Here is a 56,101-nt window from a genome sequence, read left to right as displayed (position 1 = left end):
GTCAAGCCCTGACGGCCTGACCCACCGGAACCGCAGAGCCCGGCCGCCACCCCCCGGCGGCCGGGCTCGCCGTCTGCGCCGGTCCTCGGGCGCCCACGGGCGGCACACCCGGGCGGCACACCGGGCGGGCCCGTCGCCGGGCCGCCGGATTCCGGCCAGGGCGGGCGCGGAATATGCCGGAAGACTGTCCGGAAAAACATGGTGACAGTGGTTCAGCAGTGAACATACTCGACTGTGCGGGCTTCACTTCCAGCGAGGCCCCGATCACGCACCGCACACGAGCCGCAGCGAAAGCGAGGCCGGCCCGCAGGCGAACGACGCGACGGGGGAGTGCGCATGCACGACGAGTTCCTGTGCCATGTCACCGCGTACGGCACCTGCGGCGGACAGCGCATCGGAGTACCGCTCGGCACCTACCGGGCCCCCACGCTCGCGCTCGCCCTGTGGTGGCTGCGCGACCGGGCGAACTGGATCGCCGACCGGCTCGACCCCCATCCCGAGGCCGCGCACTTCCCGCCCGGCGCGCTGGTCCCCGTCGCGGACACCGTCCCCGACGTGCCGGCCGTCCTGCGCGCCTGGTGCGGCGATGTGGACCGGCAGGAGCTGGTCGCCGACGAGCTGGCCGCGGGCAGGCTGGTGCGGATCGCGACCGGCGACGACACCACCGAGTACGAGCTGCTCGCGGAGTCCGTCGACGCGGTGCGCATGCAGCGGACCATACCGGCGCTCGTCGTCCCCGTCGCCTGACCGCCGCGCCGGGTACCGTGTCCGCGCCGCCGGGTACCCTGTCCGCGCAGCCGGATACCGCGTCGCGCGAGGCCCCGCCGTCACCGGTGTCCCGTGCGCGGTCGGCGAACGCATCGGAGGGACTGCCGGACCGGGCTCGGGGTACGAGGACTGGAGCGACGGCGACCGGCCGCACCGGGCCTTTCCGAGAGAGAACAGCATGACCGAGCACCTGGGCGGGGAAGTGATACCGACTGGCTTCGACGTACCCGTGGAGCCGCTGCGGCGCGCGGCGCACTACACCGGCGCGCCCGGCAGCATCGCCGAGGCACGCGCCTTCGCCGACCGGTTCCTGGAGCAGCTGCGGACCGAGTGGTGCGCCGGCGTCGACGACCGCGTCGCCGGCGAGCTGCTGCTGGTGGTGAGCGAACTGGTCACCAACGCCGACCGGCACAGCAAAGGCCCCTACATCCTGGAGCTGGAGGGCACGGCCGGCTCGGTCGTGGTGTCCGTGTACGACAGCAGCACGGCCCTGCCCCGCCGTTTCCCGAAGAATCCCGAGCGCGTCGGGCGGCACGGGCTGGAGATCGTGCACGCGCTGGCCGGCGAGGTCACCGTGGAACGCGTTCCGGTCGGCAAGCGGGTACGGGCCGTCTTCCCCTTGAGCCGCTGATTCCGGTTGAGTCGCTGACTTGAGCCGCTGATTCCGGTTGAGTCGCTGACTCCGGCAAGCTTGTGAAGGCGCCGTGGCCGAGCCCCCCGCGTCATCCTGCCCGCGGAGGGACCCGGCCGGACCTGCCGCGGTCCCCGGATGTCAGGCGCAGCCCAGTTCGCCGAGCATCCCCTGGCGCAGCCGGGTGATGATCCGCTTGATCAGCCGGGAGACGTGCATCTGGGAGCAGCCCAGCCGCTCCCCGATCTCGGCCTGGGTGGCCTCTTCCACGAACCGCAGGTGGATGATCTGCCGGTCGCGTTCGCTCAGCTCCGCCATCAGCGGGGCCAGCGCGTGGAAGTCCTCGACGAGCCGCAGCCCCTCCTCCTCCACACCGATGAAGTCGGCGAGGACCGCCTCGCCGTCCTCGGGACCGTCACCGGTGAGCGCGGCGTCCAGGGAGGCGGAGTTGTAGCCGTTCGAGGCCAGCTGGGCCTCGACCACCTCCTTCTCGGGGAGGTTCATCAGCGTGGCCAGCTCCGCCACCGTCGGGTCCCGGTCCAGCCGGCTGGACAGCTCCTCGCGCGCCTTGGCCAGCTCCACCCGCAGCTCCTGGAGCCGGCGCGGCACGTGGACGGCCCAGGTGGTGTCCCGGAAGAACCGCTTGATCTCGCCGACGATGTACGGCAGCGCGAACGACGTGAACTCGACCTCGCGCGAGAGCTCGAACCGGTCGATGGCCTTGATCAGGCCGATCATGCCGGTCTGGACGATGTCCTCCATGTCGTCGCCGCGGCCCCGGAACCGGCCGGCCGCGAACCGCACGAGCGACATGTTCATCTCGATGAGTGTGTTGCGCGCGTATTGGTACTCGTGCGTTCCCTCTTCCAGTTCGGCCAGGCGGCGGAAGAACTGGCGGGACAGCGCGCGAGCGTCGCGCGGGGCGACGGACGCCGGGTCCGTGATGCCAGGCAGTGACCCCTCGCCCGTCGTGTCCTGCTCGGTCTGCTCGACGACCACGGCTTCCGGCCGGATCCCGGCGGCGGTGTCCATTACCTCTCCCACGAAAGTCACGGTTCGACGTCTCCCTGTGCGGCCTCCGGGCCGGTACCCGGTGGGGCCGGCTCCAGTGTCCAGGCAGCGTCTCCGGCGAGTACCCGCTATGCGGCGGGTCATGCCTGCTCGCGGAGCCGCTCACGGCCCGGGTACCCATGGTGACGCATCGCATGCCCCCGCCACTGCGCACTGGCGTGAAACGGCCGGTCGGGCGTGGTCCGGACCGGGATTTCCCTCAGGGCGCAACACCCGGTCCTTGCCCCGGACGGCACCGCTCCTAGGCTGACGGGATGAGCAACCCGGTGAGCGAAGAAGCCCGAGTGATCCCCCTGCGACCGGCGCCGGCCCGCCCCGAGGCGCCGGAGACCGAGCCCGCCCCCAGGGAGCCACTGTGGCGTGATCTTGTCGGCGAGGTGCTGCGCCGCGAGCGGCGGGAGCAGGAGCGCACCCTGAAGGACGTGGCCGACGCGGCGCGGATCTCGCTGCCGTACCTGTCGGAGGTCGAACGGGGCCGCAAGGAGGCGTCGTCCGAGGTCCTCGCGGCCGCCGCGCACGCCCTCGGCCTGAGCCTCGGCGACCTGCTGGCGCGGGCGCACGGCGAGCTGTCCCGCCGTACGGCCGGCCACCACCGGGCGGCGGCCCCGCGGCACCGCTCGTACCGCGGTCTCTGCCTCGCCGCCTGAGCCCGGCACCGGGCGCACCGGGGTCCGGCCACCCGGCCGGGCCCCGGCGCGCGGGAATCTTTCACCTGTTCGAAGGAACCGGTGGCCCGGCCGATGAGTTCCGGGGCGTGGCACGGTCTGCCTCCATGACCGTGTTCCCCGACCCGTTCCACGCCCCGGGAGGCGCTCATGACCACCGACGCGTTCACCACCTGTCTCTGGTTCGACGGCAAGGCGGAGGAGGCCGCGCATTTCTACGTGTCCGTCTTCAAGGACTCCGCCATCGAGCGCGTCGTGCGGTGGCCCGAGGGCGGGCCCGGCCCGGCCGGTGCCGTGCTGTCCGTGGAGTTCACGGCCAACGGTCAGCGGTTCGTCGCGCTCGACGCGGGCCCCGAGTTCACGTTCAACGAGGCCGTCTCCTTCCAGATCCACTGCGCCGGCCAGCAGGAGATCGACCACTACTGGACGAAACTGACCGAGGGCGGCGAGGGCGGCCCCTGCGGCTGGCTCAAGGACCGGTACGGCCTGTCCTGGCAGGTCGTCTACGCCCCGCTGCCCGACATGATCGCCGACCCGGACCCGGAGCGGGCCGGACGCGCCCTGCGCGCCATGATGGGCATGGGCAAGCTGGACGCGGCCGCGCTGGAGCGGGCGTACGCGGGCGAGTAGCGGCGGCCCGGCGCCGTCCCGGGATCCGGCTCGGCGCGCGGGCCGGACCCCGGATGGCTAGCGTGAACAAACGGGGACACACCACTCCAGGAGGGCCGTCGGCATGGCCGTACAACCCGAGGGAACGCCCTGTTGGGCCGACGCGATGTTCAGCGATGTCGAGGGGGCCAAGCGGTTCTACGGCGAAGTCCTCGGCTGGACCTTCGGCGAGTCCTCGTCGGAGTACGGCAACTACACCCAGGCCTACGCCGACGGCAGGGCCGTCGCGGCCGTCGTCCCGCCCATGCCCGGCCAGGAGGGCCGGTCGCAGTGGTGTCTGTACCTCGCCTCGCCGGACGCCGCGGCCACCGCCCGCAAGATCCGGGACAGCGGCGGCGAGGTGCTGCTGGAGCCGATGCGGGTCGGTGACTTCGGCACGATGTGCCTGGCCCGGGAGCCCAGCGGCGCCGTGTTCGGCGTGTGGCAGGCCGGCACCCACGAGGGCTTCGAGGCGACGGCCACGCCCGGCGCGTACTGCTGGGCCGAGGTCTTCACCAGGGAGCCGGAGCAGGCGGACGCCTTCCTCGCCTCCGTCTTCCCCTACCGGATGAAGGAGATCGAGGACGACGCGGTGGACTTCCGGATGTTCGACATCGGCGAGGACACCGTCCTCGGCCGGATGCGGATGACCGACGACTTCCCGCCCGAGGTGCCCTCGTACATCAACGTCTACTTCACCGTCGACGACTGCGACGCGGCCGTCGCACGCGCCGTCGAACTCGGCGGCATCCTCCGCTTCGGGCCGATGAGCAGCCCCTTCGGCCGGTTCGCGGCGCTCAGCGACCCGCAGGGCGCCGACTTCTCGGTGATCGACATCACCACCACCGAGGGAGAGATGCCCGGGATCAGGGACGTCTGACCGGCCCCGGCACGGCCCCGCCCGCGGCCATGGCATCATCGAGCGCATGCGTGAACGTGTGGTGGCCGCGTGCGACGGGGCTTCGAAGGGAAACCCCGGACCGGCCGGATGGGCGTGGGTGGTCTCGGACGGCGACGAGCGGACCCCCGCCCGCTGGGCGGCGGGCCCGCTCGGCCGGGCCACCAACAACGTCGCGGAACTGACGGCCCTGGAGCGGCTGCTCGCGGCCGTCGACCCGGAGGTGCCGCTGGAGATCCGGATGGACTCCCAGTACGCGATGAAGGCCGTCACCACCTGGCTGCCCGGCTGGAAGCGCAACGGCTGGAAGACCGCCGCCGGCAAGCCCGTCGCCAACCAGGACCTGGTGGTCCGCATCGACGAACTCCTCGGCGGCCGGTCCGTCGAGTTCCGCTACGTACCCGCCCACCAGGTCGACGGCGACCCGCTGAACGACTTCGCCGACCGCGCGGCCAGCCAGGCGGCCTCCGTCCAGGAGTCCGCCGGCAGCGAACTGGGCTCCCCGGAGCCCCCGCCGTCGCCCGACACCCCGGCGGCGGCCGGGGCGCCGCGCCGGAAGGCACCCCGGCGCACCGGCGCCGGCGCGGCCTCGTCGTCGGCCTCGTCGTCGTCCTCGTCCTCCCGGACCATCAAGGCCAAGTTCCCCGGCCGCTGCCTGTGCGGGCGGTCCTACGCGGCCGGCGAGAAGATCGCCAAGAACGCGCAGGGCTGGGGCCACCCGGAGTGCCGTACCGCCGAGGCCTGATCAGGCGTCGAACGTGTAGTACGCGGTGTGGTCCAGCAGATCCGCCGGGCGCACGGTGTTCCAGGGCTTCATGGTCTCGTTCAGGTCCACCACGTCCGGCGTGCCGCCCGTCGGCACATACGCGGAGTCCGGGTGCCGCCGCTGCCACTCGGCCCACAGCTTGTCGACGTAGGCGTGGTGCAGCCAGAACACGGGGTCGTTGGGGGAGACCCCGGTGGCCATCTGCCCGCCGACCCACACATGGACCCTGTTGTGCAGGTTGACCCCGCGCCAGCCCTCCAGGTGGTTGCGGAAGCCCTCCGAGGCGCTGTTGTACGGCGGCAGGTCGTACGCCGATATCGCCAGCACCGACTCCACCTCGGCGCGCGTCGGCAGCTCGGCCACGCTGCCGCCGAGCGAGCGGCGCAGGAACGTCCGGCCGTCGACGCGCACGTTGACCGGCCAGTTGCCCGTGGAGGCGGCGAACGGCCCGTCCATCACCCGGCCGTCGGTGCTGCGCCCGGTGCCGCCGAGGAAGTCCGGGGCCCACAGGGAGGCCCGCACGGTGCGGTCGGCGGTCCAGTCCCAGTACGGCAGCGTGACGGAGGAGTCCACGGACTGCAGCGCCTGTTCGAAGTCGAGCAGGAATCTGCGGTGCCAGGGCAGGAACGAGGGGGAGCGGTGGCCGGTCCGCTCCCCGCTGTCGGTGTCCGACATGATGAACTCGTTGTGCGTGCGGACGAACTCGTCGTAGCGTCCGTTGCGCTTGAGTTCGAGAACGGCGGCGACGAACCGGCGCTTCTCGTCGGCGGTCAGGGTGGCCTGGTTCTTGCGTACGGTCATGGTGCGCGGTGCTCCGAAGTCCTTGCTGGGGTGGTCAGTTGGCGGGGAACGGCAGCAGGGGGGCGCCCTGCAGCTCGTCCACCGCGGCACGGGCGGCGGCGCGCGGGGTGGGCACCGGGTCGTAGTGGCTGACCACGCTGATCCAGCTGCCGTCGGCGTTGCGCATCACGTGCAGCCGCACGCCGTCGATGAACACCTCGTATCCGCCGCCGTGTTCGTGGTGGTGCGCGCCGCCGTCCGCCGGACGGCCTTGTATCCGGCGGCCCTTGTAGACCTCGTCGAAGGAGTCGGGCGCGGCGGGCTCGTGATGGCCGGCGGCCGACGCGGCGGGGGCGGCGAGGGTGACGGCCACCGAGGCCGTCGCGGCGACGGCGGCTGCCGCGGTGAGCGCGCGGCGCCGGGTGATCTCGGGCATGCGGGTCCTCCGGAAGAGTGAAGATTTGGTGACGACGCATGCCTATCGACAGCACCCGGAGCGGAAGAAATCCGCCGGAACCGGTTGGCTGCGATCCGGACAATTAGCCACATGTCATACAGGGTTCAACAAAGATGATCTTGCTGGGGTGGTGCTCCGATCCGTACCGGAACGGGGAATTCCTTGCCGGGGCGCCCCGGTTTTCCTTGATCCTTTCCGGGGGCGGTCCGGCCGAGTGGCGCGGCTCACCCCTCCAGACTGACGCGATCACGCGGCGCCGCCCTGCTACCCTCCGGTTCCGTCCGGGCACATGTGGTGACTGTCAGGGGTGTGCGTGTGAAGGTCGTCTGCGTCGGCGGCGGGCCCGCCGGCCTCTGTCTCGCCCTCCTGCTCAAGCGGCAGGACCCGGGCCACGACATCACCGTCCACGAACGCGACCCCGAGGGCTCCACCTACGGCTGGGGCGTGACGTACTGGCGCGGCCTGCTCGACCGGCTCCAGGCCTACGACCCCGAGACCGCCCGCGCCGTCGAGGCGCACTCCGTGCGGTGGACGGACGGCGTCGCCCACGTCGGCGGCCTGACCACCCGGCACCACGGCGACGAGGGCTTCGGCATCGGCCGGCACCGGCTGCTCGCCCTGCTCGCCGCCCGGGCCCGCGCCCTCGGCGTCCGTCTGGAGTACGAGAGCGCGCCGGCCCGGCCGCCCGCCGGCGCCGACCTCGTCGTCGCGGCCGACGGCGTCCACAGCGCCCTGCGCACCCGCCGCGCCGAGCACTTCGGCACCCGCCTCACCCCGGGCCGCAACCCCTACCTCTGGCTCGGCACCACCAAGGTCTTCGACGCCTTCACCTTCGCCTTCACCGAGACCGCGCACGGCTGGATCTGGGCCTACGGCTACGGCTACAGCGGCGACCACAGCACCTGTGTCGTCGAGTGCTCCCCGCAGACCCTCACCGGTCTCGGGCTGGACCGGACCGGCACCGCCGAGAGCCTCGCCCTGCTGGAGAAGCTCTTCGCCCGCGTCCTGGACGGCCACCCCCTCGTCGCCCGCCCCGGCGCCTCCTGGGGAACCTTCCGCACCCTCACCAACCGCACCTGGCACGGCGGCAACGTGGTCCTGCTCGGCGACGCCGCCCACACCACCCACTACTCCATCGGCGCCGGCACCACCCTCGCCCTGGAGGACGCCATGTGCCTGGCCGACGCCCTGCGCGCGCACCCCCTGCCCGAGGCGCTCACCGTCTACGAGCGCCGGCGCCGGACCGCACTGCTGTCCGCGCAGAGCGCCGCCCGCTACAGCGCCCGCTGGTACGAGAACCTGCCCCGCTACATCCACCTGCCCCCGCACCGGATGTTCGCCCTGCTCGGCCAGCGCCACTCACCCCTGCTGCCGTACGTCCCGCCGCAGCTGTACTACGGCCTGGACAAGGCGGCCGGACGGCTGGAGCCCCTGCGCAGGTTCAAGCGCTGGCTCGGCCCCCGCGCCGCCCGCGCCCTGCACGCCCGCACCGAGCGCCCCCGCTGACCGGTCACCGGCGCGGCCGCACAACCCGCTCTGGGCCGCCCGGCGCGGCGATTGCTCGCGGTCCGGTGACACTACCGGCATGGATCTGCTGTCCCTGCGCTACTTCCAGGCCGTCGCCCGGCACCAGCACATCAGCCGGGCCGCCGAGGAACTACGGGTCGCCCAGCCGTCGGTGAGCCGGACCATCCTCCGGCTCGAAACCGAACTCGGCGTCCCGCTGTTCGACCGTCAGGGCCGCCGCATACGGCTCAACGACCACGGCGCCGCCTTCCTGGCCCGGGTCGACCGGGCGCTGGCGGAACTCGACGACGCACGGCGGGAGTTGGCCGACGCCGCCGGGCCCGGCCCCGGCCGTGTCGCCGTGGCCGCCGAGACCCTGCTCCAGCTGTCCGGCGTGCTGTCCGCCTTCCGCGCGCTGCGGCCCGGGGTGCGGGTACGCCTGTTCCAGGCCCCGGTGGACGCCATGCACCGGCATCTGCGCGCGGCCGAGGTGGACTTCGCCATCGCCTCCCAGCCGCTTGCCGGACCCGGGCTGTCCACGCTGGAACTGGCCCGCGAAGAGGTGCTGTTGGCCGTGCCGACCGGGCATCCGCTGGCCGGCCGGGGGAGCGTCGCGGTGGCCGAGCTGGCCGGCGAGGACTTCGTCAGCACCCGCGCCGGCCACTGGCAACGGGCCCTGCTGGAGCGGTTGTTCGCCCGCGAGGGGCTCACCCCCCGGGTGGTCTGCGAGGGGGACGAGGCGGCCGCCACGCCGGAGCTGGTCGGTGCCGGACTCGGCCTGTGCCTGCTGCCGGCCGTCGCCCGGCGGGCCATCGGCGAGGACGGACCGGTGGCCTGGCTGCGGCTGGACGCCCCGGACTGTCACCGCACGCTGACTCTGGTGTGGCGGCAGAACGCCTATCTCTCGCCCGCAGCCCGGGACTTCCGCCGGCTGGCCCGGGAACGGCTCATGTCCCCCGCGCCATGAACACATGGCCGAACCGGTCGTGGAAGGCAGGCAGACCTCCCCGTTAGCGTCACACCGTGCCCACCGCTTGAAGACGAGGGAGAACAGCCATGAGCGAGCGACACGCCCCCGCGGGGGCCGGATTCCGCAGCTACGTGGAGGCCGTCCTCGACGTGCTGTCCGACCGGCCGTCACGGGCGGCGGTCACCACCGCCGAGGGACGGGTGGTCGGCGCCGGCGAGTTCCGGGACCAGGTGCACCGGCTCGCCTGGGAACTGGCCGGCCGCGGGGTCGGCCGCGGAACCACGGTCACCCTGCTCACCGGCAACACCGCGGAGGCCCTGGTGGCCCGCTACGCCGCCAACCTGGCCGGCGCCCGGGTGGTCGTCCTCTACGAGGGCATGAGCCCGCCGGTCATGGCGCAGGTGATGGCGAGCGTGGACTGCACCCTGCTGCTGGTGGACGACCGGCAGCCGGAGGCGGCACTGCAGCTGTCCCGGCTCCCCGGCACCCCCGAAGCCCTGTGGCTGGGGCCGGACGGTGACACGGAGGACGTGCTCGCCGCGGCGGCCCGGCACCCGGCCCGGCCGATGGGCGGCCGGGTGGGCCCCGACGACGACTGGTGCGTCCGGCACACCGGCGGCACCACCGGCGTTCCCAAGGGCATCCGCATGACCCACGGCGCCTACCGGCTGGGCATGGACCAGGGATTCGCGGTCGCCGGCGACCCGCCCCGCTTCCTGGCCTGCACCGCCCTCGCCCATCTCGCCGGGATCTTCGCCGACCTGGCGCTGTACCAGGGCGGCTCGGTGGTGCTGCGGCACGGCTTCGAGCCCGGGGACGTGCTGGCCACGATCCAGCGCGAACGCGTCACCCACACCTGGCTGCTGCCGCCCCTGCTCTACCGGCTCCTGGACCACCCCGACCTGCCCCGCACCGACCTGTCCGCGCTGCGCCGGATCAGCTACGGCGGCACGCCCGCCTCACCGGCCCGGATGCGGCAGGCCGCCCGGGTCCTCGGGCCGGTGCTGCACGGCATGTACGGGCAGGCCGAGACCCAGCTCATCACCGAGACGGGCCCCGACGAGCAGGAGGTGACCGGCCGCGGCGGCCAGCTGACGGTCGGCCGGGCCCTGCCGGGCGTGGAGATCGCGATCCGGGACGCCGACGGCACCACCCTGCCGCCCGGGCAGTGGGGCGAGGTGCGGGTGCGCTCGCCCTACGTGATGGGCGGCTACTGGAAGCAGCCGGAGCTGACCGCCGAGGTGCTGCGGGACGGCTGGGTGCACACCGGCGACGTCGGCTATCTCGACGAGGATGGCTACCTCTACCTGGTGGACCGGATCAAGGAGATGATCGTGGTCGTCGGGGGCCACGTCTACCCGGCGGAGCTGGAGGAACTGCTGCTCGGCCACCCCGCCGTCGGCCGGTGCGCGGTGTTCGGCAGCCGGGACGACGACGCGGTGGAACACGTCCACGCCGCCGTGGTGCCCGCCGCCGGACAGCGGCCCACGCTGGAGGAGATCCGGGACTTCGTCACCGCCCGCAAGGGGCGCCTCTACGCCCCCGACACCCTGCACCTGGTGCCGGACATCCCGCTGACGGCGGCGGGCAAACCGGACAAGCGGCAGCTGCGCACCCTGCTGACCGGCTGACCGGCCCGTCAAGTGCACGTGATGCCGTACCGGATGACACACTGAGGCCATGGACGAACGTGTGATCGGCAGGTCGGGTCAGTGGGCATCGGTGGTCGGGCTCGGCACATGGCAGCTGGGCGCCGACTGGGGCGATGTGGACGACAAGGTGGCCCTGTCCGTCCTCGAGGCGGCGGCCGAGGCCGGGGTGACCTTCTTCGACACGGCCGACGTGTACGGCGACGGGCGCAGCGAGCAGACCATCGCCTCCTTCCTGCGCGGGCGGCCCGACCTGCACGTCCTCGTGGCCACCAAGATGGGCCGCCGCGTGGAGCAGATCCCGCAGAACTACGTCCTGGACAACTTCCGCGCGTGGAACGACCGTTCGCGCCGCAACCTCGGCGTCGACCGCATCGACCTGGTGCAGCTGCACTGCCCGCCCACCCCGGTCTACTCCTCCGACGAGGTGTTCGACGCCCTGGACACTCTGGTGGCGGAGGAGCGCGTCGCCGCCTACGGGGTGAGCGTGGAGACCTGTGAGCAGGCGCTCACCGCGATCGCCCGGCCGGGTGTGGCCAGCGTGCAGATCATCCTCAACCCGTTCCGCATGAAGCCGCTGCACGAGGTGGTGCCCGCCGCCCGCGAGGCCGGCGTCGGCATCATCGCGCGGGTCCCGCTCGCCTCCGGGCTACTGTCCGGGAAGTACACCAAGGACACGGTGTTCGCGGCCGACGACCACCGCACCTACAACCGGCACGGCGAGGCGTTCGACCAGGGCGAGACCTTCTCCGGGGTCGACTACGCCACCGGGGTGGAGGCCGCCGCCGAGTTCGCCGCGCTGACACCCGAGGGCTACACCCCGGCCCAGCTCGCGCTGCGCTGGATCATCGAGCAGGAGGGTGTCACCACCGTGATTCCCGGCGCCCGCGACCCGGAGCAGGCCCGCGCCAACGCCGCCGCGGCCAAACTGCCGCCGCTGCCGCCGCAGACGGTCACCGCGATCCGCGAGCTCTACGACCGCCGGATCAAGGACCAGGTCGAACACCGCTGGTAGCACCCCGTACGGACCCGCGCCGCCCGCCGCCCGTTTAACGAACAGACGGACGGTTACACGGCACCGCATGACGCGAGATGGGCGGCGCACAGGGCGCGACGAAACCGAGGAGGAGCGGGCCGACCGGATGTGGACCGAACTCATCCAGGAGGTCCGGGTCGCACAGACGGGCGTACAGATCCTGTTCGGCTTCCTGCTGACCGTGGTCTTCCAGCCGAAGTACGCCCGCCTGGCCGACACCGACCAGGTGATCTACATCGTGACCGTCGTCATGGGAGCCTGCGCCACCGGCGCCCTCATCGGACCGGTGTCCCTGCACCGCCTGGTCTCCGGCCACCGCGTCAAACCGCGGGCGGTACGGCTGGCCTCCCGCATGACCCTGGTCGGCCTCGCCCTCCTGCTCGCCACGATGACCTCGTCCCTGCTCCTCATCCTCCGCGTGGCCACCCACGACGGCTATGTGCCCTACCTGGTGACGGCCGTCGTAGCCTGGTACGTCCTGTGCTGGTACGCCCTGCCCTTGTGGGCCCGGCGGCGGAACTCGGGTGGGTCGGGGGACTAGAGGTCCGGCCTCGTCGGTCAGGCAGCCGTCGTGCTCGAGGAAGCTCCGGGTCAGGTGGCGGCCGCGGGGCGGATCAGTGTCTGCAGCATGCGATGGGTGGCGGCGTCGGTGGCGTGGACGCGGGTGGCGTGGGTGCCGCGGGTGAGCAGGACGCGGTAGGTGTTGAGGGCATAGCGCAAGTACTGCTGAGGGGTGAGATCGCGCAGCTGGCGGTCGTCGCTCTGATCGGGGCGGCCCTGCCAGTGGCCGTTGTCCCAGACGAGGTCGGGGCCGATGATGACGCCGGAGTGGTGGTATTCGAGGCCCTGGGCGGTGTAGATGCAGCCGATCTGCTGGTGCCCGCCGGAGTGACTGGCCCAGAGCTGGCTGCGAGGGGCGAGGACGCGGCCGTCGTGGGGGTCCGTGAGGACGGTGTCGGCGTTCCAGGCGGCGCGCCAGGTCCGGGCGGGTGTGGAGGGGCCGGCGGGGATCTGTATCTCGATGTCGTGGGGGAGGGCGGTGGCGCCGCGGGGGCGGTTGCGGGTCCAGGGCCAGCAGAACCCGGCGGTCGTGCGGGCGGTGTACCCCGCGGCGGTGGCGTGCTCGACCCACTCCTGGAGTTGGAAGGGGTCGTCGCACAGCCCGAGGTCGTAGCCGGCGTGCCCGGTCCAGGGGACGGGCCTGCCGTACAGCAGGGCGTCGACCCAGGCGGTGTACGCGGCTGAGCCGCCGCACCGGAAGGAGCCGGTCAGCTCCAGGTGATGGTGGGTCCGGCCCACGGCACGGACGGCGGCCCCGATCTCTTCGATGGTGGTGCCTTCGTCGGGGCGGATGATCTGCCGTTCGTCCAGGAAGATCACGGCCAGCGGTACGTGATCCACCACCGCGGCCAAGTCCTGCGGCAGTCCACGCGCGCCACCTCGCTTGACGCGCTGTGCCTCGTCGATGACGAGCGTGCCGGTCTGCCGCGCCACGCTGCGCATCGCACTGGACGCGGGGAACAGTTCGCGGGCGGCGTTGTGATCGCGGGTGGCGTCCAGAAGGTGGGCGCGCAGCGTGCCGGAGGGGGTGATGAAGCGGGGACGGGAGGAGGGGTGGGCGCGCATGAGGTGGCCCAGCAGCCGCACGGCGAGGGCCGTCTTGCCGCTGCCCGGGCCGCCGCTGACCGTGACAACGGCGCCGCCGGTCCTCCCGCCCCGGCTGTCCGGTGCCCGACGCCCGTCGGTGGAAAGCGTGCGCAGGTAGCGGTTGGCAGCGGCACGGAGCCGTACGAAAGCTTCCTGCTGATCTCCCACCAGCGCGAACGCGACGCTGCCCTCGAGGACGGAGCCGACGTGGTCCAGCAGCCGGGTGGAGGGTGTCCACCGGATGCCCTCGAAAGCGGCTACGTCATCGCTGGACGGAGCGCGGAGATCCCCGCACCCCAGCAGTCCTGCCAGTGTCCCGGCGGGCGCGGACAGGTCCTCGCCGCTGAGCACCGGGATGTCGGCGACCGCGGGTGCGTCCGGCCGCAGCGGCCGGGCCTCGGCGGCGGTGGCGTTGTGCAGCAACACCACGGCGCGCACATCCAGCCGCGGGGCCTTCCGCGGCCGCCAGTGCCGGAAGAAGCTCCGGTAGGACGCGACCTGGAACACGGGGTGGACTGTTACCTGCCCGTCGTCGCGCATCACCCGCTCCTGGTCGAGGACGCGGTACTGATGCCACTGCTTGAGCTCGACCACCACCAGGACTATGTCCCCGTCGGGTCCGGTGCCGACCAGCAACGCGTCCAGGCGTCGGCCTCCGCCCGGGGTTCCGTACTCCAGGTACACCTGCACATCCGACAGTTCCGCCCGCACCAGTGCTTCCAGCAGCGGCGGCCATGACCGGCGCCAGGCACGCACTTCCGCCTCGCCGGGATCACCGAACCCCGCTGCCCGGTACCGCGCGACGCACCGGTCGATGAACGAGCGGTTCTTCAACTCGTCGGCAAGCTCTCGTGCCCGCCCCGCGGCAGCGCATGCCACACCCGACCGCGCTGCCATGGACACCGCCCGGTCGGCCACCGGCGGTTCCGCGTCTGCCGCATCGCGGGACGGTGCGACAGCCGGCTTCAGTTCGTCCATGTTCCATCCCCTTCGTTCGCACACTTCCCTGGACGGGCCCTGCCCGTCTCTTCCGGGCTCCTGTGTCCTCACCTCGTCAGCGGACTTGCCTCGTCCGGCCGTTGGCGTCCGAAGCTCCGGACAGGGGAGACCGCCGTCAAGCACCCCGCTATAGAGCACTGTATAAGTGGGATTTTATGATGAACTGCATGACGAAGGCTTCGCAGTTCGTGATGGTTCACGTGGGTCAAAGCACCGAGGCGCAGCGGAACTTGGTGCATGGAATCGAGACGCGCTCGTGGGGGTTCCCCGAGTCCAAGGCCGAGTACGAGGGGGCGCAGCCGCGGTTCGCCGTGCTGGCGACGGGTGCGTCGCCGCGGGTTCAACTCGAGCAGTGGCTTACGGGTACGGCGACCCTCTACCTCTTCGAGGTCCGGAAGGGCTTCTACACCGGTCATGCGCCGCACTGGCCGGATGAAGAGGCGGAGATGCGCGTGAAGTATCCGCTCCGCTTCGGTATCGAGCCCTTGGCGGTGCTTCATGACGTACCACTGGGTCCCGAAGGGCCGTTGACCGAGGCCGGAAGCGATGCGATCCGCCGCTCCGGAACCGATCGCGGCATGGGCAAGCTCGTCGACATGCCGGTCCTGCCACTGCTGGACCTCGCGGGCATCCCGGTCGCCGCCGACGAGCCGGAGAATGTCCCGCTGGACAAGTCCCCCGGCTTCACCGGCGACCAGGTGGAGGGGAAGAAGAAGCCCCAGCGCCGACGCCGTGGCGCCGGCTACATATCCGATCCCAAGAAGCGCAAGGCGATCGAACTGCACGCCGAAGACATGGCTGTCGCCCACTACGAGGCCGAGGGCTGGACGGTGGATCGCCTCGGCAAGCCGTACGACCTGCGCTGCACGCGCGGCACCGAAGAGCGCCACGTGGAGGTCAAGGGCACCACCGGCGCGCCCACCAGCGTCGAACTGACCATCAACGAGGTGCTCCACGCCCGCGACAAGGAGACCACGGTGGATCTGTACGTCGTCAGCGACATCACGCTCGACACGCACACGTACGCCACCAGCGGCGGGGAGGTCAGCCACTACCTGGACTGGGAACCGGCCGAGCAGGACCTCAGGCCCCGGCGGTACGAGTACCGCCTGCCGTTGACCAGCGACTGACCGAGGGGGCCCGGCCGCGGGTCCGGAGTGTCACCGCGATGCCTCTTCCTCCGGCCCGCGGGCGGCCCGCGACCGGGCCGCCTAGGTGCGGGCCTCCCTACGAGCGGGTGCGGGGCTCGGCAGGGATTCGAGGTGGTGGTCGTGGAGGCGGCTGAGCAGGGGCAGGGAGAGCAGGGCGCCGGTCAGGGCGCAGAGCATGTCCCACTGGGTGTCCCAGACATCGCCCTGGGTCGCGAGGAAGGCGTCCGCGCCGTGGCCGGCGATCTCGGCCGCCAGCCACTCCAGCAGTTCGAAGCAGGCGCTGAAGGCCATGCAGGCGCACACGGTGAGCGGTGCGAGCCAGCGGCTGCCGCGCAACGGTGAGGTGCGCCACAGCAGTTCGCGGATCAGCACGGCGGGGACGAAGCCCTGCATGAGGTGCCCGAAACGGTCGTACGGGTTGCGGTCCAGGTTGAAGGTGTCGCGCACCCAGTCGCCCAGCGGCACCTGCGCGTACGTGTAGTGCCCGCCGACCGCGAGGACCAGCGCGTGCGCGGTGAGCAGCCCGCACAGCAGTCCGGTGAGCGGGAAGCGCCGCCAGGCCAGTACCACCAGCGGCAGCCCCACCAGCGCCCACACCGTCTCCAGGAACCAGGTGGTGCGGTCGTGCGCGCCGACCGCCGACACGGCCAGCGCCGTGGCCACCACCCCGGCGAAGACGGAGGGCGGCACACGGCGCGGCGCCCGGAGCGGGGCGGGGTGCACTGCGGTCACGGTGGGGCTCCTTGCCTGAGGCGTCGTAGAGCCCCCATGGTGGCGCCGGGCCGGGCGGCCGGACATGAGTACGGCTACTCAGCCCCGGAGAGGATCTCCGCCAGCAGCTCGTCCACGTCCATTTGCTCCCGGCCCGGCGGCACGACCTGGTGCGTCTCGCGCAGGAAGGCCGCCACCGCGGGCGCCCACGCCAGCACCACCGCGCGGTGCCGGCTGCCGTCCGGCCTGCTGTCCCCGAGGAACTCCAGCCGCAGCTCGTGGCACGGCCCGCTGCCCTGCGGCCGCAGCCGTACGTCGCCCTCGCCGACCGGTCCGGCCAGGCCCGCGGAGAGCATCTCCCGGTCCAGCCGCCAGCAGGCCAGCACCCGGCCGTCGTGGGCGAAGACGGCGGTGACGGCGAACGGGTCGTCGGCGGCGTAGCCGAGGTGGGCCAGCACCGGGCACCGCCCGGTGCCGGGCGCGAGAAGCTGCACCACCAGGGTCTTGTGCACGAACGGGTTCACGCGGGGCCTCCGGCAGACGATCGGCGTAGAGACCTCTAGTACCCCGACATCGCCCAGGATGCTCACCCAAGTGGCTGATTCCCGCGCCACACCACTGGACGGCCCGTCAGCCGAACGCCTTCCGCAGCGCGGGCAGCAGGGTCTTCCCCGACCAGTCCAGGAACTCCCGCTGCGCGTCACCGCCGATCTGCACCAGCGCGACCTCCCCGAACCCGGCCTCCGCGTACGGCCGTACGGCCTCCACGAAGGCCTCCGGGTCGTCACCGCACGGGATGGAGGAGGCCACGTCGTCCTCGGTGACGAACTGCGTCGCCGCCTCGAACGAGTCGGGGTGCGGCAGTTCGGCGTTCACCTTCCAGCCCAGGCCGAACCAGCGGAACTGGGAGTGGGCGCGCTTGACCGCCGTGTCACGGTCGGGGTCGTAGCACACCGGCAGCTGCCCCACCCGGGGCTTGCCGCTGCCGCCGTGCCGGTCGAAGGCCTCCAGCAGGCCCGCCTTCGGCTCGGTCGCGATCACCAGATCGGCCAGCTGCCCCGCGAGTTCGCAGGACTGGTTGCCGGAGACGGCGATCCCGATCGGCGGCGCCTGCTCCGGCAGGTCCCACAGCCGGGCCGACTCCACGTCGTAGTGCTGCCCGTGGTGGGTGACATGGCCGCCCTCGAACAGCGCGCGGATGATCCGCACCGCCTCCTCCAGCATCTCGTGGCGTACGTCCACGGGGGGCCAGCCGCCGCCCACGACATGCTCGTTCAGGTTCTCGCCGGCGCCGAGGCCGAGCCGGAACCTGCCCTCCGACAGCAACTGCACGGTCGCCGCCTTCTGCGCCACGATCGCCGGGTGGTAGCGCAGGATGGGACAGGTGACGTAGGTCATCAGGGGGATCCGCGAGGTGGCCTGGGCGGCGGCGCCCAGCACGCTCCACGCGTAGGAGGAGTGCCCCTGCGCGCGCAGCCACGGGAAGTAGTGGTCCGAGATCACCGAGAAGTCGAACCCCACCTCCTCGGCGCCCACCACGTGCTCCACCAGGTCCCGGGGACCTGCCTGCTCGGTCATCATCGTGTATCCGATTTGCACCATATCCAGCGAGTCCCCGGCTCGGCGCCGGGAAAACGGCCCATGGCGCGGGTCACTCCCGCGGTACCCGGAACGTCCGCAGGAATGTCGTCAGCGCCACCTGGTTCGCCGCGTCGCCCCAGGTCGCGGCCGGGGCGGTGAAACGCAGTGAGAAGCCGCGCCGGCCGCCCAGCAGCAGGCCGCGCCCGAAGGTACGCGAACGCGCGCTCCTGGTCCCGGCCAGCCACTGGAGGTCGGCGGCCCGGTGGCCCTGATAGGTGGTGGCCCGTACCGCGCCGATCCGGCGATAGCCCGGCAGCCTGGCCAGCCCGGGCTCGACGTCCCGCCGCCAGACGGCGACCGGGTCGGGGCCGACGCGCTCGCTGTAGGTGACGGCGAGCGTGGGCCCGCCGCCGCCCCGGCCGAAGGTGACGCGGTAGGCCGGACCGGCCACCCGCGAGGTGGCCAGCCGCCGCCACCCGCCGGGCAGCGCCAAGGAGAACCCCTCGGGGGCGTGGTACGGGCGGTAGCCGGTCGGGAGTGTGGGGGAGGCGGGGGCGGTCGGCAGTGAGGGGGAGGGGGAGGGGGAGGCGGGCGGCGTGGGACCGGGCGGGGTGCCGCCGGTGCGCCCGTCGGTGGGGCTGGCCGGGACGACGGGCCGGGGCGGAGCGGCGACTGGGCGCGTACCGGGCAGCGCGCCGGTCCCGGCCAGCACCACACCGGTCACGACGACCACGGCCAGCGCGGCACCGGCGACCAGAACCCTGCGCCCGCGCGGCAGACGGGTGAGATTGCGCGGCAGACGGAGAAGGCCGCGCAGCAGACCGCGGAGGCCCAGCGGCAGACGGCGGAGGCTGCGGGGCAGACCGGGAAGGGCGCGTGGCGGCCGGCGGGGGCCAAGCGGCAAACGGCGGAGGCTGCGCGGCAGGGCCCGGCCGTCGCGTGGCGGAACCTGGCCGGTCCGGCGCGGGGCGTGCCCGTCGCTCGGCAGAGCGTGGCCGGTGCGGCGCAGGGACCGCTCGCCGCGCGGCGTGACCGGGCTGCCCCGCTGCGGCCCGGCGTGCCGCAGCCTGGCGAACACACCGCGCGCCCGGGCCACCGGGGCCCACCGTCGGCCGGTGCCGCCGTGGGCATCGCGCGGCTGGGTTGCGCTGATGTCGGCGTGGGCCTCGCGTATCCGGATCGCGGGGTCCGGCCACCGGCCGGTGTCGCCGTCCGGGGCGGGGAGTCGGGGTGTGGTGGCCGGTTGTGGACCGGTGTCGTTCCGATGGGTGTGTGTTGCGGCCGTGGGGTCCGGCCACCGGCGGGTGTCAGCTTCCGGGTCGGGAAGTCGGGGTGTGGTGGTAGGCCGTCGGCCGGTGTCGTCCCGGAGGCCGTGTGGCCCGGCGGCGGGGTCCGGGCGTCGGCCCGTGGCGCTGTCCGGGGTGGCGAGACGGGGTCGGGAGGTCGTGCGTCGGCCGGTGTCGTCGTGGTCGTCGCGTGGCCGGGAGCGGGACGGTGGTCGGCCGGTGGTGGCGGTGGGCTCGTGCAGGGCCCGGGTCAGGGCCTCGCGGAGTGCCGGACGGGGCGGCCGGTCCCGTGGGTCCTTGCGGAGCAGCCCGCGCACGGCCTGGGTGAGCGGTCCCGCGCGCAGCGGGGTGCGCAGCGGCAGCCGGTCCACCGCCCGCAGTGTCGCCTCGGCCGGGCCGCGGTCCCGGAACGGCGGCCGGCCCTCGACCGCCGTGTACAGCAGCGCGCCCAGCGCCCACAGGTCGGCCGCGGGGCCGATGCGCTCGTCACGGGCCTGTTCCGGGGCGGCGTACGACGGTGCCGCGAGCCGTGGCGCCAGCGTCGCGCCCGCCGTTCCGAACCCGGTGACGACGGCCGGGCCGTCCTCGCGTACGAAGACCTGCCCGGGGCTCAGTTCGCCGTGCGTGAGGCCCTCGTCGTGCGCGGCCTGGAGCACGTCCAGCAGGTCCAGGCCCAGCCGGGCCGCCCGCGCCGGGTCCAACGCGCCGTCCCGGGCGAGGAGTTCACCGAGGGGCGTGCCGTCGATCCACTCGGTGACCGTCCACAGGGCGCCCCCTTCCACCACGGCGTCCACGACCGCGGCGACCCGGTCCGGGCGCAGCAGCCGCATGGTCTCACAGGCGTGCAGAACCCGGGTCGTGAGGCGTCGCCCCGTGTCCTCGCCGGCGGACTCGGGCAGTACCGTCCGCGCCACCAGGCGGGGCCGTCCCGTCACCAGGTCCTCCGCGTACCACCACAGGCGGTCGGTCTCGCGGGAGAAGACCTCCAGCAGCCGGTACCGCCCGGCGACCACCTCGTGTGCGAAGACGCGCGCCTCGGCCATGGTCATCCCTCGCAAACCCCGCCCGGACTTTCCCAGAGGTACGCGGGGCGCGGGGCGCTGCGTTCAACAGCCGCTCACAGCAACCCGAACCGGTGGGCCCAGCCCATGACTTCCGAGGGAGTGGTGTTGCCGCCGCACACCACGAGCCCGATCCGGGCGCCGTCACCGACCCGCTCCACCACCTGCCGGGCCGCGGGCAGCAGACAGCCCGCCGCCGGCTCGGCCCACACCTTGGCGTGATCGGCGAGCTCCAGACAGCCGCGCACCGCGTCCCGGTCCGGCACCACCAGGACCTCCTCGACGAGGGCGGACACATGGTCGTACGTCAGCTTAGACACCGAGGGCGCGCTCAACGTGGTGACGAGGGAGGACAACGGCACCCGCACCGGGCCGCCCGCCTCCAGCGCGCCGGACATCGCCTCCGCGCCCTCGGTCTCCACGCCCCACACCCGTACCCCCGGCCGTCGCGCGCGCAGGGCCGCCGCCACCCCGGCGATCAGGCCGCCGCCGCCCACGCTGACGACGACGTCGGTCAGCTCCCCGGCGTCCTCGGCCAGCTCCAGACCCACGGTGCCCTGTCCGGCGATCACGGCCGGGTCGTCGAACGGGTGGACCAGGGTCAGCCCCTCGTCCCGCAACCGCGTCACCAGTTCGAAGGCGCTGTCCATGCCGTCGGTCAGGCGCACCGACGCCCCGGCCTCCTCGGCGAGCGCGAGGGAGCGGGCGGGAGCGGTGCGCGGCATGACGACGGTGGCCTTCACATCGAGGGCCGCCGCCATCACCGCGAGCGCGATCCCGTGGTTGCCGCCGCTCACCGCGACCACGCCCGCCGCCCGTTCGGCCGCGCTCAGCGACAGCAGCTTCGCCGTGGCCCCGCGCGCCTTGAACGAGCCGGTGCGCTGGAGCAGTTCGAGCTTGGCGGTGACGGGGGCGCCGAGCAGGGCGGTGAGCCCGGGGCTCGGCACCGTCGGCGTGCGTACGACGTGGCCGGTGATGTGCCGGGCGGCGGCTTCGATGTCCGCCAGGCCGATCAGGGCGCTGTCCGGGATGTCGTTCAAGGCGTTTCGTCCTTCCGGCACGGGTCGGGAGCCGTACCGTTCGCACCTTGACCCGCCGGGCGGCCGGCGGTCAACGCCCTTTCGGATCATGGCCGGGTCCGCGTCCCGGCGCCGCGGGGCTCAGTGCTGCTGGTTCTTCTGGGGCGTCAGCTCGCTCGGCCGCACCACCACGAACCCCTCGCCCTGGAACATCAGTTGCACGGCCTCGCCGGAACCGCCGCGCAGCATCGAGCCGATGGACTGCGAGCGGTGCAGCGAGGTCTGCAGGTGCGTGGTCCAGCCCACCACCGCGTCCGTGTCGACGTACACCGGCGCCTGCGCGGACACGGGGATGACCAGCGGGTTGCCGTCGCAGACCAGACCGAGCCGGCCCTGCCCGGTGAACACGCTGTTGAACAGGCCGCCGCCGGTGATGCCCGACCCCTTCACCGTCTTGATCTCGTACGACAGCGACGCGTCGAAACACAGCACGTTGCGGCCGTTGACGGTGAACTGGTCACCGGGCTCGACATCGACGATGAAGCAGTTCTGCGCCTCGTGCGCGAACCAGGCCTCGCCTTGTCCGCGCACCGCCATCAGGGGCAGCCCCTCACCGGTCACCGCACGCTTGAGCATGCCGCCGACGCCCTGGCCCTTGCGTTCGAACACCAAGTCGCCGCGGTAGGCGACCATCGCGCCCTGCCGGGCGTACATTTCGCCGTTCACCGCGTACTTGATGCACTTGGCGTTCTCGACGGACATTCCCGGCGCCACGGCCGGCTGCACCACGTGCTGACTGGAAAAGAGATCACCCTTCATGCAGGGCATGGTGTCCCGGACGGTCTGATTCCGCCAAGGTCACCGAGCGTGTCGGCCGGGTCGCCCGCCGGTCATTTCCCGCAGAACGCCGACTCCAGCGCCCCGGCCAGGGTGTTGAGCACCTTGGCGTTGTTCGAGGTGTTCGCCATGGCCGTGAGGGTCCGCCCGCCGTCCTTGGTGCCGAAGGCGTACGTGTAGTAGCCCTGCACCGCCCCCGTGTGCCCGTACACCGACACCCCGCAGGACAGATCGCGCCGCCGCAGCCCGAGGCCGTACGCCGTCGTGCTGTTCACCTTGGTGAACCGCTCCATGTCGGCGAGCCGCGCGGGGGACAGCAGTCTGCCTCTCAACAGCGCGCCGTAGAAGACGTCCAGGTCCCGGGCGCTGGAGATGACCGCCCCGGCGCTCTGCGCCCAGGAGACGGTCTGGGCGGTGGCGTCGACCAGCGGGGCGCCCGCGCGGTCCGGGGTGAGGTATCCGCGAGTGTGCCGGCCCGGGATCGCGGTGTCCGGGTGGACGTAGAAGGTGTCGGTCAGCTTCAGCGGCTTGACGATCCGGTTCCGGTAGGCGGTGCGCACCGGCTGCCCGGTGAGCTTCTCGACCAGCAGCCCGGCGACGACGAAGTTGGTGTTGGAGTACGCGTAGGCGGCCCCCGGCGCGTTGGTGCGGGGCTTCTTCAGGGAGAGGGCGACCAACTGCCGGTAGGTGAAGACCTTCTTGCGGACCGCCTCGAAACCGGAGACGCTCGCGGCGAACATGTCGTCGCTGTAGTCGTACAGCCCGCTGCGGTGGCTCAGCAGATGGCGGACGGTGATCCGGTCGTCCGGCAGCAGACCCGGCAGATAGCGGTTGACCGGCGCGTCCAGTGCGAGCCGGTGTTCGTCGACGAGCTGGAGCAGCACCACCGTCGTGAAGGTCTTGGTGACGCTGCCGATCCGGAACCGGTCACCGGTGCTGATGGCCCGTCCGGTGACGCGGTCGGCGACACCGCGGGTGACCCGGTGGGTCCGGCCGTGGTCGTCGATCCGGGCCAGCGCCCCCGGCGCCCCCTGGGCCACCACCGAGCGCAGAACGGCGGCCAGGCCCGCGGTGTTCGGCGCCGGCAGCGCCGCCGCGGCCGGACCGCGCGGCGCCGCCGCCGGAGTTGCCGCTGCCAGCCGTGCCGCCGCCGCTGCCTGCCGTGCCGCCGCCGTCACCGCCGCCTGGCGTGCCGCCGTCGGTGCCGTCGCCGCCTGCCGTGCCGCCGTCGCCGGGGTCTCCGGCGTCCCCGTCGCCGCCCGTGCCGGGACCGCGAGCAGCGACAGCGCGACCGCGCCGAGTACCCCCGCCCGTCCCACAGTTGCCGAGACCATCCCCTACCCACTTCCGTCCGGTCGGTTCCTGATGCGATATCGGTCACACTTCGCCCTGGGAACCTAGGGGATGAGAACCTCATCTCCCCAGTCGACACACGATTGGTCATGCTGTGATCACTCTGTGGCTCCCATGTGTAAAGGATTGCCATAGAGGTTCATGAAATGGATCATTCCGGCTTTACGTGCCCATGACCGATCGGCAAGGGTTACCCCCGGGGCCAGACCAGCTCCCGTGGCGCCCAACCGCGCCATGTCTCAAGGCGGTTGACGACCTCGACCGCCTGTCTACGAAGGAACCCTGATCAGATTGCGTAGACCGCACATACGTACCGTGGCGGTCGCCGTCGCGGTGGCGACGGCTGCCACGGGCCTGGCCGGTACGGCCTTCGCCGGTCCCGGCACGGGGGAGCGGCACGCCGCCGCCCCGGCCGCCTCGAACGCCGCGGTGGTGGTGGAGGCCGCGCGCGCCGCCGCCTTCGCGCACGCCTCGGCGACCGGCGTTTCCAAGGGCGACGAACTGCACGCCCAGGACGTCATGATCGACCCCGAGGGCGCGCGGCACGTCCGCTTCGTCCGCACCCACAACAGCCTGCCGGTGCTCGGTGGCGACCTCGTCGTCCACCTCGACGGCAAGCTCGGCTACACGGGTGTGACCCGCGCGGCCGACCACACGGTCAAGCCCGCCGCCGCCAAGGCCAGGCTGACGGCCGCCCAGGCCGCCGCCAAGGCCGCCCGGGCGGCGAAGGGCGACGCGAGCGGCGCCCAGCTCGTGGTGGACGCCCGGGCCGGCGCCTCCGCGCTCGCCTACCAGGTCACCGTCACCGACCAGGAGACCGCCCGCACGGTCGTCGTCGACGCGGTCACCGGCAAGGTGCGCAGCAACACGCCCACCCGGGACGAGTTCCTGTCGCCGAAGCTGCTCGACGCCCTGCGCGAGCGCGGCGAGACCCTCGACCCGGCCACCGGCACCGCCTCCGCCGCGACCGCCTCCGGCCTGGCCGGCTCCGGCGCCACCGGCGCCACGCGCTACCCGTCGGCCGCCAAGGGCACCGGCAAGACCCTCTTCGTGGGCACCGTCGGCCTCACCACGACGCAGACCTCGCGCGGTCACTACCAGCTCAAGGACCCGAACCGGTACGGCACCGAGACCCGGGACGCCAAGGGCTCGTACACCGAGAAGTTCGGCTCCGGCGCCAAGTTCACCAACACGACCAACGTGTGGGGCAACGGCAAGACCACCAGCCGGGTCACGGTCGCCGCCGACGCCCAGTACGGCGTCACCAAGACGCTGGACTTCTACAAGTCCACGTTCCAGCGCAAGGGCATCCGCAACAACAGCAAGGCCGCCCAGGCGATGGTCCACTGGGGCAAGAAGGTCGCCAACGCCTTCTGGGACCCCACCTGCAACTGCATGCTGTACGGCGACGGCGACGGCCAGATGTTCAAGAAGCCGCTCGTCGTCCTCGACGTCACCGGTCACGAGCTGACCCACGGCGTGGTCGAGGCGACCGCCAACCTCCAGCCGACCTTCGTCGACTCCGACGGCAACCAGTACGGCGAGCCCGGCTCGCTGAACGAGTCGCTCGCGGACATCTTCGGCTCGAACGTCGAGTTCTACGCCAAGAACGCGAAGGACACCCCGGACTACCTGGTCGGCGAGAAGCTGGGCCTCGCCCAGAAGTTCCTGCGCCGCCTGGACCGCCCGTCGCTGGACAAGCTCGAGGGCACCGTCGACTACTGGTCGCCGCAGCTCTACGACATGGAGGTGCACGCCGGTTCCGGTGTCTCCTCGCACGCCTACTACCTGCTCGCCGAGGGCAGCGGCAAGAAGAGGATCGGCGGTGTCGACTACAACTCGCCGACCTACCGCAACCTCCAGGTCAAGGGCATCGGCCGGGCCAAGGCGACCGCCATCTACTACCGGGCGCTCACCCGCTACATGGTCTCCAGCACCGACTTCCACCAGGCGCGCACCGCGACGCTGAAGGCGGCCAAGGACCTGTACGGCGCGAACAGCACCGAGTACAAGACGGTCGACAAGTCGTGGGCCGCGGTGAACGTCACCGCCGCCAACACCCCGCGCGCCCACTGACGGACGGCGCCGCGACCCCAGCACCACCGGATGCCCCGCCCCGCGCGGGGCATCCGCCTGTCCGCCCCCGCCTCAGCGCAGGGTCCGCGCCCAGTCGTCGGGCACCCGTCCCGCCGGACCCGGCACCGGCTGGCCGGCGGGACGGCTCGCCGGGGGAGCGAGGTCGGGCCCGGAGGTGTACAACTCCTCGGTGGCGTAGTTCCAGAACCAGCCCTCGCCCGGCTCGAAGCTGCGGATCACCGGGTGCCCGGTCGCCCGGAAATGGGCGGTGGCGTGCCGGGACGGGGAGTCGTCACAGCAGCCGATGTGCCCGCACCGCGCGCAGCGGCGCAGATGGAACCACCAGCCGCCCGCCTCCTCGCACTCCACACAGCCCGGCCCGCTCGGCGGCACGGCGGGGTCGATCCCCTCGATTCCCCCGGCTCCTCCGACTCCTCCGGCTCCTCCTACGTCGTTCATGCCGGCTCCTCCTCGGGCGGTTCGGCGGTCAGCGGCAGCAGTACCTGGAAGCGGGTGTCACCGGGCACCGACTCCACCCGCAGGGTGCCGTGGTGCTTGTCGACGACGATCCGCCAGGAGATGTCCAGGCCCAGCCCGGTGCCCTCGCCGACCGGCTTGGTGGTGAAGAAGGGGTCGAAGATCCGGCCCTTGATCTCCGGCGGGATCCCGGGCCCGGTGTCCCGGAACTCCACCAGCAGCCGCTCGTGGTCGCGTGCCGTCCGCACGGTCAGGGTGCCCTGCCCGCCCGCGCCGTTCATCGCGGACACGGCGTTGTCGACGAGGTTGGTCCACACCTGGTTCAGCTCCGCCGGGTAGGCGGGCACCGGCGGCAGCGCGCGGTCGTAGTCCTTGACGACCTCGATGTCCGGCCCCAGCTTCCCGGACAGCATCAGCAGCGTGCTGTCGAGGAGTTCGTGCACGTCCACCACCCGGTACGGCGCCCGGTCCAGCTGCGCGTACTGCTTGGCCGCGTCGACCAGGTGCGAGATGCGGGCGGTGGAGTCCTCGATCTCGTTCATCAACAGCTCGGTCTCGACGGTGTAGTTGAGCCAGCCCACCGCGTTCGGCAGGATCTCCTCGCCCACCGCCGCGGCGATCTGCTCCAGCCAGTCCACGTCGAGTCCGGCCTGCACGAAGGCGGGCGCCAGCTGCCAGCCGTGGCCGATGCCGTGCTCGTCCAGCCAGTCGGTGAGCGCGTCCTCGCGGTCGGACGCCTCCAGCGGGCTGAGCGCCGGCGCCTTCGCCACCCGCTCCGCGGTCCGCTCCTGGAACTCCACCAGGCTCGCCAGCGTCTCCCGGGAGAAGGGGCCCTCGGCGATCAGGGCGAGCTTGTGCCGCATCTTCGCGACCCGCTCGCGCAGCGTGGCCGTCGCCCGGACCGCTGCCGCCGCCGGGTTGTTCAGCTCGTGCGTGAGCCCGGCCGACAACGAGCCCAGCGCGAGCAGCCGTTCCCGCTGCCCGATCACCGCCTGGAGGTTCTTCGAGCCGAAGAACAGGCCCTCCAGCAGGTGCACGGCCATCGGGAACCACTCGCGCATCACGTCCGCGAAGGTGTCCGCCGGCAGCACGAAGAACCGCGTCGGCTCGGTGACCCGCATCGAGTTGCGGTAGACCTGCCGCACCCGGTCGCCGAGATAGGCCTGCATCGCGCCCGCGTACACCCCGCGCTGCGAGGTCCGGGCGACCTCCACCTCCTCGGCGCCGACCCGCCGGGACAGCACCACCGTGCCCTCGATCATCACGAAGAAGCAGGTGGCGGGGTCGCCCTCGGTGTACACCGGGCCGGGCTCGAACAGCTCCACCCGGCCCGCCGCGCACAGTCGGCCCAGCTGCTCGGGGCTCAGCTTCTCGAAGAGGAACAGGGCGCCGATCTCCCGGGGGCTGCACGGCAGGACCCGCCCGCTCACGACTGCTCCAGGTACCGGTGGACGAGCATCACGGCCATGGCTCCCTCTCCGACGGCGGACGCGACCCGCTTGGCGGACTCGGCGCGCGCGTCCCCGGCGACGAACACGCCGGGCACGCTGGTCTCCAGGTGGTACGGCGGCCGGTCCAGCTCCCAGCCGGCCGGCGGCCGTCCGTCGGCGGTCAGGTCGGGCCCGGCCAGGATGAAACCGCGCTCGTCGCGCAGCACCGTCTCGCCCAGCCAGTCGGTCAGCGGGGCCGCCCCGATGAACACGAACATCCACCCGGCGCCGACCCGTTCGCGCTCGCCGGTCACCGTGTGACGCAGCGTCAGCTCTTCCAGTCGGCCGGTGCCGTGCGCCTCGTCGACCACCGTCCGGCAGCGCACCGAGATGTTCGGGGCGTCCTCGATCTGCTGGATCAGGTAGTGCGACATCGACGCCGACAGATCGGGGCCGCGCACCAGCAGCGTCACCGACTTGGCGAACCGGGACAGGTACATCGCCGCCTGGCCCGCCGAGTTGGCGCCGCCGACGATGTACACGTCCTGCCCCTCGCAGGCGGCGGCCTCGGTCAGCGCGGAGCCGTAGAACACCCCGCACCCGGTCAGGTCCGCGCAGCCCGCGGCCGGAAGCTGCCGGTACTGCACCCCGGTCGCCAGGATCACGCTGTGCGCGGCGATCGCCGAACCGTCCGCGAACCGTACGATCCGGGCGGCGCCATTGGCCTCCAGACCCGTCACCTCGCGGGCGGTCAGCAGCTCGGCGCCGAACTTGGCCGCCTGCCGCCGCGCCCGGTCGGTGAGCTGGGCGCCGGAGACGCCGTCGGGGAAGCCGAGGTAGTTCTCGATCCGGGAGCTCTGCCCGGCCTGCCCGCCGGTCGCCGACCGCTCCACCAGCACCGTCCTGAGGCCCTCGGAGGCGCCGTAGACGGCCGCGCCGAGCCCGGCCGGGCCGCCGCCGATCACCACCAGGTCGTAGAAGTCGGCCGCCGGCGTCGTCGCGAGCCCCACCCGCGCGGCCAGCTCGGGCGCCTCGGGCTCCACCAGGGCCGTGCCGTCCGGGGTCACCACCAGCGGCAGCCGCTGCCCGTCCTGCCCCGCGGCGGCCAGCAGCCGCCGCCCCTCCGGCTCGTCCACCGAGTACCAGCGGTACGGCACCTGGTTGCGGGCCAGGAACTCGCGCACCGCCGAGGACCGCGCCGACCAGCGGTGCCCGACGACCTTGGTGCTGGGCACCGGCTTGTACGCGCTGGAGCGCCAGGCCTGGAGGAGATCGTCCAGGACCGGGTAGAGCTTCTCCTCGGGCGGGTCCCAGGGCTTGAGGAGGTAGTGGTCGAGGTCGACGACGTTGATGGCGTCGATCGCCGCGTGCGTGTCCGCGTACGCGGTCAGCAGCACCCGGCGCGCGCCCGGGTACACGTCCAGGGCCTGTTCCAGGAACTCGATGCCGTTCATCCGGGGCATGCGGTAGTCGGCCAGGATCACCGCCACCAGGTCCCCGCGCAGCTTCAGCTCGCGCAGCGCGGCGAGCGCGGACTCGCCGGACTCGGCGCGCACGACGCGGTACGACCCGCCGTAGCGCCGCCTGAGGTCGCGGGCGACGGCACGGGAGACCCCCGGGTCGTCGTCCACGGTCAGGATGACGGTCCGCGCGGTCTCGGCGGCCTGTGCCATACGACTCCCCACCCATGTCACCGGTACCAGGCCATCGTATGTTCGATCGCCCGGGCCCGCTCCGCCGTGGCGGGGTACCGGGGGCCGGGAGCGGGCACCATGATCATGAGCACACGACGACACGCTCGTGCGCGCGGGACGACGAGGAGGCCCACGGATGACACGCCCGATCACGGCAGGGGTGGACGGTACGGAGGAGAGTCTGGCCGCGCTGGACTGGGCGGCCCGGGAGGCCGTGCGCCGGGGCCTGCCGCTGCGCGTGGTGCACGCCTGGCGGTACGCCGAGGCGCTGGCCGCGGCCGACCGGGACACCCAGCACGGGTGGGTCACCCAGGGCGTGGAGAATGCCGTGCGCTCCGTCGTGGAGCGGCACCCGGGGCTCGCGGTGACCACCGACCTGGTGGAGGGCGGGGCCGCCGACGCGCTGGCCGAGGCCGCGGCCGGGGCCGACATGCTGGTGCTGGGCTCGCGCGGGCACGGGCGCGTCGTCGGGTTCCTGCTCGGCTCGGTGGGCCGGCAGGTGATCGCGGAGGCGGTCCGGCCCGTGGTGCTGGTGCGGGCCGGGGACGAACCGGCGGCGGAGGCGGCCGGCCGGGACGTGGTGGTCGGCCAGCAGGGCGGCCCCGAGGACAGCGCGGCGGCGCTGCGGTTCGCGTTCGAGACGGCGGCGGCCCGGGGCGCCGGGGTGCGGGCCGTCCGGGCCTGGACCCTGCCGCCGGTCTTCGCCTACAGCCCGGGTTCGCTGCAGCTGCTGGACGAGGCGGGCGGGCTCGAACCGTACGAGAAGCAGGCGCTGGCCGACGCCGTACGGCCCTGGCGGGAGCGGTTCCCTCAGGTGCCCGTCACCGAGCACGTCGAGATGGGCAGCGCCGGGCAGGTGCTGCTGTCGGCGGCGGACCGGGCCCAGCTGATGGTCGTCGGCCGCCGGGCGCACCGTACGGCCGTCGGCGCCCGGATCGGCTCGGTGGCGCAGGGGGTGCTGCACCACGCCGGCTGCCCGGTGGCCGTGGTCCCGCACGACTGACCCGCACACGACCGGCCTACTCGGGCTCGGCCGGCTCCAGCGTGGCGCGGGCCCTCGGGAGCACGTTCTCGATGTAGTCCTGCACGGCGGTGTCCAGCCCGATGTCGTGCTGGGCGCGCTCGGACAGGTACCAGCGGTGTTCGAGCAGCTGGTGGTAGATCTCCGCGGGGTCCATCGTGCCGCGCAGCTCCGGCGGCACGGCGCGCACGGTGGGCCGGAACACGTCGCGGACCCAGCGGTGGGCCAGTACCTCGGGGCGGGCCGCGAGGGGGTCGTCCGGGGCGTAGTCGTCCTGGGTGGCCATCCAGCTCTCCAGGTCGCTCAGCAGCCGCCGCGCCTGGTTCTCCTCGGTGTCCAGGCCGGTCAGCCGCAGCAGCTGCCGCTGGTGGTGGCCGGCGTCCACGACCTTCGGCACGAAGGTGACCGTGTCGCCGTTGGAGGAGTGCTCGATCTGCATCTCGGCGACGTCGAAACCGAGGTCGTTCAGCCGGCGGATCCGGCGCTCGATGTAGTGGTACTTGCCCGCCGGGTACACCGAGGTGCGGGTCAGCTCACGCCACAGCCCCTGGTAGCGGGTGCAGATCTCGTGGCCGAACTCCACCGGGTCCACCGACGGGTGCAGCGCGCCGGACGCCTCCAGGTCCAGCAGCTCGCCGCTGATGTTCACGCGGGCGAGGTCCAGGTCGTAGTCCCGCTGCCCGGGGCTGAGCCGCGGGTGGAGCTCGCCGGTCTCGGCATCGACCAGATAGGCCGCGTAGGCGCCCGCGTCGCGCCGGAACAGGGTGTTGGACAGCGAACAGTCGCCCCAGGCGAACCCGGCCAGGTGGAGGCGGACCAGCAGCACGGCGAGGGCGTCCATCAGCCGGTGCATGGTCGCCGGGCGCATGGTCGTCTCGAACATCGACCGATACGGCATCGAGCCGCGCAGGTGCCGGGTGATCAGCACCGGCTCCAACGGGGCGCCCGAGCGGTCGATGCGGCCGGTGACGACGGCGAGCGGGTCCACGGCCGGGATGCCGAGCCGGTCCAGGTCGCGCAGCAGCTCGTACTCGCGCAGCGCGGGCCGCTCGGCCAGCTCCTTGACGGCGACCACCTCGTCACCGGCGTGCGCGTAGCGCACCACGTGCCGGGAGATGCCGCGCGGGAGCGGTACGAGGTACTCCTCGGGCCACTCCTCCAGCGGGGTGTCCCAGGGCAGGGCGAGCAGGAGCGCGGGGTGCTCCGGGTTCGTGGCGCTGATCTGCAAGGACATGACACGAACCTTAAGGCCCCGTACGGGTGTTCCACGCTCCCGCGGATTTCAGGAGGCCCGCTCCCGGGCCCGCTCGGCCGCCGCGCGCACCGGGCCCCGGTGCACCGGCCCGTGGCCCGGCAGCAGGACGTCACCGTCGAGCGCGCCGATCACGTCCAAGGAGGCGACGACCCGGGCGCGTTCGTGGTGGAAGAAGTCGGGCAGGATCTGCGGGCCCTTGATCCGCGAGGTGGCGTGCCCGCTGACCAGCGCGTCCCCGGAGATGACGATGCCCGCCCGGGGCAGGTGGTAGACGCAGTGGCCGTCGGTGTGGCCGGGCGTGTGCACGGGCACGGGGCGGCCGGGCAGGTCCAGCGGGGCTCCGTCGGCCGCGGGGAACGGCTCGGGCGCGGTGACCGGGTGCTGCTCGGTGCCGCCGGCCTTGATCACGTGCACCGCCCAGGGCACGACCCCGGGCCGCCAGGCGTTGCGTATGACGTCGCCGATGGTGGCCTGCTGGAGGAAGTCCCGCCGCGCGTGCGGCACTTCGGCCGGGTGCAGGTACACCGGCGTGCCGTGGGCCGCGCGCAGGTACTCGGCCGAGCCCAGGTGGTCGTTGTGCGCGTGGGTGATCAGTACGGCGGCCACCGCCTCCGGGGAGGCGCCCACCTCCGCCAGCGATTCCAGCAGCGCCGGGCGGTCCCCCGGATAGCCGGTGTCCACGAGGGTGACGGCGTCGCCCTCCTTGAGGATCACCCAGTTGACGTTGTTGCCGTGCACCAGGTAGGTGCCGTCGGCGACTTGGCGTACCTCTGCGCGCATGTTCTCCCCGAGCCCCATGTGATCGTTGGTGGAAGGACAGCCAATCAGACCGGTCACCTCCCCGCGCAAGGCAGGGGCCGGCCGGTCACCGTACGCCGTGCGGCCGGAACTGCACGCTGATGCGCGGTCCGGCGGCCCGGCCGGTCTTGGGGACGCAGTGCTCCCAGGTGCGCTGGCAGGAGCCGCCCATCACGATCAGGTCGCCGTGCCCGAGCGGCCGGCGCACCGTCGCCCCGCCGCCGCCCGCCGGGCGCAGCAGCAGGTCCCGGGGCGCGCCGACGGACAGGATCGCGACCATGGTGTCCTCGCGGGCGCCCCGTCCGATGCGGTCCCCGTGCCAGGCCACGCTGTCCCGGCCGTCCCGGTAGAAGCACAGCCCCGCGGTCGTGAACGGCTCGCCCAGCTCCTCGGCGTAGTGGCGGGAGAGCGCGGCGCGGGCCTCGTCCAGCACCGGGTGGGGGAACGGGTCCCGCTCGCCGTAGTGGGCCAGCAGCCGGGGTACGGCGACCACGTTGTCGTACATCTTCCGGCGCTCCGCCCGCCACGGCACCTCGGCCGCGAGCCGTTCGAACAGCGCGTCGGCGCCGCTCAGCCAGCCCGGCAGGACGTCGATCCAGGCCCCCGCGCCCAGCTCGGTCCGGCGCAGCCCGTCCAGCGGGCCGAGCCGCAGCTCGTCGGTCTGGTCGAACAGGGAGCCCTGGAGGTGCGTGGCCATGGGGCCAGCCTACCCCTTTAATCGAAGCTTTGTTCTATTCGATCATCGATGGTGTTCGAACCCTTTCGATACATGGATGTATTCGATACATTCGCGTATCGAACGAGAGGACGGTCGGATGGAACCGGCGGAACGCCCACCCGCGCGCGTCACCCGGCGCCGGGCGCACACCCGGGCCCGGCTGCTCGACGCGGCGTTCGCCGTGTTCGCGGCCAAGGGGTTCGGGCGGGTCACCATCGAGGAGGTCTGCGAGGCGGCCGGATTCAGCCGGGGCGCCTTCTACTCCAATTTCGCCACCCTGGACGAGCTGTTCTTCGCCCTCTACCGGGAGCGCGCGGACCTCATCGCCGGCCAGGTCGCCGACGCGCTCGCCCAGGACGGGCCGGACCTGGACGTGCCCGCCTCCGTGGACCGGGTCACCGAGGTGCTGCTGCTCGACGTCGACTGGCTGCTGGTCAAGACGGACTTCCTGGTGCACGCCGCGCGGGACCCGGCCGTCGCCCGCGCCCTGCTCGACCACCGGGCCCGCCTCCGCACGGCCGTCGCCGACCGGCTCGCCCGGGCCCGCGGACACACCGCGCTGCCCGCCGTCCTCGGCGACGCGGACACCGCCGCGCGCGCCGTGATCGCCGCCTACGACGGCGTCGGCACGCAGCTGCTGCTGGACCGGGACGTCGAGGCGGCCCGGGCCTGGCTGGCACGGCTGCTCACCGCGCTGCTGACGGACGGCGGCCGCGTCCCGGTGTAGCCCCGAAGCGAGCCCGCCGTCGAGCACCCCCGAGGTCCACTGGAGAGCCCCCGAGGCCCGTCGGCAAGCGCCCCGAGGCCCCCGACGAGCACCCCCGAGGAAAGGACACACACCATGGACGCGGACGTCATCGTCGTCGGAGCGGGCCTCGCCGGGCTCGTCGCCGCGCACGAACTCACCAGCCGGGGCCGCCGGGTGGCCCTGGTCGACCAGGAGAACGCCGCCAACCTCGGCGGCCAGGCGTTCTGGTCCTTCGGCGGGCTCTTCCTCGTCGACTCGCCCGAGCAGCGCCGCCTCGGCATCAAGGACTCCTTCGGCCTCGCCTGGACCGACTGGCAGGGCAGCGCGCGCTTCGACCGGCTCGCCGACGAGGACTCCTGGGCGGTGCGCTGGGCCCGCGCGTACGTGGAGTGGGCGGCCGGGGAGAAGCGGTCCTGGCTCGCCGGGCACGGCATCGAGCTGCTGCCCACCGTCGGCTGGGCCGAGCGCGGCGACCTGCGGGCCGACGGGCACGGCAACTCCGTGCCCCGCTTCCACATCGCCTGGGGCACCGGCACCGGCGTGGTCGAACCCTTCGTCCGCTCCGCCCGGCAGGCCGCCCGGGACGGACTGCTGACCTTCCACCACCGCCACCGCGTGGACGAACTGGTCGTCGAGGGCGGCACGGCACGCGGGGTGCGCGGCACGGTCCTCACCCCCGACGACTCCCCGCGCGGCGTCGCCTCCGGCCGCGACCGCGCCGGCGACTTCGAACTGACCGCCCAGGCCGTCGTCCTGACCACCGGCGGCATCGGCGCGGACCACGACATCGTCCGCCGGTACTGGCCCGAGCGGCTCGGCACACCCCCCGCCCGCATGGTCACCGGCGTCCCGGCCTACGTCGACGGCCGCATGCTCGACATCAGCGCCGAGGCCGGTGTACGGCTCGTCAACCGCGACCGCATGTGGCACTACACCGAGGGCCTGCACAACTGGGACCCGATCTGGCCCGGCCACGGCATCCGCATCCTGCCCGGACCGTCGTCCATCTGGCTCGACGCCCTCGGCCGCCGGCTGCCCGACCCCTGCCTGCCCGGCTACGACACGCTCAGCACCCTGAAGTACCTGCGCACCACCGAGGACATCGCCGGCTACGACCACTCCTGGTTCATCCTCACCCGGAAGATCATCGAGAAGGAGTTCGCGCTCTCCGGCTCCGAGCAGAACCCCGACATCACCGCCAAGGACCGCAAGGCCGTGCTGCGCGACCGGCTGCTCGGCAAGGGCGCCCCGGCCCCCGTGCGCGCCTTCCTGGACCAGGGCGAGGACTTCGTCACCGCGGACAGCCTGGAACGGCTGGTGGAGAAGATGAACGGCCTGACCGGCGAGCGGCTGCTGGACGCCGCCGAGGTGCGCCGCCAGATCGAGGCCCGGGACGCGCAGATCGCCAACCCCTACAGCAAGGACGCCCAGGTCCAGGGCATCCGCAACGCCCGCCGCTACATCGGCGACCGGCTCGGCCGGGTCGCCGCCCCGCACCGCCTCCTCGATCCGGCCGCGGGCCCCCTCATCGGTGTCCGGCTGCACGTGCTGACCCGCAAGACCCTCGGCGGCATCCAGACCGACCTGGACTCCCGGGCCCTCGGCACCGACGGCACCCCGGTCGAGGGGCTGTACGCGGCGGGCGAGGTCGCCGGGTTCGGCGGCGGCGGGGTGCACGGCTACAACGCCCTGGAGGGCACCTTCCTCGGCGGCTGCCTCTTCTCCGGCCGGGCGGCGGGCCGGCACGCGGCCCGGCACACGGGCTGAACCAACGGCCCTGGCTCCTCAGCCCTGGAGCAGCTCCAGCAGGACCCGCGCGTGGCTCTCCTCCGGCCGCTTCGAGGCCGTCAGGAGAGTCACGGGCCCCTTGCGGACCGAGGTGCGCAGGCCGTCGAGCAGACCGGCGGCCTCCGGCGTGTCCAGCTCCGCCTCGTAGCGGCGGCGGAACTCCTCGTACGACCCCTCGCCCGCGTGGTACCACTTGCGCAGCTCCGCCGACGGCGTCAGCCCCTTGGGCCACTCGTCCACGTGCGCCTCGTCCTTGGCGAGGCCGCGCGGCCACAGCCGGTCCACCAGCACGCGCAGACCGTCGTCGGGCTCGGGCGGTTCGTAGATCCGGCGCAGGCGCACGCTCATGGCACCGGGCTCCTTCCGGGACGGGGACGGTGCCGCGAGCGTACTGCGCACCGCACCGCCCACCGGGCGGCGACGCGACACGACTTGACCGGAAGGAGGGGGACTCCCCGACGGCGGCCCGCCTACGCTGAACGGCCAGTCGATCACCGCCCCCGAGGAGCGCATGTGACGCCACCGCGCAGACAGCCCGTCCGCCGCCGTACCGCCGTCCTCGCCACCGTCCCCGTCGCCCTGGCCGCGCTCCTCGCCACCACCGGTGCCGCGGCCCCGGCCGGCGCCGGACCCACGGCACCCGGCAGCCCCGGCGCACCGGGCGCGGGCGACCCCTACTTCCCGCTGAGCGGCAACGGCGGCTACGACGTGCGCCACTACGACCTGACGCTCCGTTACGACCCGGCCGCCCGGCGTCTGGACGGCACCGCGGTCCTCACCGCCCGCGCCACCCAGCGCCTGTCCCGCTTCGACCTCGACCTGTCCGGGCTGACCGTCACCCGGGTCACGGTCGACGGCCGGGCGGCCCGCTTCGCCCGCGACGGACGGGAACTCGTCGTCACCCCGCCCACCGCGCGGGCGAAGGGCCGCGACTTCCGGGTCGCCGTCACCTACCACGGCACCCCGAAGCCGGTCACCGACCCCGACGGCTCGCCCGACGGCTGGATCCCCACCGACGACGGCGCGTTCGTCGCCGGAGAACCCCAGGGCGCCATGACCTGGTTCCCGGCGAACGGCCACCCCGAGGACAAGGCGTCGTACGACTTCACGCTCACCGTGCCGCAGGGCCACACCGCCGTCGCCAACGGCGTCCTCCTCGGCCGGCGCACCGCCCACGGCCGGACCACCTTCCGCTGGCGCCAGAGCGAGCCGATGGCCGCCTACCTGGCCACCGCCACCATCGGCAGGTTCCGTACCGAGCGGTACACCACCCGCGACGGCATCCAGGTGTTCAACGCCGTGGACCCCCGCGAGGCGCGCGCCGCCGCGCCCGTGCTGAAGAAGCTGCCGTCCGTGCTGGAGTGGGAGAGCAAGCTGTTCGGGCCGTACCCGTTCCGGGCGGCCGGCTCCCTCGTCGACCACGCCCCGGACGTCGGCTACGCCCTGGAGACCCAGACCCGCCCGGTCTACGACTCCGCGCCCGGCCTCGGCACCCTCGTCCACGAGAGCGCCCACCAGTGGTTCGGCGACTCCGTCTCCCTCACCGCCTGGCGGGACATCTGGCTCAACGAGGGCTTCGCCACCTACGCCGAGTGGCTCTACGCCGAGCAGCACGGCGGCCCGAGCGCCCAGCGGACCTTCGACGCCCTCTACGCCCGCCCCGCCGGCGACGCCCTGTGGGCCTACCCGCCCGGCGACCCGGGCGGCGGTGAGCGCCTCTTCGGCACGCCCGTCTACGCGCGCGGTGCCATGGTCCTGCACGCGCTGCGGCGGGCCGTCGGCGACCGCGACTTCTTCCGGGTCCTGCGGGCCTGGGCGGACGGGCACCGCGGCGGACACGGCACCACCGCGCAGTTCGTCGCGCTGGCCGAGCGGACCTCGGGCCAGCGGCTCGCGGGGCTGTTCCACACCTGGCTGTACGCGCCGGGCAAGCCGCACCGCGCCTGAGAGCCGGACGGGCACCGGCACCCCGGCACCACGGGAGCCGGGCCCCGGCAGCCAGGAGCCGGGAGCCGGGCGGCGGGCCCCGGAAACCGGAGCGGAGCGGAGCGCCGACGTCCGATTTCCGGAGCTCGGCGGGGGTACTCCGGTCGCGTCGCGTACGCGCAGCACAGGGAGGTCAAGCCATGAGCGCACCGGACGACCTGCCGGTCGTGACCACGCTCGCCGACGCGGCCGGTCTGGTGCGACGCCACCGGGGCCTGTACGTGCGGTGGTCCAAAGGGCCCGGCACCGATCTCCACAAGGTGTCCAGCACCGACGAGCTGACCGGCGTGCCCCTGCCCGGGCTGTCCGCCAACCCGCTCGACGTGGAGGAGTGGTGGAACGGCCGCTCGGTCGAGCTGTGGGTCGCCCGCCGGCTCTACGACTACGCGCACCTGCCGCACGAGAAGGGACCCGGCGTGCGGCCCTGGGTGCTCAGCGGCCGGGAGACCGGGCGGGGCCCCGACAACGAGCCGCTCGTGGCCGACGTCGAGCCGCTGTGCTGGATCGCCGAGAACGTGATCGAGGCGGCCCGGGACGAGGTGTCCCGCCAGGAGCGGGAGTGGGGGACCCTGCGCCGCAAGGGCGGCTGAGCCGCGCGGCGGGGGCCCACGGCGAGAAGACCGCCGCCCCGGGAACCACCGGCCCCGCGGTCAGCCGGAGCGGGGCCGGGAGCGGGCCCGGCGCCGTTGCAGCGCCCGGCGCTCCAGCTCCGTGGTGCCGCCCCAGACGCCGATGCTCTGGCCCGTGTCCAGCGCCCAGTCCAGGCACTGCCCGCGGACCGGGCAGCTCCCGCACACCGCCTTCGCCCGCTCGGTCTGGACCTGCGCCGGGCCGGTGGTCCCGATCGGGAAGAACAGATCGGGATCCTCGTGGCGGCACGCGGCATGGTCGCGCCAGTTGTCCATCGGAAGTCTCCTGGATCGGTGGAAGTCGTCCGTGCCTGTCGTAAGCGTTCTCGCGTCCGGGTGACCGGTCGGGAGGACGTGAAACGGCCCAACCGACGGGCGATCCGGGGACGGTTGCTCCCCGGCGGCCCGCACGCCGGCCGCGCGGACGGCCAACGGGCGGGAGCGCGGGGCCGGTTGAGGTGCGGCGGACGCGACCGGCCACCCCCGCCGGACAGTTCGGACGATCCCGGCGCCGCTCAGCGGCGCAGCGCCTCCGCCGCCGTGGCCGCCACCGCGTCGGCCAGGGCCGCCAGCGCGGGGGAGTCGAGCTTCCACTGCTGCCAGTAGAGGGAGACGTCCATGTGCTCGCCCGGGACGAGCACGGTCAGCCGGCCGCGCTCCAGCAGCGGTCCGGCCTGGGCCTCCGGGACCATGCCCCAGCCCAGCCCCGCGGCGACCGCGTCGAGGAACCCCTCCGAGGTGGGCACCTGGTGCCGCAGCGGGCCGGCCGAGGCGTGGCCGAGCCGGCGGGCGAAGCCGTCCTGGAAGTCGTCCTTGCGGTCGAAGACCACCACGGGCGCCCGGGCCAGCGCCTGTGCCGGCGGCCGGCCCGCCAGTTGGTCCGCGGCGAACCGCGGCGCGGCCACCGGCAGATACCGCATCCGGCCCAGCGAGCGGACCGTGCAGCCGGGGACCGGGTCGGGCGAGGAGGTCACCGCCGCCATCACCAGCCCCTCGCGCAGCAGCGCCGCCGTGTGGTCCTCGTCCTCCCGGTGCAGTTCGAAGCAGAGGCCGGCCACCCGGGTCAGGGCCGGCAGGAACCAGGTCGCCAGCGAGTCCGCGTTCACCGCGACCGACACCCGGGTGGGCTCCCCGGTGCCCTCCAGCCCCAGCTCGCCCCAGGCGTCCCGCTCCAGCCGGGCCAGCTGCCGGGCGAACCGCACCAGCACCGCGCCGGACTCCGTGGGCCGCACCGGTTTGGTGCGCTGGAGCAGCACCCGGCCGGTGCGCTGTTCCAGGGCCTTGATCCGCTGGCTGACCGCCGACGGTGTCACGTGCAGCGCGGCGGCGGCAGCGTCGAAGGTGCCCTCGTCCACCACGGCCAGCAGGGTCCGCACCTGTTCCAGGGGAAGCTCTGTCATCACACGTGCTAAGGGTACGTAAAAATCATTAGCTGTACTTGAGGTCGTGCTTTCTCTAGCGTCGTCGGCATGAACCACGCCCTGACCGCCGCTGCCGCCGGATTCGGCACCGGCCTGTCCCTGATCGTCGCCATCGGCGCCCAGAACGCCTTCGTCCTGCGGCAGGGGGTGCGCCGGCACGCCGTCCTCACCGTGGTCGGCATCTGCGCGCTGTCCGACGCGGTGCTGATCGCGCTCGGCGTCGGCGGGGTCGGCGCGGTGGTGGTGGCCTGGCCGGGCGCGCTTCGCGCGGTCGGCGTCGTCGGCGGCCTCTTCCTGCTGGGCTACGGCGTCCTGGCCGCCCGCCGGGTACTGAGGCCGGGCAGCACCGGGCTCAGCACGGAGGGCGAGGCGGCCGGCTCCCGGCGCCGGGCCGTGCTCACCTGCCTCGCGATGACCTGGCTGAACCCGCACGTCTACCTGGACACCGTGTTCCTGCTCGGTTCGCTGGCCGCCGACCGGGGCCCGCTGCGCTGGACGTTCGGGCTCGGCGCCGCGCTCGCCAGCGTGTGCTGGTTCACCGCCCTCGGCTTCGGCGCCCGGCTGCTCGGCCGGTACCTGGCCCGGCCCGGCGCCTGGCGGGTGCTGGACGGCCTGGTCGCCGCCACCATGCTGGTGCTGGGGGCGAGCCTGGTCGCCGGGGCCTGACCGGAACCCGTTCGGTGTCCACCGGTTGCCGCTGAGATAGTTAGCCTCTCGAAGCGAAAAGATGTAACGAGCAACCAGGACACCCGTGGACACCAGTGAGAGCAGCAGCACCGAGACCACGACCGGCGCTCCGGCAGGCGCGGAACCGCCCCGGCGCGGCTGGCGCCGGTGGGCGATGGACACCCGCCCCTTGCGAATCCCCGCCTACCGGCGGCTGTGGTCGTCGACCATCGTCACCGCCGTCGGCAGCCAGCTGACCGCCGTCGCCGTACCCAAGCAGATCTACGACATCACCCACTCCTCGGCCTGGGTCGGCTACGCGAGCCTGGCCGGACTGGTGCCCATGGTCGCCTTCGCGCTGTGGGGCGGGGCGGTCGCCGACGCCGTCGACCGGCGCAAGCTGCTGCTGGTGACCAACAGCGGTATCGCGGTCACCTCGCTGCTGTTCTGGGCGCAGGCCGTCACCGGCCTGGACTCGGTCCCCGTGCTCATGGTGCTGCTCGCGCTGCAACAGGCGTTCTTCGGTCTCAACGCGCCCGCCCGCAGCGCCTCCATAGCCCGGCTGGTCCCGGCCGAGCAACTGCCGGCCGCGAACGCGCTCGGCTCGACGGTGATGCAGACCGCGTTGGTGGCCGGCCCGCTGCTGGCCGGCGCGCTGATCCCGGTCGTCGGGCTGCCGGAGCTGTATCTGATCGACGCCCTCGCGCTGTGCGTGACCGTGTGGGCCGTCTTCCGGCTGCCCGCCCTGCCGCCGCTCGGCGGGAGCGGCACCCGCCGGGCCGGGCAGCGCGAGATCGCCGAGGGGTTCCGGTACATCTCCCGGCACAAGGTGCTGCTGCTGTCCTTCCTCGCCGACATCGTCGCCATGGTGTTCGGCATGCCCCGCGCCCTGTTCCCGCAGCTGGCCGCGGAGAGCTACGGCTCCTACGGCGAGGGCCTGGCGCTCGGCGTGCTGTTCGCCGGCATCCCGGTGGGCGCGGTGCTCGGCGGCCTGTTCTCCGGCGTGTTCTCGCGGGCCCGCCGGCACGGCTGGATGGTCACCGGTGCGGTCGTCGGCTGGGGCGTGGCCATCGCCGGGTTCGGACTGAGCGGCAACCTGTGGGTCGCGGTGGTCTTCCTCGCCGCGGCTGGCGTCGCCGACATGGTGTCGATGGTGTTCCGCGGCGCCATCCTGCTGTCGGCCGCGACCGACGAGATGCGCGGCCGGATGCAGGGGGTGTTCACGGTGGTCGTCGCGGGCGGGCCGCGGCTGGCCGACGTCCTGCACGGCACCGCCGGAGCCGCCTTCGGCCCGCGGGCCGCCGTCGCGGGCGGGGGCGCCCTGGTCGTGGTGGTGATGCTGGCCCTGGCCGGCGCCGTCCCGGCCCTGCGCCGCTACCGCGTCTGACGGCGGGGCCCAGGGCCGGTCCGACGGGAATTGTCAGACAGGACCTAGAGGGGACCGACCCGCCGGCGCATCGTGTACTGCTCCATCAGCTTCCCGCGGGTCGTCTCCAGCCGGTGGGCGAGGATCTCGGCCACGGTCCGCACCACCGAGAGCCCGAGCAGCGGATCCTCCACGCACAGCGCGAGCACCGACGGCCCGTCGAACTCGTAGGCGCGTACGTCGGTGAAGGCCACCGCGCCGAAGTCCCACTCGTAGGGCGGGAACAGCCAGGACCAGCCGAGCAGGTCGCCCGCGCCGAGCGTGGCCACGGTCACCCGCTGCCGGGGGGTCACCTGGGTGTCCAGGTGGACCGCGCCCGAGCGGATCACCCAGAACCGGTCGGCCGTGCCGCCCGCCTCGAAGATGCGGCTGTCCTCCGGGAAGGAGACCTCCTTGGCCACCTCCATGAGGCGCTCGCGCTGTGCCTGGGGGAGGGCGGTGAGCAGTTTGATCGCTTTGGTCATGGCGCGGGGCTCCTCGCCGGCGGCGGTCGCGGTCCGGGTGCTGTGCTGCCTCCCATTTCAGCCGCTGCCGCCGCGCCGGGCACCTCGAGGCGGGGCGCCCGCGGTGTTCCGTCCGCTTCCGGACAGGGGAAAGCCCTGGCTGGACGGGGGAGGCCAGCCAGGGCCGTATGTGGTGACGCGAGGAGGGGCACAGCGCGGACCCGCGCGGCTCCCGCATCACGTATGGGTGAACGATAAACCATTTACCGGGCCTCCTCATAGCCCATATCGGGTCAGGTGACCTGTTTCACTCCGTCCGCCTGTACGGGGGTCCCGCCCGGGCTGACGATCTCCTCCAGCACCCGCAGCACCGCCTCGAAGGCCCGCGCCCGGTCGGCCGCCTCCGCGGCGCCCTCCGGATCCGTCGCCGCCAGGCTCCGGGCCCGTTCCCGCCATGCGTCCTCCTGCGCCGCCGCGTGCTCCCGCCCGCGCCGGATGCGGCGCAACAACTCGTCAGCGTCCACGACATCCGTCATATCCGGCGGGTACCCGCACGCTCCCGGGTGATGACACCCGCACCGAGCGTGCCGGACCCGGAGCGCGCCCCGGTCCGCGTTCCGCTCGTACCGAAGCGGTTTCCCAAGTTCCGTTCACGGCGGTGTTTGCCCGCTGGGCGAGGGGGCAGGCGGAATCTCGTGCTTCGGACCGGAGGCGCGCGCCCAGCGGGGAGAAGACCCGCTGCCTGGGCCCCTCCCGCCGGGCCCGGCGGCGAACCCGCGGCGAAACCCTGACACCACCGTTCGGGCCAGAACCCGGAACCCCTGTTTCCGGAGGTGCCCTGCAACACGTTCAGGAGCGATTCCGCATGCTGACCGACATGTCGACAAGCCGTCCCGGCACCACCGCCCCCGCCGCCGGCGGGGCGCCGTCCCGCCGCAATCACGACGACGCCCCCGACACCGCGGCGATGTTCGCGCGGCTGGCCGAGCTGGAGGACGGCCCCGAGCGGGACGCCGTACGCGATGAACTCGTCACCGCCTGGCTGCCCATGGCCCACCGGATCGCCGGGCGGTTCCGCGACCGCGGCGAGTCCGTGGAGGACCTGCGCCAGGTGGCCGCACTGGGACTGGTGAAGGCCATCGACCGCTTCGACCCGTCCCGCGGCGCCTTCGAGAGCTACGCCGTGCCGACGATCACCGGAGAGGTCAAGCGGCACTTCCGCGACCGGATGTGGGCCCTGCGGGTGCCCCGCCGGGTCCAGGAACTGCGCAACCGGGTCCGGGTCGCCCGGCGCGAACTCACCCAGAACCCCGGCAGCCCCGAGCCCACCGTCGCCGACATCGCCGCCCACACCGGGCTCACCGAGGAAGAGGTCGCCGCCGGCATGGAGGCGCTGGAGAGCTTCAGCACCCTCTCCCTGGACGCCGAACTCTCCGCCGGTGACGACGGCTACAGCCTCGCCGACACCCTCGGCGAGACCGACACCTCCTACGACATCGTCGTCGACCGGGAGGCCGCCAAGGAGGGGCTGCGCCGGCTGCCCGAGCGTGAGCGGGCCATCCTCTACATGCGCTTCTTCGAGGACATGACGCAGAGCCGCATCGCCGACCGGCTCGGCATATCGCAGATGCACGTCTCCCGGCTGATCAGCCGCAGCTGCGCCCGCATCCGCGAGGAGGCACTGGGCACCCGCCGGCCCGGTCCGGCCGGGCGGCGGTAGCCGCTCAGCGGGCCGGCCCGCCGGTCACGCCGAGCGGACGCGCCAGACCGGAGACCGCCTCGTCCAGCCGCTGCAGATGGCGCAGGACCCGGTCGGTCACCCGGCCGTAGCGCGGGGTGCGCAGGGTTCCCGGCTCCAGCATCGACGCGATGCTGGAGCCGCTCTCGATCTCCACGGCGGCCCGCGGATCCGCGACATGCGCCGCGATGGCCTCGATGTTGTGCACGATCCGCCCGCACGCCCCGCGCAGCCGGGGATCGGCCGCGATGGAAGGGTGCGTCGGCAGCAGCTCCGCCGTGGCCGCGAGGGACCGCCCGTGGTACGCGCAGGTCTCCAGCAGCGCCACGACATACCGCACCGAGTCCCGGCGCGAGCGCAGCGGCGTGATCGGATGGGTCAGCGGCTGGGTGGCCGCCCGCAGGTCCGCCAGCGCCTGGTCCAGCTCCCGCGCCCGCTCCACCAGATCGCCGCCCGTCCCGCCGCTCAGCTGGTCGACGGCGCCCCGCGTGACATCGGCGAGCCGGTCCAGGACCGCCACCAGCAGCTCGTTGGTACGGCGGTCGGTGTGCACCGGCAGCACCACCGCCGCGGCGAACACCCCGCAGGCCGCGCCGAGCGCCGTCTCCTCGATCCGCAGCACCAGCACCTCCGCGCTGTAGGTGTTCAGCAGGGTGTACAGCAGCCCCAGCATCGCGGTGACGAAGAACGACATCAGGGTGTACGACAGCGGCGCGCTGTAGAACATCGCGAAGATGAACACCAGCACCAGGGCGAACGCCGTCCAGGTGTGGTGCCCGACCAGCCCGGCGAGCCCGATGCCCGCCACCACGCCGAGCACCGTGCCGAGCAGCCGCCGGTAGCCCTTCACCAGGATCTCGCCGGTGGAGGCGGTGTTCAGGAAGACGATCCAGCAGGTCAGCACCGCCCAGTACCAGCGCTGGCTGGACAGCAGCTCACCGCCGGCGATGGCCAGCGAGGAGCCGACGGCCACCTGGAGGGCGGCCCGGGTGGTGGGCCGCGCGAGCCCGGTCGGCTCCGTCGCCTCCGGGGTCCGTTCCTCGCTGATCTCGATCGCGGTGTCCTCCGCGTCCAGCTCCTCGCGCGAGCGGGTGGTCGCCGGGGTGTCCGCGGACTCGTCCTGCGGGCCGTCCAGGGCCAGCCGCAGACCGAGCGAGGCGCGGGCCGCCTCGCCGAGTCCCCGGAAGACGTCCTGCACGGCCGGCGACGCCTCGGGCAGGTTCTCCTCCTCGCGATACCCGAGCAGCCGGTTGCGCACCTGGGCGAGCGCGGTCCCGGACGCCTCCCCGGCCGGGCGCAGCATCAGCACCCGCAGCGCCCGCAGATCCCGGCGCAGCGCGGCCGCCGCCCCGTCCCGCACCGGGGACTCCACCCCCGAGGGCACCGGGGCGCCCGGCAGGTGCAGGGTGAGGGTGTCGGTCCGCTCGGCGCTGCGCGCGGTGAGCAGCAGCAGCCCCAGCCGCTCGGCCGCGATCTCGGCGTCCGCGACCCGGCGCTGGAGCAGCCGGGCCACCGCCGGGTCCGAGGTGCCGTCCTCCAGCCGGCCCTGGATCATCAGCGCCGTCTCGTGCAGCCGGGCGGTACGGGTGCGCAGTTCCTCCAGCACCTTCTCCACCTCCTCGGGCCCGGCGTCCGGCAGCTTCGCCTGGCTGGCGATCAGCTGGGCGAGCCGGGCGCGGAAGGCCCGCCGCAACCGGTCCAGGGTGCCCGCCGGGGTCTGCGGCAGCAGCACGAACCGGGCGGTGGCGCTGGCCGCGAACGCCACGCCGACGACGCCGTACAGCGCGGGCAGCGCACCCGGTGTGGCGCGCACGAACAGCGACAGGAAGTAGATCTGGAACCCGATCAGCCCGAGCGCCGTACCGCGGTCGCCGAACCGGCGGCCGTAGACGGCGCTGAAGATCAGGGCGACGAAGAACAGGTCGCCGGCGACGACGTGCTGGTTGAGCAGCGCGCCCAGCGACAGCGAGACCAGCGCCACCGGCAGACCGAGCGCGAGCGTGCCGGCCTGCCCGGCGGGCTGCTTCTCCCGGATGGCGAAGGTGGCGACCATCGCGGCCATGGCCCCGGCGACCAGCTGGGTCACCGGGACGCCGATCCCGGCCAGGACGGCGAGCGTGAGGGCGATGGCGGTGACCGTGCGCAGTCCCGCCGTCAGCCGGAGCAGCCCGGGGTCCGACGCCGCGAGCCGGTCCCACAGCCGTACCCGTCCCGACCGCCCCGCTGCCCTCACTTAGCCGCGCTCTCTCCCGTGCCAGCCATCGATTCCATGATCCAGCATCGCACGCGCGCCCGGACTACCTGCCCTCGGCCAGGGTGGCGGCCACCAGGGCGTTCGCGTGCCCGTGGCCGAGCCCGTGCGCCGACTTCAGCCAGCCGACCAGCTCCATGTGCCGGGTCAGCGGCGAGGACCGGATCAGCTCCTGCCACTCGCCGACCGGGCGGCCGTACTTCTTCTCGATCGAGGGGAAGTAACTCGCCGGGCCCTTGACGGTCTTCTCGGTCATGGTGGTGCGTCCCTCCGTGCGGTGTTTCCGTGATCACCTGGTAGGACGGCCGGCCCGGGCCGCACTCATCGGCGGCCGGTGGTGATCACGGTCACATCAGGACGGTTCGACGGCCGCGCCCTCCACCCGGGCCCGCACCTGTTCCGGTGTCAGATAGGCGTCGGTGAACTCGAAGTCCTTCAGCCGGGCGGGCTTGCGGGCCTGGAAGCCGGTGCGTACGAAATCGTCGCCCGCGACCGCGTTCAGCAGCCAGTTGGTCATCACCCGGGTCTTGGCGACATTGGTGCGCAGCGCCGACCAGTGGTAGCCGCGGGCCACCGCCTGCGCGGGCACCCCGCGCAGTTCCACACCGAGCGGCTTGGACACCGCGTCCTTGCCGCCGAGGTCGACGACCAGGCCCAGGTCCTTGTGCTCGTAGGGCCGCATCGGCTGTCCGCGCAGCGCCGCGATGACGTTGTCGGCGACCACCTTGCCCTGCCGCATGGCGTGCTGGGCGGTGGGCGGGCAGACCGCGCCCTCGTCGCCCTTGGCCAGGTCCGGCACGGCCGCCGAGTCGCCGAGCGCGAACACCCCGTCCTGGCCCGGCAGGCACATCTCCGCGGTCACCGCCAGCCGCCCCTTGACCGTCTCCGCGCCGAGCGTGGCGATCAGCGGGCTGGCGACCACCCCGGCCGTCCAGATCAGGGTGTGCGTCGGCACCACCCGGCCGTCGGTGAAGGTGACCTCCTCGGCGCCGGCCTTCTCGATCGACACCCCCAGCGAGACCTCGATACCGCGCCGGCCCAGGATCCCCTGCGCGCTGCGGCCCAGCTTCTCGCCCAGCTCCGGCATCAGCTTGGGGGCGATGTCGATCAGATGCCAGCGGATCAGGCCCGGGTCCAGGCGCGGGTAGCGCTGCACGGCGGCGTGGGTGAGGCGCTGGAGGCAGGCCGCGGTCTCCGTGCCCGCGTAGCCGCCGCCGACCACCACGAACTGCAGCCGCGCGGCCCGTTCGGCCGGGTCGTCGCTGGCGTCCGCCAGATCCAGCTGGGAGATGACGTGGTCGCGGATGTAGGCGGCCTCGGCGAGCGTCTTCATCCCGAAGGCGTGCTCGGTCAGGCCCGGGATGTCGAAGGTGCGGGTCACACTCCCCGGGGCCAGCACGATGTAGTCGTAGGGCTCGTTGACGATCTTGTCGGTGATGGTGCGGACGACGCACACCTTGGATTTCAGGTCCACCCCGATCGCACCGCCCGGGATGATCCGGGTGCGGTACTTCTTGCTGCGGCGCAGCGACAGGGCGATCGACTGCGGCGTGAGCACGCCGGAGGCGACCTGGGGCAGCAGAGGCAGGTACAGCTGGTAGGAGAACGGCGTCACCAGCGTGACGTCGGCCTCGTCGGGGGCGAGATTCCGCTCCAGGCGGCGGACGCACTCGACTCCGGCGAAGCCTGCGCCCACCACCAGGATCCTGGGTCGTGTCACGGTGTTCATCCCTTTCTGCGGCTCCGGGCGGTCCGGCTCGACGCTGTTCGCATGCCCTGGATCGCCGGGCGCCAACTTCGATCCCACCGCGCCCGCGGCCACCCCGCCAGCCGGGTGCGGCAGGCAGACGAACGCGTGGGGGGCGGCCTCGCCCCCGCTGCCCGGTGGAGTAACCGGTGCGCGCCCGCCTACACGTCGAACGGCCGGACCGCCGCCTACACGTCGTACGGCCGGACCGCCGCCTACACGTCGTACGGCCGGACCGCCGTCCCGGCGTCACCAGGGCAGGAACGCGTGGATGTCCTTGCCGGTGTCGTGCACGACGACGCTGACCTGGCTGCACAGCGTGTGCACCAGATGCCAGCCGATCCCGCCGCCACCGGTGCGCGGATGGAACGGCCGCGGCTCCGGGCGCGCCGTGTTGGTGTCCCGCATCGTCACGTGCACGCCGTCGAAGGTGCGGCGCATCCGCAGATCGAACGGGCCCGGCGCGTACTGGATGGCGTTCGCCGCCAGTTCCGTCACCACCAGCAGGATGTCGTCCCAGTACTCCTGGGCGCCCGGTGGCGCCTCACGGGAGAGGGCACGCAAGAACTCCTCCGCGGCGAGCCGCGCTCCCGTGACGTTGCGCAGCTCACCGGGAAAGGAGAACGTACGCTCGTACCTCTCCTCCGACGGTGGTGTGTCGTCCCAACGCGGCTCCGTCGTCATCTCGCTTCCCCGGCCCCGACCGGCCCCGCCGGCCCGGGTGGTCGTCGTCAACTGATCTCTTCGCTGCGCTGCGGGTTCCCCCTGCCGCGCGGACTATCCGTCCGCCCTCCCCGCCCGACTCCCCCGGGGGCCATCTCCTCGGCGGAACACGTCGTCCGGGTCGTCCCACGCGGCCGGTTCCACCGGCCGCGGCCGGGCCCGGGCGGCGTACATCGCCTCGATCTCGGCGGCGTAGTGCCGTACCACGGCGTCCCGGCGCGGCTTCAGGGACGGCGTGAGCAACCCGTCGACCGCGGCGAACGGTTCCGGGAGGACACGGTAGACCCTGATGGACTCCGCGCGGGACACCGGGCTGTTGGCGCAGGCCACCGCCCGCGCGATCTCCTCCCGCAGCGCGTTCTCCTCCCGGGCCTTCCGGGCCCGGGCGTCCCCGGGCAGCGCGAGCGCGGTCCGCCAGTGCGCGAGGAAGTCCGGGTCCAGGGTGATCAGGGCGCCGACACAGGGCCGGCCGTCGCCGATCACCAGCGCCTCGTGGACGAGCGGATGCGCGCGCAGCCGCTCCTCCAGCGGGGCCGGCGCCACGGACCTGCCCCCGCTGGTGACGATGAGGTCCTTCTTGCGCCCGGTGATCGTCAGAAAGCCGTCGGCGTCCAGTCGGCCGAGGTCCCCGGTGGCCAGCCAGCCGTCCCGCAGCACCGCCCGGGTCGCCTGCTCGTCACCGGCGTACCCCTGGAACACCGAGGGCCCGCGCACGAGGATCTCCCCGTCGTCGGCCACCCGGATCGCGGTGCCCGGCAGCGCGGTTCCCACCGTCCCGGACTTCTCCCGGCCCAGCGGCTGCATGGTGATCGCGCCGGACGTCTCGGTGAGTCCGTAGCCGTCGTGCACGAACACGCCGATGCCCTCGTAGAACAGGCCCAGTTCGCGGCCGAGCGCACAGCCGCCGGAAGCGCCGCGCACCACCCGGCCGCCGAGCGCCGCCCGCAGCCCCCGGTACACCGTCCGCTCGTACAGGGCGTGTTGCAGCCTCAGCTCCAGCCCGGGCCCCGGTCCGGCACCCAGCCGCCGGCGCTCCTCGGCCGCGGCGAACTCCCGCGCCGTACGCGCGGCCCGCTCGAACAGCGCGCCCCGGCCCGCCTGCCGGGCGGTGCGCAGGAAGGTCGTGTAGAGCCGCTCGAACACCGCCGGCACGCCGTACAGGTACGTCGGCCGGAAGGTGCGCAGCGCCGATGCCGGCGCCGCCCCGGTCACCTCCGGCTCGTGCGCCAGCAGCACCCCGCCGCGCACACACGTCAGCATGACCATCAGGCCGTACACATGGGAGAACGGCAGGAAGGCCAGCACGGACGGCCGCTGCCCCGCAGGTGCGGCGGTGTGCGCCCAGCCGGCCAGCAGGGTGTCGCACGGGTAGGCCAGGCCGCGGTGGCTGAGCGCGCAGCCCATCGGCCGGCCCGAGGTGCCCGAGGTGTGCACGACGGCCGCCGTGGCGTCCGGCAGCACGAGCCGGCGCAGCGACTCCACGGTGGTGCGCGGCACCGCCGCTCCGGCCGCGACCAGATCGGCGAGGGCGCCCGCGTCCAGCTGCCAGACGTGCCGCAGCCGGGGCAGCCGGGCGCACACCGTGCCGACGGTCATGACGCCCTGCTCGTCCTCCACGACCACGGCGACACAGCCCGTCTCCCGCAGGATCCACTCGACCTGGTCGCGCGAGGAGGACGGGTGGACAGGGACCAGTTCGGCACCGACGGTCCACAGCGCGTGGGCGAGCACCGTCCACTCGTGCCGGGTCCGGGCCATCAGGGCCACCCGGTGGCCGGGCGTGATCCCGGCGGCGACCAGCCCCCTGGCCACGGCCACCACCTCGTCCCGCAGCTCGGCCGCCGTCACCGTGAGCCAGCCGCCGCCGGATTCCGCACGGCGCGCCAGCACCGGCAGCGCGGGATCGCGCTCCGCCGCGGCGAAGACGCTGTCGGCGAGGCCGCCGGTGAGGGGCGGGGCGGCGGCCGGGGCGGGGGCGACGTTCCGCATGCGCTGCTCCCGGGGTACGGAGGTCACTCCGCCGAGCGGCTCGGTGTCGGCGGTGCTCGAATGTAGCTCAGGGGACAGCGTCCGGTGACCGGATCGGAGAAGTCGTGATCGGGCTGATGATGTGGGCGTGTCGGGGGGACTCGGGGGACATGAGTCATGTGAACCCCGATCCGGAGCCCGAGCGCAGCACCGGGCTGGAACCCGGCGGCTCGGTCCCGCCCGGCGAGACCCCGCCCGCCGAGAGCAGCATGCCCGAGGCCGGGCCCCGGGAGACGCACAATCCGACGAAGGGCTGGGGGAAGGCGCCGCTGACCGTGATCCTGATCGTGGTGATCCTGATCGCGGCGTTCTTCCTGGCCTACGCGCTGAGCCTGATCCTGTGACCGCCGCCGGGCGGGACGCTCAGCCCTGGGTGCGCCGGACGCACTCGGTGACGACGTCCCGCAGGCTGCCCGTGCGCTCCAGCAGCTCGCGCTGTTCCCGTGCGCCGTTGCCGCGGCGCAGCAGTTCCTCCATGCCCCGCGCGGCGCGGTCGGCGTCGCCGTTGGCCTTGAGCGCGTCCCCGGTGTGCTCCAGCAGGGACTCCAGCACCCGCGCGGCGGGCCGGGGCCGCAGGGTGACCGGGTCGAGCAGGTCCTCCTCCAGGCCGAACCGGGCGGCCTGCCAGTCGGCCAGCCGGAGCAGGCTGACCCCGGTGTCGGGCGCCGGCCGGCCCGCCCGCCACTCCGCCGCGGCCGTGTCCACCAGGGCGCGGACCAGCGTCGCGAGCAGGACGGCGGTCTCCGCGCACAGGCACACGTCCGCCACCCGGACCTCCACCGTCGGGTAGCGGGCGGACAGCCGCGCGTCGAAGTAGACCATGCCCTCGTCCAGCACGACCCCCGTGTCCACCATGTCGGTCACCCGCCGGTGGTAGCGCTCGGGGGTCCCGAACGGCTCGGTCGGCCCGGCGGACGGCCAGCGGTTCCACACCCGGCTGCGATAGCTGGCGTAGTCGGTCTCGCGGCCCTGCCAGAACGGGGAGTTGGCGCTCATCGCCCGCAGCACCGGAAGCCACGGGCGGAGCCGGTCCAGGACGGCGACGCCCTCCTCGTCCGACGCCACGGAAACATGCACATGGCAGCCGCAGACGAGCTGGTCCCAGGTGGGTATCCCGTACCGCTCGGCCAGCCACTGATAGCGCCCGTTCACACTGAGCGAGGGACTGACCGGCAGCGGCGAGGTGGCCAGCGCGGCGACCCCGCAGCCGATCTCCCCGGCGTGCCGGGCCGCCTCCTTGCGGCAGCGGACGATCTCGTCCCCGAGCTGCGCCATGTCCGACTGCGGATGCGTGGCGAACTCCAGCATCTGCCCGAACAGCTCTTTTTCGAAGACCTGCTGTCCGGGATCGTCCTGGGCGGCGCGGGCGAGGACGGCCGCGGCGAGGGCCTTCGGGTCGCCGCTGTCCGGATCGACCAGGAGGAGTTCCTCCTCCACTCCAACGGTGCGCACGTGATGCCGCCCTTCCATGTCGTGCCGCGAGGGGCAGTCGGGTTCTGTACGACCCCGAATGCCCCTCGGACGGCCACCGACACCTGCGCGGCGGCTCAGCCCTCCGGCACCAGCCACACCGTGGCCAGCGGCGGCAGCGTCAGGGTGAGGAACCCGTCCTCGGCCTTGACCGGCCCGCCGGCGCCGACACCGCTGCCGCCGTAGCGCACCTCGTCGGTGTTCAGCTCCTCCCGCCAGACCGCGCCGCCGTCGGGCACCCACAGGCGGTAGCCGTGCCGGACGACCGGGGAGAAGTTCGACACCGCCAGCAGCGGGCCGCCGTCCCCGGCGAACCGCAGGAACGCCAGCACGTTGTCGTCCGCCGCGTCGCACAGCACCCACCGGAAGCCACCCGGGTCGGTGTCCCGCTGCCACAGCGCCGGGGTCGCCCGGTACACCGCGTTCAGGTCCCGGACCAGCGACTGCACGCCCCGGTGATCGCCCGCCGAGTGATAGTCGTCGCCGAGCAGCCACCACTCCGGTCCGTGCGCCTCCGACCACTCCGCTCCCTGGGCGAACTCCTGCCCCATGAACAACAGCTGTTTGCCGGGGTGGGCCCACATGAACGCCAGATAGGCGCGGTGGTTGGCGCGCCGCTGCCACCAGTCGCCGGGCATCTTCGACACCAGCGCCCGCTTGCCGTGCACCACCTCGTCGTGGGAGATCGGCAGCACGTAGTTCTCGCTGTAGGCGTACACCATCGAGAACGTCATCTCGTGGTGGTGGTAGGCGCGGTGCACCGGCTCCTTCTGGATGTACTCCAGCGAGTCGTGCATCCAGCCCATGTTCCACTTCAGCCCGAAGCCCAGCCCGCCACCGTCGGTCGGCCGGGTCACCCCGTCCCAGGCGGTGGACTCCTCGGCGATGGTCACCACGCCCGGGCAGCGCCGGTAGACGGTGGCGTTCATCTCCTGGAGGAAGGCCACCGCGTCCAGGTCCTCCCGGCCGCCGAAGACGTTCGGCTCCCACTGCCCGGAGTCCCGCGAGTAGTCCAGGTAGAGCATGGAGGCGACGGCGTCCACCCGCAGCCCGTCGATGTGGAACTCCTCGCACCAGTACACGGCGTTGGCGACCAGGAAGTTGCGCACCTCGGTACGGCCGTAGTCGAACTCGTACGTCCCCCAGTCCGGGTGCTCGGCCCGGGAGGCGTTCCCGGGCTCGTACAGCGGGTCCCCGTCGAACCGGGCCAGCGCCCAGTCGTCCTTCGGGAAGTGCGCCGGCACCCAGTCCATGATCACACCGAGCCCGGCCCGGTGACAGGCGTCCACGAAGTACCGGAAGTCGTCCGGGGAACCCAGCCGGGGCGTCGGCGCGTAATAGGAGGTGACCTGGTACCCCCACGAGCCGCTGAACGGATGCCCGGCCACCGGCATCAGCTCGATGTGGGTGAAGCCCATCTCCCGTGCGTACGCGGGGAGTTCCTCCGCGAGCTGCCGGTAGCCGGCACCGGGCCGCCAGGACGGCAGGTGCACCTCGTACACCGAGAACGGCGCCTCGTGCACCGGGAGGTCACCGCGGTGCGCCATCCACTCCCCGTCGCCCCAGGCGTAGTGCGAGGCCGTCACCACCGACGCGGTGTCCGGCGGGACCTCCGTGCCCCGCGCCATCGGGTCCGCCTTCAGGAACCGGTGGCCGTACCGGGAGGTGATCTCGAACTTGTACCGGGTGCCCTCGCCGACCCCCGGCAGGAACAGCTCCCACACCCCGGACGCGCCGAGCGAGCGCATCGGGTACTGCGTGCCGTCCCAGTACGTGAAGTCCCCGGCCACCCGCACCCCCTGGGCGTTCGGCGCCCACACCGTGAACCGGGTGCCGGCCACGCCCTGGTGGACCATCGGCTCCGCGCCGAGCGCCCGCCACAGCTGCTCGTGCCGGCCCTCGCCGATCAGATGCAGGTCCAGCTCGCCCAGGGCGGGCAGGAAGCGGTACGGGTCGTGCACCTCCTGCTCCCCCTCGTCGTACGCCACCAGCAGGGTGTACGACGGGATGCCCGGGCCGGGCAGCACGCCGGCGAACAGCCCGTCGCCCTCCGAGCACAGCTCGGTGCGGCCTCCGTCGACGAGGACGCTCACCGCGCGGGCGTTCGGGCGCAGCGCCCGCACCAGCGTGCCGCCCGGCACCGGGTGGGCGCCCAGCAGGGCGTGCGGATCGTGGTGCGTCCCGGCCAGCAGCCGGCCGCGGTCGGCCGGGTCCAGCGGGGCGGCCACGGGCGGCACGGGCCCCGCGGCCTCGGGGCGCGTGGTGTCGCGCAGTGCCATGCGTCAGCCTCCCCACACGGCGAGCCGCTTGATCGCCGCCATCGGTACCGGCAGCCAGTCCGGCCGGTGTCTCGCCTCGTACAGCACCTCGTACACCGCCCTGTCCGTCTCGTGCGCGCGCAGCAGCGCGTGCTTCTTGCGTGGATCCCAGCCCGCGCGGACCGCGTAGCCCGCGCAGAACGCCTCCCGGCAGCGGCGCGCCCACTCGGGTCGCCAGGGGCGGCGCTGCCGGGCCGCGTAGTCGAAGGAGCGCAGCATCCCCGCGACGTCCCGCACCGGGGACTGCGGGGCGCGCCGCTCGGCGAGCGGACGGGACGGCTCGCCCTCGAAGTCGATGACGAACCAGTCGCGGCCGGCCCGCAGCACCTGCCCCAGGTGCAGGTCGCCGTGGACCCGCTGGGCGGGCGGCCCGGTGTCGCAGGTGGCCAGCGCCGCGAACGCGGCCCGCAGGCCGGGCGCGAAGGGCAGCAGCCCGGGCACGGCGTGCGCGGCGGCGTCCAGCCGCGCGCACATCGCCTCGGCGGTGCGGCCGTTCTCGCCCGGCCCGGCCGGCGGGAAGGCCTCGGCCAGCGCCAGGTGCACCTCGGCCATGGCCCGGCCCAGCGCGCGGGCCTCGGCGGTGAAGTCGTCGCCCGCCGCGAGCGCGCCCAGCGCCAGCGACCAGCCGTCGGTGGCGTCCGGCAGGAACGGCTGGAGCACCCCGAGGGTGGCCGGGCGCGGGCCGTCCGTGGTGAACCAGGCCACCGGCGCCGGCACCCGGGAGCAGCCGAGGGCGGCCAGCGCCGCCGGCACCTCCAGGTCCGGGTTGACGCCCGGCTGGATCCGGCGGAACAGCTTCAGGATGTACGCGTCGCCGTACACGATCGAGGAGTTGGACTGCTCGGCGTCCAGCAGCCGCGGCGGCAGCCCCCCGGGCACCCGCGCGGCCGGGTCCGCCTCGAACCGCAGCGGACCCGCCGCACCGGGGTGCCGCAGCCGCTCCAGCAGCAGATGGGCCGAGCGCGGGTCGTGCAGCGCGTCGTACACCGCGAGGCCGGCCAGCGGTCCGTCCACGGCCCGCCCGATGAACGCCCGCTCCAGGCGCGGCGCGAGGTGCCGGCGCAGGCTCAGCAGCAGCTGGTAGCAGTCCCCGGGCGGGGGCGTGCCGCCGGGGGTGGGCACCGGCACGTGCGAGGCGTGCACCAGCAGGTGCAGACAGCCCGGGAACAGCTCGGTCACGGACAGCACCGACAGCTCGGTGACGGGCCGGTCCTTGCCCGCGAACCACCGTTGCCTCGGCAGCCATTCGCGCAGCAGCCCGCCGAGCGAGTCCAGCGGCCCGTCGAGCCCGGTCGCGGTGCGCGGCCGGGGGGTGAGGGTGTTCGGCATGGTGACGCGTCCTTTCCTCGGCGCCGGACGGTCAGCGGCGGCGGCCGATGCGGGATGCGACTCGGGTGAGCCGGAACCAGTAGAAACCGTGGCCCTGCAGGGTGAGCAGGTAGGGCAGTTCGCCGATGGCGGGGAACCGCACCCCACCGATCAGCTCGACGGGGTGCCGTCCGTCGTAGGCCCGCAGGTCGAGTTCGGTGGGCTGGGCGAAGCGGGAGAAGTTGTGCACGCACAGCACCAGGTCGTCCTCGTACTCCCGCAGGAAGGCGAGCACCGCCGGGTTGGAGGAGGCCAGCTCCGTGAACGACCCCAGTCCGAAGGCGGGGTTCTGTTTGCGGATCTCGATCATCCGGCGGGTCCAGTGCAGCAGCGAGGAGGGGGAGGACATGGAGGCTTCGACGTTGGTGACCTGGTAGCCGTAGACGGGGTCC

At 73.2% G+C, this 56,101-nt stretch carries 54 protein-coding genes (1 of these 54 cut by a window edge); 23 read left to right on the top strand and 31 right to left on the bottom strand.

Annotated elements, in window-relative coordinates:
* From mgrA to IH25_RS0103735, 3 genes are all read left to right on the top strand, one after another.
* Positions 1-12 carry the 3' portion of an L-glyceraldehyde 3-phosphate reductase gene (gene mgrA / locus IH25_RS0103745; protein WP_030602779.1) on the top strand. The gene continues 981 nt to the left of window position 1, outside the view, so the window shows 12 of its 993 coding nt (coding positions 982-993); its start codon lies off the left edge, out of view; the stop codon is at positions 10-12.
* Between the two features lie 324 nt (positions 13-336).
* A complete protein-coding gene (locus IH25_RS0103740) occupies positions 337-747 on the top strand; it encodes a hypothetical protein (RefSeq protein WP_030602776.1) in 411 nt (136 codons plus the stop codon).
* A gap of 199 nt (positions 748-946) precedes the next feature.
* On the top strand, positions 947-1,399 hold the full coding sequence (locus tag IH25_RS0103735) for an ATP-binding protein (protein WP_030602771.1): 453 nt from the start codon (positions 947-949) through the stop codon (positions 1,397-1,399).
* 141 nt (positions 1,400-1,540) lie between these two features.
* Here the strand turns inward: IH25_RS0103735 and IH25_RS0103730 are convergent, their stop codons facing one another.
* The gene (locus IH25_RS0103730; RefSeq protein ID WP_030602769.1) at positions 1,541-2,431 is read right to left on the bottom strand and encodes an RNA polymerase sigma factor SigF; all 891 of its coding nucleotides are present in this window, start codon (positions 2,429-2,431) and stop codon (positions 1,541-1,543) included.
* 293 nt (positions 2,432-2,724) lie between these two features.
* Between IH25_RS0103730 and IH25_RS0103725 the strand changes: the two genes are divergently transcribed.
* The 4 genes from IH25_RS0103725 to IH25_RS0103710 all read left to right on the top strand — a co-directional run bounded on the left by IH25_RS0103725 (position 2,725) and on the right by IH25_RS0103710 (position 5,426).
* A complete protein-coding gene (locus IH25_RS0103725; RefSeq protein WP_030602768.1) occupies positions 2,725-3,117 on the top strand; it encodes a helix-turn-helix domain-containing protein in 393 nt (130 codons plus the stop codon).
* A gap of 168 nt (positions 3,118-3,285) precedes the next feature.
* Positions 3,286-3,765 carry a VOC family protein gene (locus IH25_RS0103720; protein ID WP_030602766.1) on the top strand — a complete coding sequence of 160 codons (480 nt, stop codon included), beginning with the start codon at positions 3,286-3,288 and terminating at the stop codon, positions 3,763-3,765.
* Positions 3,766-3,868: 103 nt separating this feature from the next.
* A complete protein-coding gene (locus IH25_RS0103715; RefSeq protein WP_030602764.1) occupies positions 3,869-4,663 on the top strand; it encodes a VOC family protein in 795 nt (264 codons plus the stop codon).
* 34 nt (positions 4,664-4,697) lie between these two features.
* Entirely contained in the window at positions 4,698-5,426 is a 729-nt protein-coding gene (locus tag IH25_RS0103710; protein ID WP_030602760.1) for a ribonuclease H family protein, read from the top strand.
* Here IH25_RS0103710 and melC2 read toward each other — a convergent pair whose 3' ends face one another.
* Complete coding sequence (melC2, locus tag IH25_RS0103705) at positions 5,427-6,248, bottom strand: tyrosinase MelC2 (protein ID WP_030602757.1); 822 nt, start codon at positions 6,246-6,248, stop codon at positions 5,427-5,429.
* A 34-nt stretch (positions 6,249-6,282) separates the two neighbouring features.
* Positions 6,283-6,663: an apotyrosinase chaperone MelC1 gene (melC1, locus tag IH25_RS0103700; RefSeq protein ID WP_030602754.1), complete on the bottom strand. Its 381-nt coding sequence runs from the start codon at positions 6,661-6,663 to the stop codon at positions 6,283-6,285.
* Positions 6,664-6,993: 330 nt separating this feature from the next.
* Between melC1 and IH25_RS0103695 the strand changes: the two genes are divergently transcribed.
* The 5 genes from IH25_RS0103695 (at position 6,994) to IH25_RS0103675 (ending at position 12,386) form a co-directional block, all read left to right on the top strand.
* Positions 6,994-8,190 (top strand): FAD-dependent monooxygenase, encoded by a 1,197-nt coding sequence (locus IH25_RS0103695; protein ID WP_037654319.1) that lies wholly within the window; start codon positions 6,994-6,996, stop codon positions 8,188-8,190.
* A gap of 79 nt (positions 8,191-8,269) precedes the next feature.
* Positions 8,270-9,157, top strand: coding sequence for a LysR family transcriptional regulator (locus tag IH25_RS0103690; RefSeq protein WP_030602746.1), 888 nt, complete (start codon positions 8,270-8,272; stop codon positions 9,155-9,157).
* An 89-nt stretch (positions 9,158-9,246) separates the two neighbouring features.
* A complete protein-coding gene (locus tag IH25_RS0103685; RefSeq protein ID WP_030602742.1) occupies positions 9,247-10,791 on the top strand; it encodes an AMP-binding protein in 1,545 nt (514 codons plus the stop codon).
* A gap of 49 nt (positions 10,792-10,840) precedes the next feature.
* Positions 10,841-11,824 (top strand): aldo/keto reductase, encoded by a 984-nt coding sequence (locus IH25_RS0103680; protein ID WP_030602740.1) that lies wholly within the window; start codon positions 10,841-10,843, stop codon positions 11,822-11,824.
* 67 nt (positions 11,825-11,891) lie between these two features.
* A complete protein-coding gene (locus IH25_RS0103675) occupies positions 11,892-12,386 on the top strand; it encodes a DUF6328 family protein (RefSeq protein WP_030602738.1) in 495 nt (164 codons plus the stop codon).
* Between the two features lie 50 nt (positions 12,387-12,436).
* Here IH25_RS0103675 and IH25_RS0103670 read toward each other — a convergent pair whose 3' ends face one another.
* Entirely contained in the window at positions 12,437-14,248 is a 1,812-nt protein-coding gene (locus tag IH25_RS0103670) for a DNA/RNA helicase domain-containing protein (protein WP_157846938.1), read from the bottom strand.
* A gap of 410 nt (positions 14,249-14,658) precedes the next feature.
* On the opposite strand from IH25_RS0103670, the gene IH25_RS0103665 reads away from it, so the two are divergent.
* Positions 14,659-15,621, top strand: a complete 963-nt coding sequence (locus IH25_RS0103665) for a protein NO VEIN domain-containing protein (RefSeq protein ID WP_245172682.1) — start codon at positions 14,659-14,661, stop codon at positions 15,619-15,621.
* 81 nt (positions 15,622-15,702) lie between these two features.
* Here the strand turns inward: IH25_RS0103665 and IH25_RS0103660 are convergent, their stop codons facing one another.
* The 7 genes from IH25_RS0103660 to IH25_RS0103625 all read right to left on the bottom strand — a co-directional run bounded on the left by IH25_RS0103660 (position 15,703) and on the right by IH25_RS0103625 (position 23,471).
* Positions 15,703-16,332, bottom strand: a complete 630-nt coding sequence (locus IH25_RS0103660) for a DUF2238 domain-containing protein (protein WP_037654348.1) — start codon at positions 16,330-16,332, stop codon at positions 15,703-15,705.
* Positions 16,333-16,448: 116 nt separating this feature from the next.
* Positions 16,449-16,877 (bottom strand): SsgA family sporulation/cell division regulator, encoded by a 429-nt coding sequence (locus tag IH25_RS0103655; RefSeq protein ID WP_030602723.1) that lies wholly within the window; start codon positions 16,875-16,877, stop codon positions 16,449-16,451.
* A gap of 106 nt (positions 16,878-16,983) precedes the next feature.
* Positions 16,984-17,955, bottom strand: coding sequence for an LLM class F420-dependent oxidoreductase (locus IH25_RS0103650; RefSeq protein ID WP_030602720.1), 972 nt, complete (start codon positions 17,953-17,955; stop codon positions 16,984-16,986).
* A gap of 49 nt (positions 17,956-18,004) precedes the next feature.
* Positions 18,005-20,269, bottom strand: a complete 2,265-nt coding sequence (locus tag IH25_RS43170) for a serine/threonine protein kinase (RefSeq protein ID WP_409350149.1) — start codon at positions 20,267-20,269, stop codon at positions 18,005-18,007.
* A gap of 68 nt (positions 20,270-20,337) precedes the next feature.
* On the bottom strand, positions 20,338-21,297 hold the full coding sequence (locus IH25_RS0103635) for a threonine/serine dehydratase (RefSeq protein ID WP_030602716.1): 960 nt from the start codon (positions 21,295-21,297) through the stop codon (positions 20,338-20,340).
* A gap of 144 nt (positions 21,298-21,441) precedes the next feature.
* Positions 21,442-22,119 carry an AIM24 family protein gene (locus IH25_RS0103630; RefSeq protein ID WP_030602715.1) on the bottom strand — a complete coding sequence of 226 codons (678 nt, stop codon included), beginning with the start codon at positions 22,117-22,119 and terminating at the stop codon, positions 21,442-21,444.
* A 71-nt stretch (positions 22,120-22,190) separates the two neighbouring features.
* On the bottom strand, positions 22,191-23,471 hold the full coding sequence (locus IH25_RS0103625) for a serine hydrolase domain-containing protein (RefSeq protein WP_030602713.1): 1,281 nt from the start codon (positions 23,469-23,471) through the stop codon (positions 22,191-22,193).
* Positions 23,472-23,805: 334 nt separating this feature from the next.
* On the opposite strand from IH25_RS0103625, the gene IH25_RS0103620 reads away from it, so the two are divergent.
* Positions 23,806-25,566, top strand: coding sequence for a M4 family metallopeptidase (locus IH25_RS0103620; protein WP_078844117.1), 1,761 nt, complete (start codon positions 23,806-23,808; stop codon positions 25,564-25,566).
* Positions 25,567-25,638: 72 nt separating this feature from the next.
* Here IH25_RS0103620 and IH25_RS0103615 read toward each other — a convergent pair whose 3' ends face one another.
* From IH25_RS0103615 to IH25_RS0103605, 3 genes are read right to left on the bottom strand one after another with little or no spacing between them, the layout of a single operon-like run.
* The gene (locus IH25_RS0103615; RefSeq protein ID WP_051753765.1) at positions 25,639-26,025 is read right to left on the bottom strand and encodes a UBP-type zinc finger domain-containing protein; all 387 of its coding nucleotides are present in this window, start codon (positions 26,023-26,025) and stop codon (positions 25,639-25,641) included.
* The gene (locus IH25_RS0103610) at positions 26,022-27,473 is read right to left on the bottom strand and encodes an ATP-binding protein (protein ID WP_030602705.1); all 1,452 of its coding nucleotides are present in this window, start codon (positions 27,471-27,473) and stop codon (positions 26,022-26,024) included. The genes IH25_RS0103615 and IH25_RS0103610 overlap by 4 nt, the downstream gene beginning before the upstream one ends.
* Entirely contained in the window at positions 27,470-29,146 is a 1,677-nt protein-coding gene (locus IH25_RS0103605; RefSeq protein ID WP_030602702.1) for an FAD-dependent oxidoreductase, read from the bottom strand. The genes IH25_RS0103610 and IH25_RS0103605 overlap by 4 nt, the downstream gene beginning before the upstream one ends.
* A gap of 157 nt (positions 29,147-29,303) precedes the next feature.
* Here IH25_RS0103605 and IH25_RS0103595 point away from each other — a divergent pair, with 157 nt between their 5' ends.
* Positions 29,304-30,170, top strand: a complete 867-nt coding sequence (locus IH25_RS0103595) for a universal stress protein (RefSeq protein WP_030602698.1) — start codon at positions 29,304-29,306, stop codon at positions 30,168-30,170.
* Between the two features lie 16 nt (positions 30,171-30,186).
* On the opposite strand, the gene IH25_RS0103590 is transcribed toward IH25_RS0103595, so the two are convergent.
* From IH25_RS0103590 to IH25_RS0103580, 3 genes are all read right to left on the bottom strand, one after another.
* Entirely contained in the window at positions 30,187-31,422 is a 1,236-nt protein-coding gene (locus IH25_RS0103590; RefSeq protein ID WP_030602696.1) for a DUF4032 domain-containing protein, read from the bottom strand.
* 48 nt (positions 31,423-31,470) lie between these two features.
* Positions 31,471-32,223 carry an MBL fold metallo-hydrolase gene (locus tag IH25_RS0103585; protein WP_030602693.1) on the bottom strand — a complete coding sequence of 251 codons (753 nt, stop codon included), beginning with the start codon at positions 32,221-32,223 and terminating at the stop codon, positions 31,471-31,473.
* Positions 32,224-32,308: 85 nt separating this feature from the next.
* Entirely contained in the window at positions 32,309-32,938 is a 630-nt protein-coding gene (locus tag IH25_RS0103580; RefSeq protein WP_030602690.1) for an alpha-ketoglutarate-dependent dioxygenase AlkB, read from the bottom strand.
* Positions 32,939-33,056: 118 nt separating this feature from the next.
* Here IH25_RS0103580 and IH25_RS0103575 point away from each other — a divergent pair, with 118 nt between their 5' ends.
* Complete coding sequence (locus IH25_RS0103575) at positions 33,057-33,686, top strand: TetR/AcrR family transcriptional regulator (RefSeq protein ID WP_030602686.1); 630 nt, start codon at positions 33,057-33,059, stop codon at positions 33,684-33,686.
* Positions 33,687-33,800: 114 nt separating this feature from the next.
* The gene (locus tag IH25_RS0103570; RefSeq protein WP_030602683.1) at positions 33,801-35,474 is read left to right on the top strand and encodes an FAD-binding dehydrogenase; all 1,674 of its coding nucleotides are present in this window, start codon (positions 33,801-33,803) and stop codon (positions 35,472-35,474) included.
* 18 nt (positions 35,475-35,492) lie between these two features.
* On the opposite strand, the gene IH25_RS0103565 is transcribed toward IH25_RS0103570, so the two are convergent.
* Positions 35,493-35,843, bottom strand: coding sequence for a DUF488 domain-containing protein (locus IH25_RS0103565; protein WP_030602681.1), 351 nt, complete (start codon positions 35,841-35,843; stop codon positions 35,493-35,495).
* Positions 35,844-36,008: 165 nt separating this feature from the next.
* Between IH25_RS0103565 and IH25_RS0103560 the strand changes: the two genes are divergently transcribed.
* Positions 36,009-37,442 (top strand): M1 family metallopeptidase, encoded by a 1,434-nt coding sequence (locus tag IH25_RS0103560; RefSeq protein ID WP_030602677.1) that lies wholly within the window; start codon positions 36,009-36,011, stop codon positions 37,440-37,442.
* Between the two features lie 179 nt (positions 37,443-37,621).
* Positions 37,622-38,071: a DUF6098 family protein gene (locus IH25_RS0103555; RefSeq protein WP_030602674.1), complete on the top strand. Its 450-nt coding sequence runs from the start codon at positions 37,622-37,624 to the stop codon at positions 38,069-38,071.
* 60 nt (positions 38,072-38,131) lie between these two features.
* On the opposite strand, the gene IH25_RS0103550 is transcribed toward IH25_RS0103555, so the two are convergent.
* Together IH25_RS0103550 and IH25_RS0103545 are read right to left on the bottom strand one after the other, a co-directional pair.
* Positions 38,132-38,386: a WhiB family transcriptional regulator gene (locus IH25_RS0103550; RefSeq protein WP_030602671.1), complete on the bottom strand. Its 255-nt coding sequence runs from the start codon at positions 38,384-38,386 to the stop codon at positions 38,132-38,134.
* A 239-nt stretch (positions 38,387-38,625) separates the two neighbouring features.
* Positions 38,626-39,513, bottom strand: a complete 888-nt coding sequence (locus IH25_RS0103545; protein ID WP_030602668.1) for a LysR family transcriptional regulator ArgP — start codon at positions 39,511-39,513, stop codon at positions 38,626-38,628.
* 66 nt (positions 39,514-39,579) lie between these two features.
* Here IH25_RS0103545 and IH25_RS0103540 point away from each other — a divergent pair, with 66 nt between their 5' ends.
* Together IH25_RS0103540 and IH25_RS0103535 are read left to right on the top strand one after the other, a co-directional pair.
* Complete coding sequence (locus IH25_RS0103540) at positions 39,580-40,197, top strand: LysE/ArgO family amino acid transporter (protein WP_030602665.1); 618 nt, start codon at positions 39,580-39,582, stop codon at positions 40,195-40,197.
* 85 nt (positions 40,198-40,282) lie between these two features.
* On the top strand, positions 40,283-41,584 hold the full coding sequence (locus IH25_RS0103535; RefSeq protein WP_030602663.1) for an MFS transporter: 1,302 nt from the start codon (positions 40,283-40,285) through the stop codon (positions 41,582-41,584).
* Between the two features lie 44 nt (positions 41,585-41,628).
* Here IH25_RS0103535 and IH25_RS0103530 read toward each other — a convergent pair whose 3' ends face one another.
* The gene (locus IH25_RS0103530; protein ID WP_030602660.1) at positions 41,629-42,087 is read right to left on the bottom strand and encodes a cyclic nucleotide-binding domain-containing protein; all 459 of its coding nucleotides are present in this window, start codon (positions 42,085-42,087) and stop codon (positions 41,629-41,631) included.
* 272 nt (positions 42,088-42,359) lie between these two features.
* Positions 42,360-42,602, bottom strand: a complete 243-nt coding sequence (locus IH25_RS0103525; RefSeq protein WP_030602656.1) for a hypothetical protein — start codon at positions 42,600-42,602, stop codon at positions 42,360-42,362.
* Between the two features lie 329 nt (positions 42,603-42,931).
* On the opposite strand from IH25_RS0103525, the gene IH25_RS0103520 reads away from it, so the two are divergent.
* Positions 42,932-43,786 (top strand): RNA polymerase sigma factor SigF, encoded by an 855-nt coding sequence (locus IH25_RS0103520; protein WP_030602653.1) that lies wholly within the window; start codon positions 42,932-42,934, stop codon positions 43,784-43,786.
* A gap of 4 nt (positions 43,787-43,790) precedes the next feature.
* Here the strand turns inward: IH25_RS0103520 and IH25_RS0103515 are convergent, their stop codons facing one another.
* The 5 genes from IH25_RS0103515 to IH25_RS0103495 form a co-directional block, all read right to left on the bottom strand.
* Positions 43,791-46,037, bottom strand: coding sequence for an FUSC family protein (locus IH25_RS0103515; RefSeq protein ID WP_030602649.1), 2,247 nt, complete (start codon positions 46,035-46,037; stop codon positions 43,791-43,793).
* Positions 46,038-46,101: 64 nt separating this feature from the next.
* Complete coding sequence (locus IH25_RS0103510) at positions 46,102-46,311, bottom strand: DUF4287 domain-containing protein (protein ID WP_030602646.1); 210 nt, start codon at positions 46,309-46,311, stop codon at positions 46,102-46,104.
* 96 nt (positions 46,312-46,407) lie between these two features.
* A complete protein-coding gene (locus tag IH25_RS0103505; RefSeq protein WP_030602642.1) occupies positions 46,408-47,784 on the bottom strand; it encodes an NAD(P)/FAD-dependent oxidoreductase in 1,377 nt (458 codons plus the stop codon).
* Between the two features lie 267 nt (positions 47,785-48,051).
* Entirely contained in the window at positions 48,052-48,486 is a 435-nt protein-coding gene (locus IH25_RS0103500) for an ATP-binding protein (RefSeq protein WP_030602640.1), read from the bottom strand.
* 93 nt (positions 48,487-48,579) lie between these two features.
* Positions 48,580-50,514, bottom strand: coding sequence for an AMP-dependent synthetase/ligase (locus IH25_RS0103495; RefSeq protein WP_051753764.1), 1,935 nt, complete (start codon positions 50,512-50,514; stop codon positions 48,580-48,582).
* Between the two features lie 149 nt (positions 50,515-50,663).
* On the opposite strand from IH25_RS0103495, the gene IH25_RS0103490 reads away from it, so the two are divergent.
* Entirely contained in the window at positions 50,664-50,897 is a 234-nt protein-coding gene (locus tag IH25_RS0103490; RefSeq protein WP_030602631.1) for a DUF6480 family protein, read from the top strand.
* A 19-nt stretch (positions 50,898-50,916) separates the two neighbouring features.
* Here the strand turns inward: IH25_RS0103490 and IH25_RS0103485 are convergent, their stop codons facing one another.
* From IH25_RS0103485 to IH25_RS0103470, 4 genes are all read right to left on the bottom strand, one after another.
* Positions 50,917-52,005 carry a glutamate--cysteine ligase 2 gene (locus tag IH25_RS0103485; RefSeq protein ID WP_030602628.1) on the bottom strand — a complete coding sequence of 363 codons (1,089 nt, stop codon included), beginning with the start codon at positions 52,003-52,005 and terminating at the stop codon, positions 50,917-50,919.
* Positions 52,006-52,100: 95 nt separating this feature from the next.
* Complete coding sequence (glgB, locus tag IH25_RS0103480) at positions 52,101-54,302, bottom strand: 1,4-alpha-glucan branching enzyme (protein WP_030602626.1); 2,202 nt, start codon at positions 54,300-54,302, stop codon at positions 52,101-52,103.
* A gap of 3 nt (positions 54,303-54,305) precedes the next feature.
* Entirely contained in the window at positions 54,306-55,670 is a 1,365-nt protein-coding gene (locus IH25_RS0103475; RefSeq protein ID WP_030602624.1) for a maltokinase N-terminal cap-like domain-containing protein, read from the bottom strand.
* Positions 55,671-55,701: 31 nt separating this feature from the next.
* Positions 55,702-56,101, bottom strand: a 400-nt coding sequence (locus IH25_RS0103470; protein WP_030602623.1) for an alpha-glucosidase C-terminal domain-containing protein, incomplete at its 5' end; no start/stop codon positions are given.

The organism is Streptomyces achromogenes subsp. achromogenes (assembly GCF_000720835.1).
Classification (GTDB): domain Bacteria; phylum Actinomycetota; class Actinomycetes; order Streptomycetales; family Streptomycetaceae; genus Streptomyces; species Streptomyces achromogenes.
Note: the sequence above shows the minus strand (reverse complement) of the source record. Positions and strands in the feature narration are given on the sequence as shown.

Coding starts and splice junctions, on each gene's coding strand:
- IH25_RS0103740 (WP_030602776.1), top strand. CDS start 337: ATGCACGACGAGTTCCTGTGCCATGTCACCGCGTACGGCACCTGCGGC.
- IH25_RS0103735 (WP_030602771.1), top strand. CDS start 947: ATGACCGAGCACCTGGGCGGGGAAGTGATACCGACTGGCTTCGACGTA.
- IH25_RS0103730 (WP_030602769.1), bottom strand. CDS start 2,431: ATGGACACCGCCGCCGGGATCCGGCCGGAAGCCGTGGTCGTCGAGCAG.
- IH25_RS0103725 (WP_030602768.1), top strand. CDS start 2,725: ATGAGCAACCCGGTGAGCGAAGAAGCCCGAGTGATCCCCCTGCGACCG.
- IH25_RS0103720 (WP_030602766.1), top strand. CDS start 3,286: ATGACCACCGACGCGTTCACCACCTGTCTCTGGTTCGACGGCAAGGCG.
- IH25_RS0103715 (WP_030602764.1), top strand. CDS start 3,869: ATGGCCGTACAACCCGAGGGAACGCCCTGTTGGGCCGACGCGATGTTC.
- melC2 (WP_030602757.1), bottom strand. CDS start 6,248: ATGACCGTACGCAAGAACCAGGCCACCCTGACCGCCGACGAGAAGCGC.
- melC1 (WP_030602754.1), bottom strand. CDS start 6,663: ATGCCCGAGATCACCCGGCGCCGCGCGCTCACCGCGGCAGCCGCCGTC.
- IH25_RS0103690 (WP_030602746.1), top strand. CDS start 8,270: ATGGATCTGCTGTCCCTGCGCTACTTCCAGGCCGTCGCCCGGCACCAG.
- IH25_RS0103685 (WP_030602742.1), top strand. CDS start 9,247: ATGAGCGAGCGACACGCCCCCGCGGGGGCCGGATTCCGCAGCTACGTG.
- IH25_RS0103680 (WP_030602740.1), top strand. CDS start 10,841: ATGGACGAACGTGTGATCGGCAGGTCGGGTCAGTGGGCATCGGTGGTC.
- IH25_RS0103675 (WP_030602738.1), top strand. CDS start 11,892: ATGACGCGAGATGGGCGGCGCACAGGGCGCGACGAAACCGAGGAGGAG.
- IH25_RS0103665 (WP_245172682.1), top strand. CDS start 14,659: ATGACGAAGGCTTCGCAGTTCGTGATGGTTCACGTGGGTCAAAGCACC.
- IH25_RS0103650 (WP_030602720.1), bottom strand. CDS start 17,955: ATGGTGCAAATCGGATACACGATGATGACCGAGCAGGCAGGTCCCCGG.
- IH25_RS43170 (WP_409350149.1), bottom strand. CDS start 20,269: ATGACCATGGCCGAGGCGCGCGTCTTCGCACACGAGGTGGTCGCCGGG.
- IH25_RS0103630 (WP_030602715.1), bottom strand. CDS start 22,119: ATGAAGGGTGATCTCTTTTCCAGTCAGCACGTGGTGCAGCCGGCCGTG.
- IH25_RS0103625 (WP_030602713.1), bottom strand. CDS start 23,471: ATGGTCTCGGCAACTGTGGGACGGGCGGGGGTACTCGGCGCGGTCGCG.
- IH25_RS0103615 (WP_051753765.1), bottom strand. CDS start 26,025: ATGAACGACGTAGGAGGAGCCGGAGGAGTCGGAGGAGCCGGGGGAATC.
- IH25_RS0103605 (WP_030602702.1), bottom strand. CDS start 29,146: ATGGCACAGGCCGCCGAGACCGCGCGGACCGTCATCCTGACCGTGGAC.
- IH25_RS0103595 (WP_030602698.1), top strand. CDS start 29,304: ATGACACGCCCGATCACGGCAGGGGTGGACGGTACGGAGGAGAGTCTG.
- IH25_RS0103590 (WP_030602696.1), bottom strand. CDS start 31,422: ATGTCCTTGCAGATCAGCGCCACGAACCCGGAGCACCCCGCGCTCCTG.
- IH25_RS0103585 (WP_030602693.1), bottom strand. CDS start 32,223: ATGCGCGCAGAGGTACGCCAAGTCGCCGACGGCACCTACCTGGTGCAC.
- IH25_RS0103580 (WP_030602690.1), bottom strand. CDS start 32,938: ATGGCCACGCACCTCCAGGGCTCCCTGTTCGACCAGACCGACGAGCTG.
- IH25_RS0103575 (WP_030602686.1), top strand. CDS start 33,057: ATGGAACCGGCGGAACGCCCACCCGCGCGCGTCACCCGGCGCCGGGCG.
- IH25_RS0103570 (WP_030602683.1), top strand. CDS start 33,801: ATGGACGCGGACGTCATCGTCGTCGGAGCGGGCCTCGCCGGGCTCGTC.
- IH25_RS0103565 (WP_030602681.1), bottom strand. CDS start 35,843: ATGAGCGTGCGCCTGCGCCGGATCTACGAACCGCCCGAGCCCGACGAC.
- IH25_RS0103555 (WP_030602674.1), top strand. CDS start 37,622: ATGAGCGCACCGGACGACCTGCCGGTCGTGACCACGCTCGCCGACGCG.
- IH25_RS0103550 (WP_030602671.1), bottom strand. CDS start 38,386: ATGGACAACTGGCGCGACCATGCCGCGTGCCGCCACGAGGATCCCGAT.
- IH25_RS0103540 (WP_030602665.1), top strand. CDS start 39,580: ATGAACCACGCCCTGACCGCCGCTGCCGCCGGATTCGGCACCGGCCTG.
- IH25_RS0103530 (WP_030602660.1), bottom strand. CDS start 42,087: ATGACCAAAGCGATCAAACTGCTCACCGCCCTCCCCCAGGCACAGCGC.
- IH25_RS0103525 (WP_030602656.1), bottom strand. CDS start 42,602: ATGACGGATGTCGTGGACGCTGACGAGTTGTTGCGCCGCATCCGGCGC.
- IH25_RS0103520 (WP_030602653.1), top strand. CDS start 42,932: ATGCTGACCGACATGTCGACAAGCCGTCCCGGCACCACCGCCCCCGCC.
- IH25_RS0103510 (WP_030602646.1), bottom strand. CDS start 46,311: ATGACCGAGAAGACCGTCAAGGGCCCGGCGAGTTACTTCCCCTCGATC.
- IH25_RS0103505 (WP_030602642.1), bottom strand. CDS start 47,784: ATGAACACCGTGACACGACCCAGGATCCTGGTGGTGGGCGCAGGCTTC.
- IH25_RS0103500 (WP_030602640.1), bottom strand. CDS start 48,486: ATGACGACGGAGCCGCGTTGGGACGACACACCACCGTCGGAGGAGAGG.
- IH25_RS0103495 (WP_051753764.1), bottom strand. CDS start 50,514: ATGCGGAACGTCGCCCCCGCCCCGGCCGCCGCCCCGCCCCTCACCGGC.
- IH25_RS0103490 (WP_030602631.1), top strand. CDS start 50,664: ATGAGTCATGTGAACCCCGATCCGGAGCCCGAGCGCAGCACCGGGCTG.
- glgB (WP_030602626.1), bottom strand. CDS start 54,302: ATGGCACTGCGCGACACCACGCGCCCCGAGGCCGCGGGGCCCGTGCCG.
- IH25_RS0103475 (WP_030602624.1), bottom strand. CDS start 55,670: ATGCCGAACACCCTCACCCCCCGGCCGCGCACCGCGACCGGGCTCGAC.